A 57,671-nucleotide genomic window follows, 5' to 3' on the forward strand; every position below is an offset into this window, starting at 1 on the left:
GGATTCGACCTTGAGCTGCTTGGCCAGCCAGGTCATCACTTCATGGATGGGCGCAGGCTCGCAGTCACTGGCGAGATACAGATCGTGCAGCGTCTCTCCGGCCAGGGCACGTTCGATCAGGTGGGCCAGTACGCCGGCACAGTCATCGCGATGGATGCGATTGGAATACATGGTCGGAGTGGCGGCGGCGATACGGCCTTCTCCGACCTGGCGGATCAGGCGGTCGCGGCCTGGCCCGTAGATTCCCGAGAAGCGCACCACACTGCCGGGCAGCCGATGCTCGACCAGGGCCTGTTCGGCCTCGCGCATCAGCGTCCCGGAAAAGCCCCTGGGCTCGGTCGGGCTCTCTTCATCGACGACCTCGCCGTCCTGCTGGGCATAGACACTGGTGGAAGAGACGAAGAAGACATGACGAGGTGCCCGCTTGCGTTCGGCGAACTCGGCGAGCACCGCCTTCAGGCCATCCGGGTAGGCGGCGCGGTAGGCGTCTTCCTCGAAGCGATCGGCGCTGACCACATAGACCAGGATATCGGCATCCGGCAGCGCGGCCAGGGCCTCGGCATCACCGAGATCCGCCGAGACACCCTCGATGGCCGTACCGGCCAGCTCACGGGCGTCCCGACGCACGCCGACGACCCGATGACCGACCCCGTGAAGCTCCTTTCCCAGGACCGTACCGATGTCGCCGCAACCAAGAATAAGCGTTGTCTTCTTCACCTTTGCTTCGCCCCCTGATAAAAAGTCCCTATCATATGAGCATACCCTAACGGCGGGACCCACTACGTATATGAGAGGATGCCCGGCACCACAATGACTCTAACAGAACTCCGTTATATCGTAACCTTGGCCCAGGAGCGCCACTTCGGGCGCGCCGCCGAGCATTGCTTCGTTTCCCAGCCGACCCTGTCTGTCGCGGTGAAGAAGCTCGAGGAAGAGCTCGGTGTGGCGCTCTTCGAGCGCTCCAAATCGACCGTTCAGGTCACGCCGCTGGGCGAACGCATCGTCGAACAGGCCCAGCGCGTGCTCGAGCAGAGCAGCGTGATCAAGGAACTGGCCACCGCCGGTCGCGATCAACTGGCCAGTCCCTTGCGCATCGGTGCCATCTATACCATCGGCCCCTATCTGTTTCCGTACCTGGTGCCGGAGCTGAGCCGACAGGCGCCGCAGATGCCTCTCTACATCGAGGAAGGCTTCACCGGTGAGCTGCGTCGCAAGCTGCGCAGCGGTGAGCTCGACGCCATCATCGTGGCGTTGCCCTTCACCGAGACCGATGTGGTGACCAAGCCGCTCTACGAAGAGGCCTTCGAGGTGCTGATGCCCGCCGACCATCCCTGGGCGGAGCGCGACAGCATTGCCAAGGAGGACCTGCTCCAGGAACGCCTGCTGCTGCTCGGCGAGGGCCACTGCTTCCGCGACCAGATTCTCGAGGCCTGTCCGGCCATCAGCCACAAGCTCAACAGCCCCAACAATACCCTGACCGCCGAAGGTGGCTCACTGGAGACCATTCGCCACATGGTCGCCTCGCGGCTGGGTATCACGGTGCTGCCCAGCTCGGCCATCGGCAGTCACTATGAGCAAGGGTTGTTGACCAGCCTGCCCTTCACGCCGCCGTCGCCGGGACGCACCGTGGCCATTGCCTGGCGTGCCAGTTTCCCGCGGCCCCAGGCCATCGACGCGGTGACCAACGCCATCGCGAGCCATCGAGCGCAAGAATCGGCATGAGCGAACTCGACGCCCCCGTCACGAACCTCAAGGGCGTCGGCGAAGCGCTGGCACTGAAACTGGCCCGCTTGCGGATCGAGAGCGTGGCCGATCTGCTGTTTCACCTGCCGCTGCGCTACCAGGACCGCACCCGGGTGACCCCCATCGCCACCCTGCGCGCCGGTGGCGAGGCGGTCGTGGAAGGCGAGGTGGCCGCCGCCGAGGTGGTTCGGGGGCGCCGCCGCAGCCTGCTGGTGCGCCTGCGCGATGGCTCCGGCATCCTCAGCCTGCGCTTCTTCCACTTCTCCCCGGCCCAGCAGCAGCAGTTCCGCGCCGGCATCCGGGTGCGCGCCTTTGGCGAGGCCCGCGCCGGAGCTACGGGGCTGGAGATCTATCATCCGGAATATCGCTTGCTCAACGATGCCACCGCTCCGGTGGAAGATCACCTGACGCCCATCTACCCCACCACCGAGGGGCTGCATCAGACCCGGCTGCGCGCCCTGATCGGCCAGGCGCTGGCCCGCCTCGACGCCGCGCCCGACGAGTTGCCGGAATGGCTGCCGGACACCCTGCGCCAGCGTTTCGCGCTTCCTGCGTTGCACGAATGCCTGCAGACTCTGCATCGTCCGCCGCCGGATGCCGATCCCCAGGCATTAGCCGAAGGTCAGCACCCCGCCACTCGTCGCCTGGCCCTGGAGGAACTGCTCGCCCATCAGTTGAGTCTGCGCGAGGTGCGCCTGCGCATCCAGCGTGACGGCGCCCCTTCGCTGCCCGACGGACGCGGTCTCCAGGCACGCTTTCTCACCCAGCTTCCCTTCTCGTTGACCGGCGCCCAGCGCCGCGTCCTCGACGAGATCCGGGCCGACCTGGCCGGCGAAATGCCCATGCTGCGGCTGGTGCAGGGCGACGTGGGCTCGGGCAAGACGGTGGTGGCCGCCATGGCGGCGCTGTCGGCCATCGCCGGCGGCTGCCAGGCGGCCATCATGGCACCCACCGAGATTCTCGCCGAGCAGCACTACCGCGCCTTTCGGGCCTGGTTCGAGCCCCTCGGCATCGACGTTGCCTGGCTGGCCGGCAAACTCAAGGGCAAGGCACGACTCGACACCAAGGCAGCGATTCACGATGGCCGGGCACAGATGGTGGTCGGCACCCACGCGCTCTTCCAGGGAGATGTGCACTTCCAGCGCCTGGGACTGGCCATCGTCGACGAACAGCATCGCTTCGGGGTCCACCAGCGCCTGGCACTGCGCGAGAAGGGCGAAGCCGGCGGGTTCACGCCGCACCAGCTGGTCATGACCGCGACCCCCATCCCGCGCACTCTGGCGATGAGCGCCTACGCCGACCTGGATGTCTCGGTGATCGACGAACTGCCCCCCGGACGCACCCCGGTGAAGACCGCGGTGGTGCCGGACGAACGCCGTCCGGAGGTGGTCGAGCGGATTCGCCACGCCTGCGCCGAGGGGCGCCAAGCCTACTGGGTCTGCACCCTGATCGAGGAATCCGAGGCATTGCAGTGCCAGGCCGCTGAAGCGACCCGCGACGAACTGGTCGAAGCGCTGCCGGGTCTGAACATCGGCCTGGTGCATGGTCGCATGAAGGCCAGCGAAAAGGCCGAGGTCATGGAAGCCTTCAAGGAAGGCGAGCTGGACCTGCTGGTGGCTACAACCGTGATCGAGGTCGGTGTCGATGTGCCCAATGCCAGCCTGATGATCATCGAGAATCCCGAACGGCTGGGCCTGTCACAGCTTCACCAGCTGCGCGGCCGGGTCGGCCGGGGCTCCACCGAGAGCTACTGCCTGCTGCTCTATCATCCGCCGCTCTCCGACACCTCGCGACAGCGTCTGACGGTAATGCGCGAGACCACCGACGGCTTCCGCATCGCCGAGCGCGACCTGGAGATTCGCGGACCCGGCGAGGTACTCGGTACCCGCCAGACCGGCCTGGCACAGATGAAGATCGCCGATCTGGAGCGCGACGCCGACTTGCTGCCGCACGTCTCGCCCCTGGCCGAGGCTCTGCTGGCCACTCACCCGGAAGCCAGCCAACCACTGATCCGCCGCTGGCTCGGCGAGACTGCCGACCGTTATGGGCAGGTCTAGGCGAGATGCAACTCGCCTACCCTGCATTCGCCTTGCAGGAAGCTCTGAAATCAACCTGCTAAAAGACCTGACCTTCGCTCGCCGACTTTTCAGAAAACGCCTAATGGTGATCAAACCAATTGATGGTTTCGCTATACGGAGTTAGGAGACATGCAGAAGTCTCTCGGACCGGTAACTGAAAAACCGGTGACTGAAAAATCGACGTCCTATTTCGAAAACCAGCCTATGGCATAGACCACTTTCCTGGCTCTTGAACCTTATAGATCAGCACCGGTTCATCATAAGGGCTCACTCCCTTTCCTCCTGTGGCGCGAAACATGAAATCCACGCATTCCCGATCCTTCCCATACTGGCCATACTCCTCTTGCGTCAGGGTCGCAATATGCACATAGTTAGCACGAAACAAGGGAGCAACCGAATACTCAAACCCATGCCTTTTCAAAAAATCTGTAGCATATCCAGGATTGTTACCTTTATCACAAACTCCCATTATATAGGCTTCAGCAAGCGACACCCCAGTGTTACTTATCGGTGTTTCATGATTCAGGCTTGCTCCTTGCCGAATCAAATATAGTACGATCTTCAATCGTTTCTCAATTTCCTCCTTGCTGTGTGGCCTCAAAGTTCCAGGCATTGCTTTATACAGCGCGCTGCCATGTGCTATATCGGGATCTGCACCATTTTTCACAAGCTCTTTCACGAGCTCGTAATCACCTTCCCCCGCAGCAATTCCCAGTAGAGTGAAATCGCCATCAACTACTTTATTAACGAAACCTTGATGAGACTCGATAATATCTCTCAATAGTTTTTTATCACCATCTCTCACAGCATTTCCAGCCTCCTTCCATTCAAAGGACGCTTGATGACCCTCCACATCCGGCTCCGATTCCACCACATCGGCCAATGCCATAGAAGAAAGCATTATTCCTACACAACCCAAAACCATTCTTAGATAAACGACTGACCTCATAAATTACCTTGTTAATCAAGACTCTCAATCATCGGAAAAATCAACCCACCTAATACTCAAGAACCCCCACCAAAAAATTCATTAAAACAAATACCGAAACTTAATTTACTAGAGACTTTTCAGAACATAAGCCATTATCACAATGGAAAAAAGCGCAGGCACGCCCCCTAGAAAAAACATTGCTGCAACATTTTCCCGGATATTCCCAAAGGGTCTCCAGAAAAATGTGGAACATCCCAGAACCATAACAACGACACCCACGAGATATAGCCACCATGAAGCATTCTCCGGGTGTACTGAGACTTCCTTGTCTAAGCTTCCATAAACGCTTTCAGGTGGAAGCTGGGTGATCGTGATGTCATTGATCATCGCCACGACTAAAGCAAACTGGAAGATGGTAAGCAATGTCACTCCCGGCCATCCGGTAGTAGAACGCTTCCATATCCTTTTTACCGGCATTTTCAATCCCTTAGGACAGGCATCCGTAGTACGCAGCCGTGTCCGACGCATCATTCATGGCCTTCCCCAAGTGAGTATGATGCACTCCTTAATGATAGAAATAGTACATCAGGCACACATGATGTAAGAGATTCACCCTCCTGACTCAGGCACCTTCTGACTCATCGGAATGATCGAGTCTCGCCGCCGCCTGGCGCAATGGCACCAACTGCTGACCGATCAGCCCCAGTTGGGTGCGCAACAGCGGGGGCTCGTCCGAGGCAGGTTCGGTGTCCAGGGAAGCGAGCCCTGTCGACAGGGCCTCGTCGTCCTCGGATACCGGCGCGCGCGTGCTCAGGCCGTTCGCCAGTTCCCCCAGCGATGCCTCGATGGCTTCGGCCGCCGCCTCGAGCGAGTCGTCGAATGACGTTGCCCGCTCGTCGCGGTGAGCACCGAGGGCCGAAAGATAGTTGAGCAGGGTATGCGAGTGCAGCAGGAAGCGCAGGCCGATGTCGGCATCCCGGCGGAAGAACTCCGGTTCCTGCAGCACATTGCCGAGCAGTGTGGAGAGTTCGGCATCGGCATTGTGGGCATTGCGTCGTGCCAACCGATACCCGAGGTCGTCACGCTTGCCATGACGATACTGGTCGATGATCGCAATGAGATAGGCACGGCTGGCATCCAGGGTGGCCGCCGCCTGATGGTGAAGACGACGCCCTTGCCAGTCGGGCAGGATTAGCAACACTGCCAGTCCCGCGATGCCGGCGCCCAGCAGGGTATCGAACAGCCGCGGCCAGATTAGTCCGAAGCCATCGCCCACCTGGTTGAAGCAGCACAGCACCATCAGGGTGATCGAGGCCGTGGCGAGCAGGTAGCGTCGTCCACGCAGGGCGAAGAAGGCCACTCCGGCCAGTACCGCGATGGCCGTCTGGATCGACGCGGCAGGAAACAGGGTGATCACCGCCCAGCCGGCCACCAGGCCGACCACGGTGCCCAGAATGCGCTGTTTCAGGAAGCGTCGTGTCGCCCCGAAGCTCGGTCGGCAGACGAAGAGGCTGGTCAGCAGGATCCAGTACCCTTGGGTGGGGTGGATCAGATGCAGCACGCCATACCCCACCAGCAGGGTCACGGTCAGACGTACGGCGTGGCGAAATACCGCCGAACGCGGCGTCAGTTGATCGAGGATGCGCTCCCCGACGTCTCGCGCGCCATGGGGCGTGCGGTCGTAGAGGGCCATGTCCGCCCGTGAGGACATGGTTTCGGGATTGCTGGCGCGAGCCAGGCACTGCTCCAGGGTCGCCAGGTTATCGGCCAGCGCACTCAGAAAAGGAAGCAGAGAGCGCCACTCCGGGCGATCCTGTTCCTCGAGATGGGCGAGCGAGGCATTCAGATCCTCCAGCGCCCGTTCGCTGCGTGCGTGCTCGAAGGTACGATTGAGCAAGAGAGAGCTGGCCAACGCCCGACAGGCCTGCCCCTGCTGATCGAGCAGGCGCTGGGCACGAAACAGCACATCGTGGTGGAAGAACGCTTCGGTCAGTTCCCCATAGGGATAATGCGTCGAACTGGCGCGCTCATGAATGTCCTGGGCGATGAAATAAAGCTGCAGGTAACGATCCAGCTTGCCGCTCCCCCGGGCACCTTGCAGACGGCGGAAGATCATTTCCTTGGCCTGGTTGAGTGCCTCGACCACGCGGCCATTCTGCCGGGCCAGGGCCAGGCGACGTTCCTCGACATCCAGGTCGCGCAACGGCTCGAAAAGCGCCGACTTGAGCGCCAGGTAACGCCCCAGTTCGCGGAAGACCCGTGCCAGGGAAAGCTTCAGGGGCTGACGCGAGAAGAGTGCGCACCAGGCGACCGAGATAGCGCCATACCAGGCAGCGCCGGCGACCAGCAGGGCCGGTTCGCGCCAGACATCGCCCAGAGCCGGGGTGCTGCGATGTTCGAGGCTGATCATGGTGTAGATCGCCAGGATCAGGGTGGCGCTGGCAATGGTCGCATAGCGCTGATTCACCGCACCGAGCATGGTCATGGCGAAGGTCGCCAATGCCAGTCCGAGGGCGAACCAACCGGGCTTGTCGAATAACAGCTCCACCGCCAGCGATGCCACCGTGAAGCAGCACAGGGTTACCAGCAAGGCCCGCAGCCGATCCCGCCAGTGATCGTCGGTCTCGGCCAGTGCGCTGGCAATGATGCCCAAAAACAGCGGAATCAGGCTGCTCATGTCATTGCGCCACCAGCACAGGATGACGGTGCCGGTCAGGGCGATGAAGACGCGCAGGCTGTAGGCGAAGGACTCCAGGGTCCAGAGGCGACGCAGGGTATGGGAGAGAGAAGGCGGCAGCATAGGCTCCGTGGGGTCATGGAAAGCGCGGCGCCAGTCTGGACGGCGACCAAATACTAGACTTTAGTATAACGCCTTCTGTGCAGTTCGCCGACTCCCCGGCAGCGCCTGCTCAAATATCGCGCAGCAGCTTCTGCAATCGAGTCAGATCGCCGGAATCGCCGACCAGCCGAACCCGGCCCGCCATCATGCCGTCGAGGAAGGCCTGCTGGGTCGGTTTGCGGAGAATGCGTACGGCGGAGGCGGCATCCTCGAAACGCAGCTCGAGGTCGAGATCCACCGGGAGGCCGGTACCGCTCTCGATGCCCTTCGGCGACATCCGATAGTGCCGGGCGATGGAGAGGTCCTCGGTGGCAATGCCCCAGTCCAGTCCGCGCATCTCGGTCAGACGTTCACGGAATCGGGGCTTGCGGCGCAGGGCCCGCTTGAGCATCACCCCCAGCAGCCACAACATCACTCGAAGCTTCATGTAGGGATATCCGAGGTGGTTCGGGAGGGAAATTCACGGCCCGCCAGAGCGGCGGACCGTGCCGGGACACGACGGGACGGGTCATCGTTACTTGGTGACAGCGTCCTTGAGCCCCTTGCCCGGCTTGAAGGCCACCGTCTTGCTGGCCGGGATGGTGAGCGGCTCACCGGTCTGGGGGTTCTTGCCGGTGCGGGCAGCTCGCTCGCGCACGGTGAAGGTTCCAAAGCCGATCAATGACACATCCTTCCCATCGGACACACTGCCGGTAATCTCATCGAGAATGACATTGAGTACCTGACTGGCCTTGTCCTTGGATAGATCGGCACGCTCGGCAATCGCCGCGGCGAGTTCTGGTTTGCGCATACAGCCCTCCTTGTTTGACATCCTACCGGTGTCGGCCCACCGGCACTATTGTTCTTCGGTCATGCATTGTGATCATGAATCGTCCCGCTCCGCCCGCTGACGGGCCATCGGCCCCTTATCGACAAGGGTCCGCCTCCCATGGGCGAAGCCGCATTCGTGACACGCCAATGGTGCCCGCTGGCAACGGCCGACAACCGGAGACACCGGGTGGCGCCGTCGACGACGACTCTAGCCTAGCAACGGCGGAGCGATCCGCGCCAGTTCGACTTTCCGACGCACCTGGCTTCCTGTCAACGCAAATCCGATCAAACGTCCGTCTGCGTCTTCGGCCAGGGCACTCAAATTCCGGCCTTCGCCCTCGATGCGCCAACGCCTCGGTTCTTCCTTCGGAGGCAGCGAGACCACGGGCAGCAACGGCGTCTTCACCAGTACCGGCCAGGGTCCATAATGCACGGCGGTGGGCGTGCCGGCCAGCGTCGCCGCCAGTGCCTTGGCGCTGGCCTGCAGCGGCTGGACATACATGGCATTGACGCCGTCGACGCAGGCCACGTCCCCCAGGGCGTGGATACCGGGCGCAGAGGTGGTGAGATAACGATCGGTGCGTATGCCCTCGGGGGCGACCGACAGCCCTGCCGCCTCGGCAAGCTCGCTGCGCGGTCGTAGCCCGGTGGCCACCAGCACCAGATCGGCCTCGAGAGCGGCACCATCGTCGAGGCTCACGCCTACCCGGGCACCCTCATCGCGCAGTTCCACCACGCTGCGGCCAGTGCGCAGCGCGATGCCGGCCTCGAGGAAGGCTTCGCCGAGAGCATGCCCCAAGGGCTCCGGCAGCAGACGCGGCAGGGGCGCGGCTTCCGGCGCGATCATCTCGACGGCATGCCCGCCCGCGGTCAGGTCATTGGCGTACTCGCAGCCCACCAGGCCGATGCCGACGACGGCCACCCTGGCCGGCCTGCCCAGCGCCTCCAGGGCGGCATGGAAGGCGCGATAATCGTCCAGGTCATTGATGGTGAAGACCCGACCGGTCAGGGCCTCGAGAATGGCGAAGGGCGGCGTGGGTACCGCGCCGGTGGCCAGCACCAGTTCGTCATAGGGCAAGCGTTCGGCGCCGAGGCTCAACAGGCGCTTCGCCGGGTCGATGGCATCGACCCGGGTCTGGGTGCGCACCACCACATTGAGTTCCTCGGCGACCTCGAAGGCGGAGCGGCTCGCCAGACGCTCGGGAGGCAAGCGCTTGGAGAAGCCGGTGGACAACATCGGCTTGGAGTAGTCGTCGCCGCTGTCGGCAGTAATCAGCGTAATCGGCCGCTCCGGCTGCAGGGCACGCAGTTGGCGCACCAGGCCGAGACCGGCCATGCCGGAGCCGATAAGGGTCAGGGGAGCGGTCATGGAAATCCTCGTTGCACGGGCCGCCAGGGCCCACCACGGAGCGGAATCTCGGCCCGCCATGGTACACTAGCGGGCCCCAGGATTGGACGCGGAGAGCCTCAATTGCGCAACGGCCCATCACTCGAACCTCGATGGCGCCCCCTGATGGCGGCTCGTCCGGACATGAGCCCCAACTGGTGGGAGTGGCTGGCCTCCCGCGACTCGCTGACCGAACGATTGGTCGAGGCCGGCCGACCGCGCCATTTTCGGGTTCGATTGCTCGATCAGTGTCATGGATACCCGAGTCGCGATGAAGCCCTGGCACTGGGCCTGGCGAAGCACCGGCTCGCCTGGGTGCGCGAGGTGGCGTTGTGCCTCGACGACCGTCCCTGGGTCATGGCTCGTTCGGTGGCACCGCTGAGCCCTTCCCATGCTCAACACCGGCTTGAGCGACTCGGCGAGCGTTCCATGGGCAGCTGGCTGTTCCGCCAACCCGACCTCGAACGCGGGCCGATCGAGATCTGTGCGTCCCCGGGTCCCTTCCGCGAGGCCGAAGGCCCCTGGGGGCGCCGTTCGGTGCTGCGACACGCTCGTTTCACGGTACTCGTCCAGGAGTTCTTTCAGCAGGCGATGGTGGATGATCTTGGGCTGCCTTCACGTTAGGCTATGTCACTCGGAAAAGTGACTGCCAACCGTGTCCACGCCCGCCGCGCTCTCCACCCCGGATGAAGCCTCCGGCAGGGCCGCCTCCATGCGAGAGAACCTGATGGATTCATCCCTGATGCGCCCTTCCGGGCTGGCCCGACTCCCCGATTTCCTGCACCTCACCCGCCTCGACCGCCCGATCGGTACCTGGCTGCTGATGTGGCCGACACTCTGGGCGCTCTGGATGGCGGCTCAGGGGGTGCCCGAACGCAAGATCGTGCTGGTCTTCGTGGTCGGCGTCTATCTGATGCGCGCCGCGGGCTGCGTGGTCAACGATTACGCCGACCGCCATTTCGACGGTCACGTCAAGCGCACCCGCAACCGCCCCCTGGCCACGGGGCGGATCAGCGAGCGGGAGGCGAAAGGGCTGTTCGTCATCCTGGTATTGCTCGCCTTCGCCCTGGTGTGGCTCACCAATCCCTTCACGGTGATGCTGTCGTTCGGCGGTGTCTTTCTGGCCTTCATCTACCCCTTCATGAAGCGCTATACCCACCTGCCCCAGGTATTCTTGGGGGCGGCCTTTTCCTGGGGCATTCCCATGGCATTCGGCGCAGTGCTCGGCTACATTCCCGCCGAAGCCTGGCTGTTGCTGGCGGCCAATGTGGCCTGGACCGTGGCCTACGACACCGAATATGCCATGGTCGACCGGGACGATGACCTGAAGATCGGCATCAAGTCCACCGCCGTGCTGTTCGGCCGCGCCGACAAGCTGATGATCGGCCTGCTGCAGCTCGTCACCCTGGCGCTGCTGGCCTGGGTCGGCCGCTCCCTGGGCCTGGGCGGTTTTTTCTGGCTGGGGCTCGCCGCCATGGCAGCGACCTTCGTGCACCAGCAGCGCCTGATTCATGGCCGGGATCGCGACCGCTGCTTCCAGGCATTTCTCAACAATCACTGGTCGGGCCTGCTGGTGTTCGCGGGTATCGGACTGTCCTGGTGGCCCAACCTCGGCGGCTGAGATCATGACCAACGGCGGCGGAGCTATCGCCGTTGGCGATATCGCTCGTCAGCCTCGATGACGGTAGCCCACGGTACGAACGGGGAGGCGACAAGCCGTGCTTGTCACGTTATTGTCATAAAGAAGTGCTGTCATCGTCACCGACTTGTCATTGACCATGAGGCCCCGGGATGACCGCCAAGACCGTACTGATCGTCGATGATGAAGCGCCGATCCGCGAAATGATCGCCGTCGCGCTGGAAATGGCCGACTATCATGTCCTGGAAGCGGACAATGCCCAGGCCGCCCACGCCATGATCGTCGACCACCAGCCCGACCTGGTCCTGCTCGACTGGATGATGCCCGGTACCAGCGGCATCGAACTCGCGCGCCGTCTGAAGCGCGAGGAAACCACCGCTGAAATGCCGATCATCATGCTGACCGCCAAGAGCGAGGAAGACAACAAGATCCAGGGACTCGACGCTGGCGCCGACGACTATATCACCAAGCCCTTCTCGCCCCGGGAACTGGTGGCCCGCCTCAAGGCGGTGCTGCGCCGTTCGACACCTCATGGCGTCGAGGATCCGGTGGAAGTCGATGGCCTGCTGCTCGATCCGGTCAGCCACCGGGTCAGCGTCGATGGCAACTCCCTGGAAGTCGGCCCCACCGAATATCGGCTGTTGCAGTTCTTCATGACTCACCAGGAACGCGCCTACACCCGTGGGCAGTTGCTCGACCAGGTCTGGGGAGGCAATGTCTATGTCGAGGAGCGAACCGTGGACGTGCACATCCGCCGCCTGCGCAAGGCACTGGGCGACCCGTACCAACAGTTGATCCAGACCGTGCGTGGTACGGGCTACCGTTTCTCCACCAAGGGCTAACGTGCGGCACCTCTGGAAACGCGAACTGTGGCGCCTGGCGGGACTGACCGCCATCGGCGCATTGATCGGCTGGCCCTTCTCCGCCATCGGCACCGGCATCGCGGTCGCCCTGGCGCTCCAGCTGGCCTATCAGCTGCGTCAGTTGCACGCCCTGCACGAATGGCTGGCCCAGCATCCTCATGACGAGCCCCCCTCCGCCTCGGGTCTGTGGGGCGAGCTGTTCGATCGCCTGTATCGCTACCAGAAGGGCCAGCGCATCACTCAGCGGCGCCTGCGCGACACCCTGAGACGGATCCAGGAGTCCTCCGAGGCGATGCGCGACAGCGTGGTCATGCTCGACCGTCACGGCGACATGGAATGGTGGAACAGTGCCGCCGAGCGCATGCTGGGGCTCAAGCCCGCCCATGATCGAGGCCAGCACATCACCAACCTGCTGCGCGATCCACGCTTCATCGACTACTTCCAGGCTCGCGACTATCGCGAGCCTTTGACGCTGAGCTCCCCCATCGACGAGCAGATGATCCTGCAGTTCCAGATCACCCTCTACGGTGACGACGAACGCCTGGTGATGGCCCGCGACATCACCCGCCTGCATCGTCTCGAGCAGATGCGCCGCGACTTCGTGGCCAACGTCTCCCACGAGCTGCGAACGCCGCTGACGGTACTGAGCGGCTATCTGGAAACCTATGGCGACATGGCTGACCAGTTGCCCGGCCGGATGGGACGTGGTTTCGAGCAGATGAGAAGCCAGACGACACGCATGCAGAACCTGGTCAACGACCTGCTGTTGCTGTCACGTCTCGAGATCGACCAGGGCGGCCAGGACGATACCCCCATCGAGCTGAGCGGCCTGCTGGACAATGTCCGCCGCGATGCCGAGGCGCTTTCCAGCGGCCAGCACCAGATCGACGTGGAGATCGATGAGCCCCGCCGCCTGGTCGGCAGCGAGAAGGAAATCCACAGCGCGCTCTCCAATCTCGCCTTCAACGCCGTGCGCTACGCCGGCGAACAGAGCCATATCGTGCTGCGCTGGACGCGCCACGCGGACGGTGCCTGCCTGGAAGTGGAAGACGACGGCGAGGGCATCGACCCGCACCACATTCCGCGTCTCACCGAGCGCTTCTACCGGGTCGACAAGGGCCGCAGCACCGCCACCGGCGGCACCGGCCTGGGCCTGGCCATCGTCAAGCACGTACTGCTGCGCCATGACGCGCGACTCGAGATCGACTCCCATCCCGGCGAAGGCGCTGTCTTTCGCTGCGTATTCCCCGCTACACGGCTCGCCGACGCCGAACACGACAGCGGGCGCCAGCGGCAGGCCTGAAGCGGGGACACAGCGGCTCAGCGTGGCCGAGGCGGCGCGGCGCCATTGCCGAGCGGGCCGAGCTCCCGATAATGGCGATCCCACATCAGCACCGCGGCGGCCACGGCACCGGGCAGCAGGAAGAGATTGGCCAGCGGTACCCAGGTGATCAGCGTCACCCAGCCGCCATAGGTGAGGGTCGGCCAGCGACGCGCCGCCAGCCGTCGACGCATGTCGGCGAAGCTCACCTTGTTGTTGTCCATGGGATAGTCGAGATAGGTGATCGCCATGGTCCAGGCCGTGAAGGCGGCCCACAGCAGCGGCGCGATCAGGTTGATCACGGGAATCCAGCTGATCACGAATAGAATCGCCATGCGCGGCAGGATGTAGGACAGCTTGACCAGCTCGCGGCCAAGGGCATCGATGGCGGTACGCACCAGACCGCGATCATCCAGCGGCATGCGCCCTGTCACTTCGATCTCGACCTTTTCCGCCAGGAAACCGTAGAAGGGCGCGGCGATCAGGTGCGTCACCAGGGTGAAGGTAAAGAACACGATCAATACCAGGCTGATCACGAACAGCGGCCAGATCAGCCAGGAGAGCCACTCGAGCCATCCCGGCACCATCGCCATCCAGCCGTCCAGCCAGCCACCGAAATTGCCCAGCACATAGGCCAGCATGCTCCCGTAGACCAGCAGGTTGGCGAGTATCGGCAGGAACACATAGCGGCGCAGCCCGCGCGTGTAGACCAGGCGAGTCCCCCGGGACAGCGCCGTGAAAGCATCCAGCATCGGTTCAATATCCTCGATCACAACGACATGGGCCGCCGCTCGTGGCGACGGCCCCTTGCCTGTCAGACGACTCGGCGAAGCGTGATACTTAACCCGACGTGCCTTTGTAGCGGGTCAAGATTTCTCGCCGAGCTCCTGATCGAGATCATCCGGATCCGTGTGGCGGATGTCGAGCCCCTTGACCAGATAGACCACGTACTCGGCCAGGTTGTTGGCGTGATCGCCGACTCGCTCCAGAGCGCGCAGGATCCACATGATACCGAGCACCGGCGAGATCGAGCGGGCATCCTCCATCATGAAGGTCATCAGCGAACGCATGGCGGTCTGGTATTCGCTGTCGACCTGCTCGTCTTCCTGCACGACCTGCAGCGCCAGTTCGGTGTCGAAGCGGGCGAAGGACGTCAGGGCGTCACGCATCATGCGTCGTACGTGCTCGCCGATGATGCGTACTTCGACGAAACCGCGATTGCCGACGTTGTTCTCGATCAGATCGATGGCGTTGCGGGCGATCTTGCTGGCCTCGTCACCGATGCGCTCCAGGTCGGAGGCGGCGCGGATCACCGCCAGCACCAGCCGCAGGTCGGAAGCGGCAGGCTGACGGCGCGCCAGCACCCGGGTGCACTCGTCGTCGATCTTGATCTGCATGTCGTTGACGGCACGATCGTTGTCCACCACCCGCTCGGCCAGGGAGGAGTCGGCGTCGAGCAGAGCGCTCACCGCGTCCTGTACCTGCTTCTCGACCAGGCCACCCATGGCCATCAGGTGGGTCTTGAGCTCCTCGAGTTCATGATTGAACTGGCGAGAAATGTGCTGGCTGTGAATGTCGCTGGTGATGTCCATCAGACTCTCCTGGGGGCAGGGCCATCAGGCCATGCGTCCGGTGATGTAATTCTCGGTGCGCGTGAGACGCGGGTTGGTGAACAGGGTATCGGTGGGGGCATATTCCACCAGCTCGCCGTTCTGCAGGAAGGCGGTGTAATCCGAGACCCGCGCCGCCTGCTGCATGTTGTGCGTGACCAGCACCAGGGTCAGGCTCGATTTCAGGTTGCGAATCAACTCTTCGACCTTCAGCGTGGAAATCGGATCCAGTGCCGAAGCCGGCTCGTCGAGCAGCAGCACCTCGGGGCCCACGGCCAGGGTACGGGCGATCACCAGGCGCTGCTGCTGACCGCCGGACAATGACCAGGCGGATGCCCGCAAACGATCCTTCACCTCGTCCCACAGGGCCGACGAGCGCAGCGCCCATTCGACGATGTCGTCGATGCGCCGCTTGGGCATTCTCCCCTGCAGCCTCAGCCCGAAAGCCACGTTGTCGTAGATCGACATGGGAAAGGGGTTGGGCGCCTGGAAGACCATGCCCACCCGACGACGCAGTTCGGCCACCGCTACCTCCGGGGCATGGATGTCCTGGCCCTCGAGACGGATATCGCCTTCCCACGTCACCTCCTCGTTGAGGTCATGCAGGCGATTGAGCGCCCGCAGCAGCGTCGACTTGCCGCATCCGGAAGGGCCGATGAAGGCCGTGACCCGGTGGCGCGGCACCCGCAACGTCAGGTTGGTCAGTGCCGGCTTGTCGCCATAACGCAAGCCGAAACCGCGAACCTCCAGGCTCGTGGCATCGGGGCTGAAATCGATGAACGCTCCCGGCGAGGTTCGCGTCTCCTGCATGACAGTCATCAAGGTTTCCTTGGCGCGACGGTGCTGCCTCAATATTTCGAGAGAGTGCCGTGGCGCGATCTCAAATAATGACGCAGAAATATTGCAGTCAGGTTAAGCACCAGGATCACCAGAACCAGCAGCAGTGCCGTGGCATAGATCAACGGCATCGCCGCCTGGACATCGCCGCCGTGGAAAGCCGCGTCGAAGATGTGATAGCCCAGATGCATGAACTTTCTCTCAAGATGGAGGAAGGGGAACTCGCCGTCCACCGGGACCTGGGGTGCCAGCTTGGCGACACCGACCAGCATCAGCGGCGCCACCTCCCCGGCCGCCCGCGCCACGGCCAGGATCACCCCGGTCAGCATGGCCGGCATGGCCATGGGCAACACCACACGGGTCAGCATCTCGATCCGGGTGGCACCCAGCGCCAGGGCCCCTTCGCGCTGGCTCTCGGGGATGCGCGCCAGCCCTTCCTCGGTGGCGACGATCACCACCGGCAGGGTCAACAGCGCCAGCGTCAATGACGCCCACAGCAGGCCGCCGGTGCCGAAAGTCGGCGACGGCAGCGACGACGCGAAGAACCAGTCGTCCAGATGACCACCGATGCCATAGACGAAGACACCCAGCCCGAAGACGCCATAGACGATGGATGGTACGCCGGCCAGGTTGCGCACACCGATGCGAACCCAGCGGGTCAGGCGGCCCTGGTGTGCCACCTCGTTGAGATAGACCGCCGCCAGTACGCCGAAGGGCGTCACGAAGATCGACATCAGCACCACCATCAGGATGGTGCCGAAGATCGCCGGCCAGACGCCACCGGCCGTGTTGGCGTCACGCGGCCCCTCGGAGAGGAAGCTCCAGACGCCCTGGACCCAGACGCGTCCCTTGTCGATCACGTTCATGTCATTGGGCCGCAGCGCCCCTACCACCCCGGCCAGCGGTTGACGTAGCTGCCGGCCATCGACGGTTTCCAGCACCAGGGTGTCATCGGGCATGCCGGCCTGCAGTTCGCGCACTCGCGCCTGGGCCCCGGTCAGGGTTTCGTGCTCCTCCGGTGTCGCCGTTCCCGTCTCGAGGCGACGCACCAGGGGTTGGATGGTCTGATGGCGCAGGCTCTCGATCTCTGCCCGACGAGCGTCCAGCGAGTGCAGGCGCTGCCGGAGGGATGTCCAGGCCGACTCGCCGGCGATCCGCCCTGCATCTTCGCTCTCGATGGCCTCGAGGCGTCCGATGAATTCGCTCCAGCGCCGCCGTTCCAGGACTACCAGTTCGGGGGGCTGGCTCAGCTCGCGGATATTGTCCAGATCCACCCAGCGCCAGATGGCGCCATCCAGGTCGCGATTGCCGGTACGATACAGCCGCTCTCGACCCTCGCCATCGGGCAAGGGCGCCTCCTTGACCGCACGACCGGCCAGTTGCTGGCCGTCATCGAGCGTCACCAGCGATACCTCGGCCGGCCAGAAGTGCCCGAGCCCACGCATCGCCAGCAACCCCAGCAGTACCGCCAGCAGTGCCAGCGACACCGCCACACTGCCGGCGGCCAGCCAGGCCCAGGGCCCTTCGCCGCGCGCCGATGAACGTCGCCAGGGAGCCCTCATGACACTCCCTCCATGCGACGATAGCGACGGCGCAGCCGTGCCCTGACCACTTCGGCCAAGGTATTGACGCAGAAGGTGAAGACGAACAGCAACAGTGCCGCCAGCAGCAGCAGGCGATAATGGGTCCCGCCCGGAGCGGCTTCGGGAAGTTCGATGGCGATGCTGGCCGCCATCGAGCGCAGGCCATCCAGCGGACTGGCGGTCATCAGCGCGGTATTGCCGCTGGCCATCAGCACGATCATGGTTTCCCCCACGGCCCGGCCGGCACCGATCATCACCGCCGACAGAACCCCCGGACCGGCGGCAGGCAGCACGACCTTCCAGAGCGTCTGCCAGCGTGTCGCACCGAGCGCCTCGGCGCCCTCGACGAGGCTCTTCGGCACTCCTGACAGGGCATCCTCGGCCAGCGCATAGATACTGGGCACGACGGCAAAGCCCATCGCCATGCCGACGATGATCGCGTTGCGATTCGTGTAGTCCAGTCCCAGGGAGACCTCCAGCCAGGTGCGCAGATCGCCGCCGAACCACCACGCCTCCAGCAAGGGCGCCAACCAGGACGACAGAAACCAGAACAGCAACAACCAGGGCAACAGCCACAACGCCGCCCATCCCATCGGCAGGCGGCGACGCAGTCCGGCGCCGAGTTGCGCCCACAGCCCTCCGGCGAGCAGCAGTCCCAGAGGCAACATGAACAGCAGGGTCATCCCTTGTGCCAGATGGACGTCGAGCCAGGGCGCCAGCACCAGCCCGGCAACGAAGCCGATGACCACGCCCGGCATGGCCTCCATCAGCTCCAGGGTCGGCCTTATGCGTGCCCGCAGGCGACGCGACATGAACAGCGCCGAGTGCGCCGCCGCTCCCAGCGCCAGCGGCACGGCGATCACCAGCGCCCAGATCGCCGCTTCCAGGGTTCCCCATACCAGCGGCAGCATGCCAAAACGCGGCTCGCCGCCTCCCTCGGCCATGGCGGGCTGCCAACGATGCACCGGCGTCTGATGGCCTTCATAGGTCTGGGGCAGCCACAGCGTTTCCATGTTGATCCGGGGCGCGTCGCCGGATGACGACCAGAACAGCGGCACGACTTCCACCGCCAGAAACACGCCGATGGCCATCACTGCCGCGATCACGCCGATACCACCGGCAGTGATCAGCGCCGTGGCCAGGCGGTCACGGGTCTGCCGGAAATGCCGACGCAAAGGGGGTGGTGAAGGCATGTGCTGCATGACGGATCCAGAACGGAATGAATGCGGTAGCGAAAAAATACGACAGAGTCATGACAATGCAGTGACAACCATCAGGAATCCGGCGTTTCCAGACCGAGTTCCCGGCGCTGGCGCTCCAGAACTTCCTGCGGCAATGCGACGAAACCCAGCTCCTCGGCGATTGCCTGGCCTTCCGGTGACAGGATCAGGTCGACGAAGGCACGCTCGACATCGGGCAACGACTCGCCTGGCGGAAGGTTCACGTAAAGCCGCAGATCACGGGCCAGAGGATAGTCGCCACGCCGCACCGTTGCCGGGTCGGGCCGATGCAGGACGCCGTCGGCGCCGCGCAGCGCTACTGGATGCACGCCGGGCGTCAGGTGGTTGAGACCCGCATAGCCGATCGCCCGTGGATCCGCGGCCACCGCCGCAACCACGGCGGCAGAGCCGGGGTGCTCGCTGACCTCGGGACGAAAGGCGCCATTGCACAGGACTTCGCGGCGAAACAGCTCGTGCGTACCGGAAACGGCGTTGCGTCCATGCAGGGCAATGCGCCCCTGAATCGCCCCATCGATCAATGACGACCAGCGGCGCAGAGCATGCTCGGCGCCGCAACGGCGTCCATCCGAGAAGATCGCATCCAGTTGCGGGCGACTCAGGCTCTGCAGCGGATTATGCCGATGCACCACCACGACCAGCGCATCCCTCGCCACCACCAGGGCCCGAGGGGGATAACCATAACGATGCTCGAATGCCGCCTTCTCGTCTTCGGTCATCGGCCGCGACATGGGGCCTATCAGGGTGGTCCCGGCGGTCAACGCCGGCGGTGCGCTGGCCGAGCCGCTGGCCTGGAGCTGCAGACGCATGCCCGGATGCCGGTGCGCCAACCGCTCTCCCCAGCGCAACATCAGCCCTGCCATGGTATCGGAGCCCACGGTTCCCAGGGTGCCAACGGGTTCCTCGGCCGACACCGGCGCAGTCCAGATGACGCTCATGGCCAGCAAGATGGCCCCTAGGCGTTGGCGAATGGCGGATGACATGCGTCCTCCCGACGGAACAAGCGGTTGATGGGCTCTCGCATGACATGATGCCGCAAAAGGTGGAGCGACCACGAACTTGCCGTTTATCATGGCTCGCCAGGACGGGATGATCAGGAAACGCTGAATCACTCCTTGAGCTTCCCCCTCACCCCGAGCAACTCACCCAAAACAATAAGCCAGGCCCCGACCCATGAGCGAACTCGATGATATCCCGGCCCCGCGCGGCCAGTTGACCTTGAAGCTGGTTGCCAATCGCCAGGACACCAATCTCCACGGCGACATCCCCGGCGGCTGGCTGGTCGGCCACATGGATCAGGCCGCCGAGCTGGCCGCAGGCCGCGAGGCCCACGGTCGTACTGCCACCGTCGCCATCGAGGCCATGGATTTTCTCTGCCCGGTCCGAGTGGGGTCGATGGTCAATATCTTCACCGAGATCCGCGAGATCGGCCATAGCTCGATCAAGATCGATGTCGAGGTCTGGAGCCGCTCGCCCCAGGAGCGCGACCCCAACGAGCTGCACAAGGTCACCGAAGCGCGCTTCGTGATGGTCGCCCTGGACGACAAGGGCCGCATCCGGGCCGTGCGCCAGAACGACGCTTAGGCCCGACCCAAGAAGCGCCGTTTACGAAGGGTAAATGCGGCCGAATGCTTTCGTGCAGACCTAACCCAGTTGCTTGTCCCGCGCCTTCAGATAGGCAAACTCGCCGACATCGGTGAAGGGACGCACCTTCTGCTGGAAAGCACGATAGGAATCGTATACCCGACGCGACGCCTCGTCGCTGTCGATCTGCTTCTGGAGCACTTCCTTCGAGGATTCGTGCAGAGCCGACATGACATCGTCGGGGAAGGTGCGCAGCTTGACGCCATGCTCGTCGACCAGGGTCTTCAGCGCCTCGGCGTTACGCAGCGCGAACTCGCTGATCATGGCCAGGTTGGAGGCCCGCGCCGCTTCCGTCACCACGGCCTTGAGATCGTCCGGCAGCGCCTTCCAGGCGTCCAGATTGACGGTTCCCTCCAGAATGGCACTGGGCTCGTTCCAGGCCGAGGTGTAGTAGTAATCCGCCACCTGGTGCAGGCCGAAGGCCAAGTCGTTGTAGGGGCCGACCCAATCGGCCGCATCCAGCACGCCGGTCTGCATGGAGGTGAAGATCTCGCTTCCGGGTGTGGTCATGGTGGTCACGCCGATGCCGCTCATCGCCTCCCCGGCCAGCCCGGGCAGGCGCAGCTTGAGCCCCTGCATGTCCTCCAGCGACTTGATTTCCTTCTTGAACCAGCCGGCCATCTGAGTGCCGGTATTGCCTACCGGGAAGGGCTTGAGATTGTGCTCGGCATAGACCTCGTCCCACAGCGACTGGCCATCGCCGTCATACAGCCAGGCATTGGTCTCGGTGGTGGTCATGCCGAAGGGCACGGCAGTGAAGAACTGGGCCGCGGCGACCTTGCCGCGCCAATAGTAGGACGCAGAGTGGCCCATCTCGGCGGTGCCGGCCGATACCGCATCGAAGACTTCCATGGCCGGCACCATTTCCCCGGCACCGTGGACCTTCACGCGCATGCGCCCGCCCGACATGCGCTCGATGCGCTCGGCGAAGGCATTCGCGCCGGTTCCCAGGGCGGGAAAGTTCTTCGGCCAGGAAGTCACCATGTTCCAGGTGATGGTCTCCTGCGCACTGGCGGTGTTGACGAAGGGGGCGGCGACGACGCCGGCGGTACCGGCACCCAGGGTCTTGAGACTGGTCTTGAGAAAGTTGCGACGCTCCATGGCGAGGCGGCTCCTTGGTGGTCTTTTTTTATGCATCGTGCCAGGCGGCACCGTGTCCGACAGGCAGTATGCGCGAAGGCCGATTTCATCGGCAAGCGAACCACTGGAGCCACCCTTTGTCGCGAACGCGACGATGCATCAGAGCCTTTGCCTTTCTATCCTTTGCCTCGCTAGAAGGGCATCGACTACAACGGCGTCAACTTGGCGAATCCCAGCACCAGCCATTTGTCGCCCTCGCCCTCGAAGCTGACCTGGACGCGTGCACGCTCGCCCTCGCCTTCGGCGTTGAGGATCACTCCCTCGCCGAAGATGGGATGACTGACCCGCTGGCCAAGCGACAGGGACGGCAAATCCGCCCCGCCCTCGACACCGTTCTGCTGCAGCCCCGGTGAAGGCCGCGAGGTGGTGACGGGGCGCGAGACCTGACCACGCAGCCTGACTTCCTCCATGAAGTTCTCGGGTACCTCGCGCAGGAAGCGCGAAGGCCGCTGGAAGGTCTCCTTGCCATGCAATCGACGAAGCTCGGCATGGGTGAGATAGAGCTTCTTCATGGCACGTGTCATGCCCACATAGCAGAGCCGACGCTCCTCCTCGAGACGCCCGGGCTCTTCCATCGACATCTTGTGCGGGAAGAGGCCTTCCTCCACGCCGGCCATGAACACCACCGGAAATTCCAGGCCCTTGGCCGAGTGCAACGTCATCAGTTGCACGCAGTCCTCGAATTCGTCGGCCTCGTGGTCGCCGGCATTGAGCGCCGCTTCGGCCAGGAAGGCTTCCAGGGCGGCCATGCCCTCACCGGCTTCCACGCCTTCGAAGGCCTCGCCCTGGGTGAAGGCCTTGGCCGCGGTGACCAGTTCTTCCAGGTTCTCGACCCTGGCCTGGCCTTTCTCGCCCTTTTCGTTGCGGTGATGCTCGACCAGGCCGGTACGCTCGTTGACGCGATCGATGATCTCGTGGAGCGACAGCCCCGCGGCCTCGTTGTCGAGCTGCTCGATCAGATCGGCGAAGGCCTTCAGCGACGAGACGGCACGCCCGCGCAGGCTGCCATCCGAGGTGGCATTGTGGAGCGACTGCCAGAGTGAATCCCCGGTCTGTCGGGCACGATTGCGCAGGGTTTCGACGGTGCGGGTGCCGATGCCGCGCGCCGGCACGTTGATCACCCGCTCCAGGGAGGCATCGTCGTCGCGGTTGAGCAGCAGACGCAGATAGGCCAGGGCGTTCTTGATCTCCAGCCGCTCGTAGAAACGCTGCCCGCCGTAGATCCGGTAGGGCACGCCCTGGCGAATAAGAGTCTCCTCGATGACTCGGGACTGGGCGTTGGAGCGATAGAGAATGGCGATCTCGCGGCGATTGATGCCTTCGGCGACCCGCTCGCGAATGGTGTCGACGATATAGCGCGCCTCGTCGAGATCATTGAAGCCGCCATACACCGAGATAGGCTCGCCATGGTCCCCGGCGGTCCACAACTCCTTGCCCATGCGATCGGCGTTGTAACGAATCAGGGCGTTGGCGGCATCGAGGATCACGCTGGTGGAACGATAGTTCTGCTCCAGGCGCACCAGCTTGGTGTCGGGAAATTCGTTCTCGAAGCGGCGGATGTTCTCGATGCGCGCCCCACGCCAGCCATAGATCGACTGGTCGTCGTCGCCGACCACGGTCATCGGCGTGCGCATGCCGGTGAGCAGCTTCAGCCAGGCATACTGCAGGGTATTGGTGTCCTGGAACTCGTCGACCAGCACATGACCGAAGCGCTCCTGGTAATGGGCCAGCAGAGCGGGATTGTCGCGCAGCAGCTCCAGACTGCGCAGCAGCAGCTCACCGAAGTCCACCAGGCCGCCACGCTCGCAGGTCAACTGATAACGCTCATAGAGCTCGACCATCTGCGACAGGTAGGCATCACCATGCGCATCCACCTGATGGGGGCGCAGGCCCTCTTCCTTGCATCCCGAAATGAAGGACTGCACCTGACGCGGCGGATAACGCTCGTCGTCGATGTTGTAGTCCTTGAGAAGACGCTTGATGAGGCGCAGCTGATCGTCACTGTCGATGATCTGGAAATGCTGCGGCAGGCGGGCATCCTGCCAATGGGTACGCAACAGGCGATGAGCGATGGAGTGGAAGGTTCCCACCCAGACATGGCGCAACGAAATGCCCAGCAAGGCCTCGAGCCGCGTGCGCATCTCCCGGGCCGCCTTGTTGGTGAAAGTCACCGCCAGCACGGCATAGGGAGAAAGCCCTTCGGCCTGCATCAGCCAGGCGATGCGATGTACCAGGACCCTCGTCTTGCCCGACCCCGCACCGGCCAGTACCAGCATGTTGCCCTGGGGAGCACTGACGGCCTCGCGCTGGGCCGGATTCATCTGATCGAGGATCGCCGTGACGTCGTCCATGGGGAAGGCATCGCTGCTCGGAAAATGGAGCCACAGCTTATCATAAGGACCGAGCTTCGGGCTTCGGACTCCCAGCCTCCGCACAGTCAAGCATCCCGTTCACCGCTCGAATCTCGTGACTCGAAGCTCGTTGTTCTCGTCTCGTGAACGCTGCTATGCCGGGAACTTACAGCTTATGGCTTACAGCTCCTGAGCCGGCTCGGCCGGCTCAGGTTCCGTCTTCTTCCGGAAAACGCAGCGGGTTGAGGCTGCGTTTCACTGCCTTGAGCTGTTCGGCGAGCTTGGGTCCACGGGTCTTGGCCACGCCCACCGCCAGCACATCGATCAGCACCAGGTGGGCGATGCGTGAGCTCATCGGAGTATAGATCTCGGTGTCTTCGTGCACATCGATGTAAAGCGGCAATGTCACTTCACCGGCCAGGGGCGAGTCACTCGGGCACAGGCCGATCACCGTGGCACCGGCGTCGCGCGCCAGGCGCACGCTGGCTACCAGCGCCCGAGTGCGGCCAGTCTGGGAAATCGCCACGACCACATCACCCTCCTTGAGGGTCGCCGCCGACATGTTCTGCATGTGCGGATCGTTATAGGCGGCCGTGGAAATCTGCAGGCGGAAGAACTTGTGCTGGGCATCGAAGGCAACCGCCCCTGAGGCACCGAACCCATAGAATTCCACGCGATTGGCCATGGCCAGCGCATTGATCGCCTGGCTCAGCGATTCGTTGTCCAGCCGGTCGCGTACCGAGAGCAGGGTGCCGACGGTGGAATCGAAGATGCTCTGGGAGAATTCCGCCACCGAGTCGCTGTCGTTCATCGAGAACTGGGCGAACTGGCTGCCCGTCGCCAGCATCTGCGCCAGCTTGAGCTTGAAGTCCTGAAAACCGTTGCAGCCCAGCGCCCGACAGAACCGCACCACGGTAGGTTCGCTGACCTTGGCCTCGGTGGCCAGGTCGACGATGCGCATGTGGATAACTTCTTCGGGATTGCGCAGCACGAAACGCGCCACCTTCTGCTCGGAGCGGCGAAAGTGCTCCATGCGGCGTCTCATCTCATCGAACAGGCCAAGGCTCACGCGGCACTCCTTGTTGCAGCGCGCGGGTATTGTCTCGGCGTCCCGCGCATGTATTGAGGATCTCGATGCATACAGTATGCCCCAAGCCGTGTGGCAATGCGCACCTGGGTGTTCAGCGAGACGATACAGACATTGGTTGACGTGGCGTCATCATTCTGTCAAGTGGGGTATAGTAAGAAGTGCAGTGTCGAGCAGCGTCCAGGATGCCGGCACATTCACTGCAGACAGGAGAGTCGATCATGCGTAAAGCCGAACGGTTAACCTCCGTCAAGAGCGAACTTCTCGACATATTCATGAGCATGGAAGTCAGCGAGCATGAGCAGCGCTCCCGTACCGCTGCCCAACGCAACCTGCGTGCCCGCCGCGGCATCGAACTCCACGAGGAGTTCAAGCGCCTGAGCCAGGATATCGCCGAGCTTCCCGAGGACGAACCGAACGACGACATGCACTGATCGCCCACCTTCCGACACGGCGCACAACGCTCACATTGAGCCCCGCCGAAGCGGGGCTCAAGGGAGTGTCACACTCACTACTGCGGTATTACCGGCCTTCAGAGGCTGGAGACGAACACCACAATCACGCCCAGCGGCGCGATGAAACGTGAAACCAGGGTCCAGATCTTGGCACCGGTATCACCGAGCTGCAGTTCCTGGCGCACACCTTCACGATCCAGCAACCAGCCGACGAAGATGATCGCGAACAGACCGGTCAACGGCAGCAGGTACTTGCTGGTCAGGGTGTCGAGGAAGTCGAAGACGTTGAAGCCGAGAATCAGCACATCGCTCCACACATTGAAGGCAAGCAGCGCGGCGATGCCCAGAGCCCAGGTCGCCGCACCGGCCACCAGGGTTGAGCCGATACGCGACAACGGCGTGCGTTCCTCGACGAATTCCACCACAGGCTCGAGCAACGAAATGGCCGAGGTCAGGGCGGCAAAGGTCAACAGCAGGAAGAACAGCAGCCCCAGGATGACGCCACCTCCCATGTTGCCGAAGGCCAGGGGCAGGGTGACGAAGATCAGTCCCGGTCCGGAATCGAGATCGAGACCATTGGCGAAGACGATGGGGAAGATCGCCAGGCCCGCGACCAGGGCCACCACGGTATCGAGGATGATCACCGTGCGGGCGGTCTTCAGCAGGTTGACCTCCTTACCCAGGTAGGAGCCATAAGCCATCATGATGCCCATGCCCAGCGAGAGGGTGAAGAAGGCCTGCCCCATGGCAGCCAGCACGACACCGCCGTCCAGCGCACCGAAATCGGGATTGAACATGAACCCGAGCGCTTCGCCGAAGTGGCCGGTGGTCATGCCGTAACCCACCAGTACCAGCAACAGCACGCCGAGCGCGGGCATCAAGGTACGCACGGCGCCTTCCAGCCCCTTGGTCACCCCGCGGGCGACGATACCGATCACCAGCAACATGAAGACCGAATGTCCCAGCAACAGCAGACCGGGATTGCCCAGCATGCCGTTGAACAATTCGCCGATGCCATCGGCATCCTGACCGCTGAAGGCGCCGGTCACCGAACTCAGGGTGTAATAGAGCGACCAGCCGCCGATCACGCTATAGAAGGACAGAATGAGGAAGGCACCGAGAATGCCGCTGATCCCCACGATCATCCAGATACGCGGCTGTCCCGCCGACTTGGCCAGATCGGCCATGGCATTGGCCGGGTTGTTCTGGCCACGACGACCGATCAACCACTCCGCCACCAGGATCGGCAAGCCGACCAAAGCGATACACAACAGGTAGATCAACACGAAGGCTGCGCCGCCGCTGTCGCCCACCATATAGGGGAATTTCCAGATATTGCCCAGACCGACCGCGGAACCGGTCGCCGCGAGAATAAAGGTCAGTCGAGATGACCACTGTGCATGGGAAAGTTTCGACATGTTTCACCTTGAGGGTACGTGTCGTCATCGATCGATCGGATGCGATGACGGCGTTGTGCTTGTAGTCGCCACGTTCACAGCGCACTGGATCGCAAAGCGCTGCTTTCAAGGGCATGATAAGTGCCGATGCAGGATCACTGCCAAGACGGCCACCCGCATCTGTCGTAAGACGCAGCGGGAATGCTTGAAGGGTATTACGGAAAAATCACGCTGGATAAGCGCAAAACCCTGCAATACCTCATGGCAAGTGACGATCAAGCCGTAAAAATATCCGATCATACGCTTGATGGCCAGTCATCGACATGCGCTTAGCCATAAGAATCAGAACAGCTCGGCCTGTCGTTCCCCGGCGAACTCGGGCAGAGGAGATGACCCGATCTGCTCGGCGAGCGCATCGTGGAGGCGTCGCGCCATCTGGGGAGAATGGCGGTTATCGGCAGTATGCACAAAGAGAAAAGGGCTTATCCCCTGTTTTATCCACAAGGCGAGCCTGGCGATCCAGGGTTGGAAGTAATGCATATTGATATCGGCATCGATATGCCCGATGAAACGCACCACAGGAAAATTTCCTGTGGAAATCACATGTAACGGGCGCCTGGGCTTTTCCCCCTGGGCTTTGATCATGCCGGGATGGCCTTGGGAGTCAGTGGAGAACAGCGGGCGGACATCGAGCATGACCCGATTGGCACCATGACTTATCAACAATCTGTTGAGTTCTGTCTCGGCCCTTCCCTTGTGGAAAAATTCACTATGGCGGACTTCGACAGCACAGGGAATGTCGCCTGGCCAGCGCGCCAGCAATGCCTGCAGCTTGGGCAGTTCCTCGGCACCGAAATCCCGAGGTAGCTGGACCAGCAAGGGGCCCAACCGACCGCGCAAGGGTTCGAAGGCTTCGAGAAAGCCATCGAAGGACGCCTCGATGTCTTCCAGCCGACGCTCATGCGTCAGACTCGATGGCAACTTGAAGCAGAACCGGAAATCGGCTGGCACCTGGCGTGCCCAGGCCGCCACGGTCTCCGCTTTCGGCGCTCCGCTATAAAAGGTGGTATTGCCCTCGACCGCCGAAAAGATCCTGGCATAATCGCCCAAGTGACCTTCCGTACCTCCATGGGGTGGATACAGGCTACCTCGCCAGGCGTCGTTGGCCCACATCGGCAGCCCCAGGTGCAATCGTCCGTTCATCGCCGTATATCCAGCCCCCGTTGGTACCGATCATCCCCAGGCACTGTCCGAAAAGTGTCTGGAGCTTGCAGCAAATGTCATACTATACCTAGCCACCGCACTCTCGATCACCCTCCCTTTCCGAGCGCCACCATCCCTGCCGCATGTCGGATTCAGCGGTACAGCACTCGATGATACAAATCGTCGCATGACACCACATATCCACCATGTGTGCTATCATGGCACCAGATGTTGTGTAATCGAGGTGTCGCTGCCACAGTGGCGTCATCCACGATTTCGACCCAATGGGCTGTATTGAGACTGTGTTAACCGAGAATCTATATCATGTTCATTAAGATTTATAGCTCGCCCGACTGCATGCAATGCCACGCCACCTACCGCGCTCTCGACAAGCAGGGGCTCGACTACACCGTGGTGGATATCAGCGAGGAGCCCGAGGCGGCCGACACCGTTCGCCAGCTCGGTTACCGCCAGCTTCCCGTGGTGGTCGCCGCGGACGAACACTGGTCCGGCTTCCGCCCGGAGCGCATTCGTCAGCTGGCCAGCTGACAACGGAGACGAGCGTGAGCGAACTGGTCTATTTCTCGACGCGATCGGGCAACACGCGACGCTTCGTGGAGAAGCTCGGCTTGCCCGCCCAGCGAATACCGCTGAACCGCAATGAGAAGGCCCTGCGTGTACACCGCCCCTTCGTGCTGGTGGTCCCCACCTATGGTGATGGCGATCCCCGCACGGCGGTGCCGGGTCCGGTGATCCGCTTTCTCAACGATCCGCACAACCGCGCGCTGATCCGAGGCGTGGTGGCGGGCGGCAATACCAACTTCGGCAGCGCTTATGGCCTGGCGGGCCGCGTCATAGCCCACAAGTGCCAGGTGCCGTTGCTGCATCGCTTCGAACTGATGGGAACCCCCGAGGATGTCGCCAAGGTACGCCAGTGCCTGGCCACGGAGATCGACAATGCTGGATGACACCCTGACCCACCCCGACGAGACAGAGGAAACGGCGATGGCCAACGCCGATCATGCGGCGCCGAAAGTACTGGACTTTCATGCGCTTAACGCCATGCTCAACCTCTATGACGCTGACGGCCGCCTGCAACTGGATGCCGACAAGGAAGCGGCACGTCAGTATTTCCTCCAGCACGTCAATCAGAACACGGTGTTCTTCCACACTCTGGAAGAAAAGCTGGATTACCTGGTCGAGGAAGGCTACTACGAGGGCGAGATCCTCGAGCAGTACGACGCGAGCTTCGTCAAGGCGCTGTTCGATCAGGCCTATGCGCTGAAATTCCGCTTCCAGAGCTTCCTCGGCGCCTTCAAGTACTACACCAGCTACACCCTCAAGACCTTCGATGGGCGCCGCTATCTGGAGCGCTTCGAGGACCGCGTCTGCATGGTCGCCCTGACCCTGGCCCGTGGCGACGAAGCACTGGCCCGGACCCTGGTCGACGAGATTCTGCATGGCCGTTTCCAGCCCGCCACGCCGACCTTCCTCAACTGCGGCAAGCAACAGCGCGGCGAGCTGGTCTCGTGCTTCCTGCTGCGGATCGAGGACAACATGGAATCGATCGGCCGCGCCATCAACTCGGCACTGCAGCTCTCCAAGCGCGGCGGCGGAGTGGCCTTTTCGCTCAGCAACATCCGTGAATCCGGCGCACCGATCAAGCGCATCGCCAACCAGTCGTCGGGCGTCATCCCGATCATGAAACTGCTGGAAGACGCCTTCTCGTACGCCAACCAGTTGGGCGCACGCCAGGGGGCCGGGGCGGTCTACCTCAACGTGCACCATCCCGATATCCTGCGCTTTCTCGACACCAAGCGCGAGAATGCCGACGAGAAGATCCGCATCAAGACTCTGTCGCTGGGTGTGGTGATTCCCGACATCACCTTCGAACTGGCCAAGCGCAACGAGCCGATGTACCTGTTCTCGCCCTATGACGTCGAGCGTGTCTATGGCGTTCCCTTCGGCGACATCAGCGTGACCGAGAAGTATCAGGAAATGGTCGACGATGCGCGCATCCGCAAGACCAAGACCGACGCCCGGGAACTCTTCCAGACGCTCGCCGAACTGCAGTTCGAATCCGGCTATCCCTACGTGCTGTTCGAGGATACCGCCAACCGCGACAACCCCATCGCCGGGCGTATCAACATGAGCAACCTCTGCTCGGAAATCCTCCAGGTCAATTCGCCCAGCGAGTACGACGACGACCTGGATTATCGCCATACCGGCGAGGATATTTCCTGCAACCTGGGTTCGCTCAACATCGCCCGGGTCATGGACTCCCCGGATTTCGGAACCAGCGTCGAGACGGCCGTGCGCGCCTTGAGCGCGGTATCCGAGATGAGCGACATTCGCTCGGTTCCCTCGATCGCCGAGGCCAATGCCCGCTCCCACGCCATCGGCCTGGGACAGATGAACCTGCATGGCTTCCTGGCTCGCGAGCACATTCATTACGGTTCCGAAGAAGGGTTGGACTTCACCAACATCTACTTCTACACCATCACCTATCATGCCGTGCGTGCCTCGAACCGGCTGGCCATCGAGCGTGGCGAGCGCTTCGCCGGCTTCGAGAACTCCGCCTACGCCAGCGGCAGCTATTTCGACAAGTACACCGAAAACGAATGGCAGCCCCGGACACAGCGGGTCCGCGAGCTGTTCGACAATGCCGGTATCCAGATCCCCACGCGCGAGGACTGGCGCGAGCTCAAGGCCTCGGTGATGCAATATGGCCTGTTCAACCGCAACCTGCAGGCGGTACCGCCGACCGGCTCGATTTCCTACATCAATCACGCCACCTCGAGCATTCACCCGGTGGTGTCGAAGATCGAGATCCGCAAGGAAGGCAAGCTGGGCCGCGTCTACTATCCGGCGCCCTACTTGAACGATGACAACCAGGACTACTATCGCGACGCTTACGAGATCGGTCCCGAGAAGATCATCGACACCTATGCCGAAGCCACCCAGCACGTCGACCAGGGCCTGTCGTTGACCCTGTTCTTCCGCGATACCGCCACCACGCGGGACATCAATCGCGCCCAGATCTATGCCTGGCGCAAGGGCATCAAGACGATCTATTACGTGCGGCTGCGCCAGGCGGCACTGGAGGGAACCGAAGTCGAAGGGTGTGTGTCCTGCACCCTCTAAGAGAGTATTTCCAGGCTCTCGATAACGGTTGGCGCCGGCGACAAGATGGAGCGAGGGTCATCCGCCAGGAATGGCGGATGTAGCGCCCAGGGATGGGGTTACAGCTCCCTCGCGAAGACTTGTCGCCGGTAAGCCGCCTCCTGCAGCAACGGTTTTTTACTTATTTCGGAGCGCCACCACGCCCCGCATGACAACCGGATGAGATGAACGCCATGACCGCTCGACTGAAACGCGTCGATGCCATCAACTGGAACCGCCTCCAGGACGACAAGGATCTCGAGGTGTGGAACCGGCTCACCAGCAACTTCTGGCTGCCGGAAAAGATTCCACTGTCCAATGATGTCCCATCGTGGAACACCCTCAACGACCGCGAGCAGCAACTGACCATTCGGGTCTTCACCGGCCTGACGCTGCTCGACACCATCCAGGGCACGATCGGTGCGCCGGCACTGATCGAGGATGCGGTCACGCCCCACGAAGAAGCCGTGTTCACCAACATCAGCTTCATGGAATCGGTGCACGCACGCTCCTACAGCTCGATCTTCTCGACGCTGTGCGCCACCCGCGATGTCGATGACGCCTACCGCTGGAGCGAGGAGAACACCCACCTGCAGAACAAGGCAGAGCTGATCCTCGAGCGTTACCGCACAGACGACCCGCTGATGCGCAAGGTCGCCAGCGTGTTCCTCGAGTCCTTCCTGTTCTATTCGGGGTTCTACCTGCCGATGTACTGGTCGAGCCGCGGCAAGCTGACCAATACCGCCGACCTGATTCGCCTGATCATCCGAGACGAGGCAGTGCACGGCTACTACATCGGCTACAAGTTCCAGCGTGCCCTGGAGAAGGAATCCGCCGAGCGCCAGCGCCAGATCAAGGACACTACCTACGACCTGCTGCTCGACCTCTACGACAACGAGGTCCAGTACACCGAGTCGCTGTACGACGAAGTCGGCCTGACCGAGGACGTCAAGGCATTCCTGCACTACAACGCCAACAAGGCGTTGATGAACCTGGGTTACGAGGCGCTGTTCCCGAACGCGACCGAAGCCGTCGACCCGGCCATCCTGGCCGCCCTCTCGCCGGGCGCCGAGGAGAACCACGACTTCTTCTCGGGGTCGGGCTCTTCCTATGTGATCGGCCGTACCGAGCGGACGGAAGACGAGGACTGGGCCTTCTGAGCCTAGCCCATTGGCTCCATACCAATGCGACAACGCCGGGGCCCAGGCCCCGGCGTTATCTTGTGGATATCCCCAAAGGGCTGCGGCGGATCGCTACTCCACCGTCACCGACTTGGCCAGGTTGCGGGGCTGATCCACATCGGTGCCCTTGAGTACCGCGACATGGTAGGACAGCAGCTGCAGCGGCAAGGTGTAGAGGATCGGCGCCAGCGCCTCCTCGATGGGCGGCAGATGCAGCACCCGGATACCATCGTCGCTGGACAGGCCGACGCCTTCGTCGGCGAAGACGAAAAGCTCGCCACCGCGCGCCCTGACCTCCTGGAGGTTCGATTTCAGCTTGTCGAGCAACTCATCGTTGGGCGCCACCGAGACCACCGGCATGTCGCTGTCGACCAGCGCCAGGGGACCATGCTTGAGCTCTCCCGCCGGATAGGCCTCGGCGTGGATGTAGGAGATTTCCTTGAGCTTGAGCGCCCCCTCCAGCGCCACCGGAAAATGGGCACCACGACCGAGAAAGAGGGCATGATGCTTCTCGGCGAAGGCCGTGGACAGCTCTTCGATCTGCGCATCCAGCGCCAGGACCCGTTCGACCTGGGCGGGAAGCTTTCTCAGGGCATCGACCAGGCTGGCCTGCTCCGCCTCGTCCTGGCCATGAACGCGGCCCATCGCCAGGGTCAGCAACATCAGGGCGGTCAGCTGGGTGGTGAAGGCCTTGGTCGAGGCCACACCGATCTCCGGACCGGCCCGGGTCATCAGCGTCAGGTCGGACTCGCGCGCCAGGGAACTGCCCGGCACGTTGCAGATGGCCAGGCTGCCCAGGTAGCCACCGTCCTTGGAAAAACGCAGTGCCGCCAGGGTATCGGCGGTCTCGCCGGACTGGGATAACGTCACGAAAAGCGTGTTCTCGGGGACCACCACCCGGCGATATCGATACTCGGAGGCGACCTCCACCTGCACCGGTATACCGGCATAACGCTCCAGCCAGTAGCGCGCCACGAGACCGGCATGATAGCTGGTTCCGCAGGCCACCAGATGAATCTGGGCGACCCTGGAGAACAACGCCTCGGCGTCAGGACCGAAACTCTCCACCAGCACCGAACGATCGCCGAGCCGGCCTTCCAGGGTCTCGGCGATGACAGCCGGTTGCTCATGGATCTCCTTGAGCATGAAGTGACGATAGTCACCCTTGCTGGCACTGCCATCGCCATGCTCGAAGGTCTGGACCTCACGCTCGACGACCTGGCCCGAGGCGTCGAAGACCTCAATGCCGCCGCCGGCGGAGAGCCTCACCACATCGCCCTCCTCGAGATAGATGAAGCGATCGGTGACCTGCAGCAGGGCCAGCGGATCCGAGGCCAGGAAGGCCTCCTCGATACCGACCCCGACCACCAGTGGGCTGCCCTTGCGCGCGCCGATCACCACATCCGGCTCGTCGGCATGGATCACGCCCAGGGCATAGGCGCCATCGAGCTTCGCGATCACCGCCTGTACCGCCGTCAGCAGGTCCGCAGTGCGTGCTTCGCGCTCGATCAGGTGCGCGATGACCTCGGTATCGGTCTGGGAAGAGAAATCGTAGCCGGCACTTTCCAGCTCGGCCCGAAGAGGTTCGTGATTCTCGATGATGCCATTGTGCACCACCGCCAGGCGTTCGCCGGACTGGTGGGGATGAGCATTTTCCTCGCTGGGACGTCCATGGGTCGCCCAACGGGTATGGGCGATGCCGCTGTGGCCGGTGAGCGGTGCCGCGTCCAGCTTCTCCTCGAGGGCCGCCACCTTGCCCAGGGCCCGGCGGCGCTGCAGGCGTCCGTCGGTGTCTCGCACGACCATGCCTGCCGAATCATAACCGCGATACTCCAGGCGCAGGAGCCCTTCGCGCAGAATTCCTTGTACGTTGCGCTGGGCAACGGCACCAACGATGCCACACATGCCGAATCTCCTCAGTGGTCCTTGCGCTTGACGGGACGCTGCCAGTCAGCCTTGCTGATCGTCTTCGACCGCTCGACCGCCAGGGCATTGTCGGCGACATCGCGATCGATGGTGGAACCGGCCCCCACGGTGGCTCCCTTGCCCACGCTGACCGGCGCCACCAGGGCCGTGTTGGAACCAATGAAGGCCTCGTCGCCGATCTCGGTGCGATGCTTGTTGGCACCATCATAGTTGCAGGTGATGGTGCCCGCGCCCACATTGACGTCCCGCCCGAGACGCGCGTCACCGACATAGCTCAGGTGATTGATCTTGGACCCTTCGCCGACCTCGGCGTTCTTGGTCTCGACGAAATTGCCGACCTTGGCGCCGACCGCCAGGCGGGTCCCCGGACGCAGGCGAGCAAAGGGACCGATCTGATTGTGACCGGCCACCACGGCTCCCTCGATGATGCTATGGGGCTCGATGACCGTCTCGGCGCCGATATGGCTGTCGCGGATCACGCAGTGAGGACCGACGCGCACGCCCTCGCCCAGTTCGACATCGCCCTCGAAGACACAACCGACATCGATCTCGACATCGTGGCCGCACGTGAGGCTGCCTCTTACATCCAGGCGCGACGGATCGCGCAAGGCCACGCCTTGCGTCATCAACGACTCGGCGATATCGGCCTGCAGGGTGCGTTCCAGCCGGGCCATCTGGCGACGGTCGTTGACGCCTTCCACCTCGACCGGACGCGACGGCTGGGCGGTGGCGACCTTCACGCCTTCGGCGGCGGCCATGGCGATGACATCGGTGAGATAATATTCACCCTGGGCATTCTCGGCCGATAGCTGAGGCAGCCAGCGACGCAACTGAGCGGTGGTCATGGCCATGATGCCGGTATTGCACTCGCGTACCGCCCGCTGCTGCTCATCGGCGTCCTTCTGCTCGACGATGGCCACCGCCTCGCCGGCCTCGTCACGCAGGATCCGGCCATAGCCGGTGGGATCTTCCAGGGTCACCGTCAACAGCCCCATGTGATCTTCGTCGACGGGGGCCAGCAGGGCTCTCAGGGTATCCCGCTGGATCAGTGGAACATCGCCGTAGAGTACCAGCACCTTGCCCTCGCCGAGCCCATCCAGGGACTGGGCCACGGCATGGCCGGTGCCCTTCTGCTCGGCCTGCAGGACGAAATTCACCGGATACTCGGCCAGCGCTTCGCGCAACCGTTCGGCACCATGCCCGACCACCACATGGGTCCGCTCGGCCTCGAGGCCCGAGGTGGTATCGAGTATATGGCTCACCATCGGCTTGCCGGCCAGCGGATGCAATACCTTGGGCAACGAAGAGCGCATGCGCGTCCCCTTGCCTGCCGCGAGAATCACCACATCGAGGGTCATCATGACTCCTTGCGCGCTTACTGCTATCAGGTCCGGTTCATCCTAGGCTTTCGCCACATTACTGGCCATTTCAGTTCTCTTGCTCGCTACCTTCATCGGCGGCGACAGGCCCGTTGTCGACGTCCTCTGCCACCTCGATCCCCAGCTTGTCGACCATAGCGCGGCCGAAATATTCCGCGAAGGCGGGACTCGCCAGACTCTGCCAGCCATCCCCCTGGCGTACCAGCATCAACACCGCCAGGTCGTGGCGACGGGCCAGGGCCATACCCTCCTGCTCACCGAGCACCGTCATGGCCGTGGCCCAGGCATCGGCCCGGGCGTTGGATGGGTCGACGATCGTCACCGAGGCGAGACGATGCTGGATCGGGCGGCCGGTGCGGGGATCGATGGTATGTGAATAGCGGTGTCCGTCGACCTCGAAATAATTGCGGTAGTCGCCCGAGGTGGCCACCGAGATGTCTTCCAGAGGCAGTACATGTTCGGCTTGCGGGCGGCCATCACGAGGCACTTCGACGCCGATGCGCCAGGGTGCGCTCTCGGCATCGCGATGGCCATCCACCTTGACCTCGCCCCCCAGGTTGACCAGATAGTTCTCCACGCCCTGATCGGCCAGATAGGCAGCGACCTGATCGGTCGCATAGCCCTTGGCTACACCGGAGAGATCGACGAAGACATCCTTCAGTCGACGCGCGCGATTCGTCTCGACATCGAGCTCCAGGGTATCCATGCCGACCTCGGCGAGGCGCTGCTCGATGAGGGAATCCTCGGGCACTTCCTCGGGACGCGCCTCGGGCCCGAAGCTCCACAGATTGACCAGTCCCCCCACGGTCACATCGAAGGCCCCGTCACTGGCCTCGCCGACGGATCGAGCGATATCCAGGACATGGATCAACGGCGCGGAAAGTGTCTGCCATTCCCCCACCGGTGCCTTGTTGAAGGCCACCAGCTCGGCATCATCGCGATAGGTCGACATCGAGGCATCCACCGCCTCCAGCTCGTCGAGGATACCCTGCTCCAGCGCATCCCGGCGCTCGGCGGTAATCGGGTCGGCGATGGTCACCTGATAGAAGGTACCGAAGATATCGCCCTGCAAGGTGACGGGCGTTTCCAGCTTCTGCTCCGAGCAACCGGCCAGCAAGGTGACCAATAGCAGTAGTAGGAACATGAGGCGATGACTAGGGAGTGACATGACAAAACTCCAATTGAAGGGAGACAGCTAGAGAAGACTCTTGCAACCAGGCAAGGGATGAGCTTTCCCGGCGCTCATCTTTTGCTTTATCCAAACAGCCAGATCAGCGCAATGCCCAGAATGAGGCGATAGACCACGAAGGGCTGCATGCCGATCCGCTTGATGAAGGCCAGGAAAAAATGGATGCACAGGTAGGCACTGATGCCCGACAGTACGGCGCCAGCGGCCATGGCCATCCAGTCCACGGGTAACGGCGAGCGAATCAGTTCCAGCGATTCCAGCCCACCAGCCAGCACGATCACCGGAATCGACAGCAGAAAGGAGAAGCGTGCCGCCGCTTCCCGACTCAGCCCCAGCATCAACGCTGCAGTCATGGTAATACCGGAACGCGATGTGCCGGGAATCAATGCCAGTACCTGGGCCAGGCCGATCCACAGGGCATCGCGCCAGTTCATCCGATACTCGCTTCGCTTGCCGCGATGACGCCAGTCGACATACCCGAGCAACAGGCCAAAGACGATCAGACCGCCGGCCAGCACCAGCGGGGCTCTCATGGCGCCTTCGATGACATCCTTGAATGTCAGGCCGAACACGCAGACCGGGATCGTCGCCAGCACCACCCACCAGGCCAGGCGGGCATCCTCATCGGTACCGCGTCCTGCCAGGCTGTGGCGCCAACTGGTCGCCATGGTGGCAAGCTCATGACGGAAATAAAGCACCACGGCCGTCAGGCTGCCGAGATGCAGCGCCACATCGAACGCCAGCCCCTGATCCGGCCAGTCGGTCAACACCGGCACCAGGATCAGATGGGCGGAACTGGAAACCGGCAGGAACTCGGTCAATCCCTGGACAATGGAAAGCAGGACGATCTGTAGCCAATCCATGGGGTACTCTATATCGCAGTGGAAAGCGGTGCCCGCAGGCAACCGGATCCCGAGGATACACATCCCGCGTCCATCTGTCCGCTCACTCAACCACTAGACAAGATCAGGGTCGCGAAACTGAAGTAGATCAACACCCCGGACGCATCGATCAGGGTGGTCACCAGTGGTGCCGACGCTGTCGCCGGATCCCAGCCGAACCGATCGAGCAAAAAGGGCAGGCACATGCCGAGCAGGCTACCGAACAGCACGATCGAGATCATGCTCACCGCCACCACCAGGGCTACCGCTTCACCACCACGCATCACCCCGATCGGTGCCACCGCCAGGGCCATGGTCAGCCCCAGCGACCCGGCCACCAGCAGCTCGCGACCCAGCAGCTTGCCCCAGTCACGAACCCCGACATCACCGGTGGCCATGCCCCGCACCATCAGGGTAGCGGCTTGGGCACCAGCATTACCGCCACTGCCGATCAACAGCGGCAGGAAGAACACCAGGGCCACCTGGGCGGCGATGGTTTCCTCGAAGTGCGCGATGCCGGCCCCCGAAAGCAGGTTGCCGAACACCAGCAGCACCAACCAGGTCACCCGCTTGCGATAGAGGCTGAGCAGGGGAACTCGACTGACGCCATCCTCGAGCTGTCCGATGGACATCCCCTTGTGGATATCCTCGGTGGCCTCGGACTCGACCACATCCAGGGCGTCATCGTGGGTGACGATGCCGACCAACCGACGCTCCTCGTCGACCACCGGCACCGCCAGCAGGTCATAGCGTGCCACGAGCCGAGCGACCTCTTCCTGGGGTGTATCCACGGTGGCATGGATGACATCGCGAATCATCAGTTCATCGACCCGGGCCCCGGGACGGGCCACCATCAACTGGCGCAACGACATGGTGCCGGCCGGACGCCCATCGGCGTCGAGTACATAGAGCTGATAGACCGTCTCGGCATCCGGCGCGGTCTGGCGAACCCGCATCATCGCCCGCGAGACGGTCATGCCCATGGGAATCGCCACATAATCGGAGGTCATCAGGGCACCGGCGGTGCCCTCCTCGTAACTGGCCAGGCGCATGAGTTCCTCACGCTCCTGATGCGCCATGCGCCGCAGCAGTACTTCGCGACGATCCTCGTCGAGCACCTTGAACAGGTCGGTTCGTTCGTCGGCGCCCATGTCCTCGAGTACTGCCTGCAACTTGTCGTTGCGCATGGCGGAGGTGAAGACGAGCTGCTCTTCACCATGCAGATAGCCTAGGACACTGGCCTGGCGTTCCAGGGGAAGGCTATCCAGCAAGGCACGCGCACGCAGCTCATCGTCATCCTCGAGCAGGTCCTGAAGGATCTCGGCGATATCGGCCGAACGCAGTTCGGGCAACTGCGCATTCAGCCGTTCCCGATCATCCACTTCCAGGGACTGGAGCAGTTCCGCCTTGTATTGCTCGAGAGATTCGTTGAGTGGCATGGTCTGATCCTCCCTGTGCCAGAACGCCCCCTGGCTCAACCAGGGGGTGCCATCATCGCACAGGGCGCGGAAGGCGTCAGCTGTGGTACCACCGGGGGATGAGGCCGGAAAGAGGATCACTGGTATCCTTGACCGACACAGGCGCCCGAAGGGGCCTGGCATCGACGCAAAGAGGACGACAGGGACATGGAACGCAGGATTCTCGACACGCTGGCCGAGCTCGGCTTCACCAGCCGATCCCGCCTGAGCGAACTGGTGCGCCGCGAAGGCATCGACCTGCCGCCGTTCCTGTTACGGGTACTGTCCATCGTGGGCCGGTTTCCGGACCACAATCAGCAGCAGCTGCTGCAGCGGCGCGGCCACGACAAGGGTCAGGTGGCGCGCGCCTTCAAGCAGCTGGAGCAGCAGGGACTGATCTACCGCAGCGGCAGCTCCACCCCCCGGCGCATCACCCAGGTAACGTTGACAGAGGAAGGCCAGCGCCTCTTCTGCCGGCTCGAGGCGGCCCGCAGTGAACTGGCGAGCCAGGCACTATCGGGCTTTGCGCCCCAGGAAGTCCGGAAGCTCAACACCCTGCTGGAGCGCATGCTGGAGAACGTGGATAACGCCACCGACTGAGCGCACCCGCTCCGGCGACCGATGCACCGCCAGGAACGACTCACCGGCACAAGTTGACATAGTCAACTCGTGCCGGTAGCGTGTGCGCTCCTTCGCCGCTCCACTCCTCCACCCGCCAGAGTGTTTGATGTCCCTGCGACTTGTCCTCGGGCTGGTAGGCATGCTGTTGGCCTGTATCGGCGCGGACATCAACCAGGAAGCGACCACGCTGGCCCTGGCGGATATCCGTGGTGCCTTCGGATACAGCGTCGATCAAGGCAGCTGGTTTACCACCCTCTACAGTATCGGTGCCGCCATGGGCATGCTGGTCGCGCCATGGCTGGCCATGACCTTCTCGGTGCGCCGCTTCGCCGCCGTGGCCGCCGTCTTGCTGGGCCTGCTCGGCCTGGCCTGCGCCACCACCGAGTCGCGCTCGCTGCTGTTGATGCTGCGCTGGTGCCAGGGGCTCACCACGGGCTTTCTCATCCCACTGTTGATGATGGTGGCCCTGCGCTTCCTGACCCCGGCGCTCAAGCTGTTCGGCCTGGCCGCCTACGGCCTGACGGCCACCTTTGCGCCCAACATCGCCATGCCCGTGGTGGCCTGGGCCCACCACGGCCTGGGCATTGGCTTCGTATTCTGGGCAGTGCTGCCGCTTTGCCTGACGGCGGCGGGGCTGATCCTCCATGGCCTGCCACAGGATCCACTGCGGTTGGAGCGCTGGCAGCAGTTCGACTGGCTCGGCTGGGGGCTGGGATGGGCGCTGTGCGCCAGCATCGTGACGCTATTCACCCAGGGCGAGCGCCTGGACTGGCTCCACTCGCCGCTCATCCGCGGGCTGGCCCTGGCCACTCTGGTGGTGCTGCCCCTCTTCCTGTGGCGCTGTGCGTTCGGGCCCAACCCCTTGATCCGCCCACAACTGCTCGGGCGCATCAACTTTGGCTTCGGCGTCTGCATGCTGGTCGGCGTGATCACCCTGAGCGCCTCCAGTGCCTCCCTACCCGCTGAATTCCTTGCCGAGGTCCAGGGCTATCGCCCGCTGCAGAGCCTGCCGGTGACGCTGGCCGTCGCGCTGCCACCGCTGTTGGTCCTGCCGTTCGCAGCCTTCGTGTTGAATTTCGAACGCATCGACTCGCGCTGGATCATGGCATCGGGGCTGCTGCTGATGGCGGCGGCCAGCTGGTCGAACAGCCACGTCACCCTGGCGTGGATGCGGGAGCAGTTCTACATCGCCCAGGTGGTCTTCGCGATTGGGCAGTCAATGGTCGTGGTCGGCCTGCTGATGACCGCCACGGCCGTCGTCGACCCCATGGAGGGCCCCTTCGCCTCGGCGACCATCAACACCTCCCGGGCACTGGCTGGACCGCTGGCCAGTGGCCTCATCGGGCACTACCTCGCGGTCGCCATCGACCGCCACGCCCATGGCCTGATGGAACGGCTCGGCACGATGCGCTTCTCGCTGATGCAGTCGGCGCCGCTAAGCGGTCACGGCCGCGAGGCACTGAGCTGGCCCACGGGAGGCCCCGGCGGCGGGGCCTTGCTGCAACTCCATGAACGAATCGACGCACAGGCGACGGTCCTGGCCTACGCCGATGCCTGGCGCCTGCTGGCGCTGCTGGCCCTGCTGCTAGTGCCGCTTTGCCTGCTCCCCAAACGGACTCACGCACCGCGGTTCAACCGCCCCAGACCCATATGACCGATACCCAGACGCCCCAAGCCCCCTCCGGCCCTCGCTCCCTCCTCCCACGGCTCATCGGCACCACCGCGCTGCTGTGCGTGATCCTGGTCGGCGTGTTCCTGATCGCGCCTGCCCTGCTGCATTACGATGAAGTCTGGACCAACAATGCCAAGCTGGACGCCGACTACACGGTCATATCGCCGCGCGTTGCCGGCGATATCGTCGCCGTTCACGTCGAGGATCACGAGGCCGTCTCGCGAGGCGACGCGCTGATCGACATCGACCCGCGCGACTACCGTGCCACCGTCGATGCCAGCGAGGCCCGGGTGACATCGGCGCAGGCCAAGCTGGCGGAGATCGAGGCCGAACTCGCCCGGCAGCCGTCGCAGATTCGCCACGCCCAGGCCGTGGTGGACGAAGACATCGCCAACGTCGATTACGCCCGGCTCGACGCCGACCGTTACCGGCGCCTGCGTCATAACGGTAATGCCTCGCAGCAGAACGCCCAGCAGGCCGCCGCGAACGCCTCAGCACTGGACGCTCGCCGCGAGGCGGACCAGGCCAGCCTGGAGAGCGTGCGCCACCAGACCCAGGTTCTAGAGGCCCGGCGTGCGGGCGCCGAGGCGGCGCTGGCTCAGGCCCGAGCCGAGCTCGAGCAGGCCCGCCTTTCGCTTTCCCATACCCGGATAACGGCGCCTCGAGACGGCATCGTGGCCCAACAGGCCGGGCGCGTCGGTGCCTGGGCCGAGGCCGGCGGCGCGCTGATGGCGATCGTGCCCACCGAGGAGATCTATGTCACCGCCAACTATCGGGAGGTCGACATCACCGAGGTGCGCGTCGGCCAGCCGGTGACGATCTCGGTGGATGCTTATCCCGGACTGACGCTCGAGGGCCATGTCGACAGCCTCGCCCCGGCCACCGGCACCACCTTCTCGCCGATCTCCCACGACGACGCCTCGGGCAACTTCACCAAGATCGTCCAGCGCCTGCCGGTGCGCATCGCCATCGAAGCGGGCCAATCCGGGATCGACAGGCTCAAAGTCGGCCTGTCGGTCGAGACGACCATCCATACCGACGCCTGAGCCTCGCCTAGCCTTTCCCCGACAACCGGTCCTCGACAGGCGATCAAAAAAAGCGCCCCCCGACGATGTCGGGGGGCGCTTTTATCGCACGGGGCAAAACACCGCCTTAACCGCGACCCGCCTTGCGACGCAACTGCTGGATGGTACGCAGTTGGGCCATGGCTTCGGCCAACTCGGCCGCGGCGCGAGTATAGTCCAGCTCCGCAGTCTTGTCGTGCATGGCCTGCAGCGCCTCCTGGCGAGCCTGCTCGGCGGCCGCTTCGTCCAGATCGTCGGCACGCACGGCAGTATCGGCCAGCACGGTGACCACATCGGGCTGGACCTCGAGGAAGCCCCCCGAGACGTAGAAGTGATCCTCTTCACCTCCGCCCCGGACGATGCGCACCGGTCCGGGTGCCAGCTCGGTCAGCAGCGGAGTGTGGCCACCGAGGATCCCCAGATCCCCCATGCGGCCGGCCGCCACGACCTGCTCGGCTTCGCCGGAGTAGATCGACGCCTCGGCGCTGACGACCTCGCATCTAATGCTTTTCGTCATGATGACGTCTCCCAGGTGGAGGGATTACTTCATCTGGTTGGCTTTCTCGACGGCCTCGTCGATGGTGCCGACCATGTAGAAGGCCTGCTCCGGCAACTCATCGTACTCGCCTTCGAGAATGCCCTGGAACCCACGGATGGTCTCCTTGAGAGAGACGTACTTGCCGGGAGAACCGGTGAACACCTCGGCGACGAAGAACGGCTGCGACAGGAAGCGCTGGATCTTACGCGCCCGGGCCACGGTCTGCTTGTCCTCATCGGACAGCTCGTCCATGCCCAGAATGGCGATGATATCCTTGAGCTCCTTGTAGCGCTGCAGCACGCCCTGCACACCGCGAGCGACCTTGTAGTGCTCCTCACCGATGACCAGCGGATCCAGCTGACGCGAGGTGGAATCCAGCGGGTCGATGGCCGGGTAGATACCCAGCTCGGCGATGGAACGCGCCAGTACCACGGTGGCGTCCAGGTGCGAGAAGGTGGTCGCCGGCGACGGGTCGGTCAGGTCGTCCGCGGGAACGTAGACCGCCTGCACGGACGTGATGGAACCCGTCTTGGTGGAGGTGATGCGCTCCTGCAGGACACCCATCTCCTCGGCCAGAGTCGGCTGATAGCCCACTGCTGAGGGCATGCGGCCCAGCAGTGCGGATACCTCGGTACCGGCCAGGGTGTAACGATAGATGTTATCGACGAACAACAGCACGTCGCGGCCTTCATCGCGGAACTTCTCGGCGATGGTCAGGCCGGTCAGGGCCACGCGCAGGCGGTTGCCCGGCGGCTCGTTCATCTGGCCGTAGACCAGCGATACCTTGTCGAGGACGTTGGACTCCTGCATCTCGTGGTAGAAGTCGTTGCCCTCGCGGGTCCGCTCACCGACACCGGCGAACACGGAATAACCGCTGTGCTCGGTGGCGATGTTGCGGATCAGCTCCATCATGTTGACGGTCTTGCCGACACCGGCACCGCCGAACAGGCCGACCTTGCCACCCTTGGCGAAGGGGCAGACCAGGTCGATGACCTTGATGCCGGTTTCCAGCAGCTCTTCGGTAGCCGCCTGATCCGCGTAGCCGGGCGCCTTGCGGTGGATCGGCATGCGCTCCTGCTCACCGATTTCGCCGGCCTCGTCGATCGGCTCGCCCAGCACGTTCATGATCCGACCGAGGGTTGCTTCACCCACCGGCACGGAAATGGCAGCATCGGTGTTGGTGATCTCGATACCGCGTTTCAGCCCCTCGGTGGAGCCCATGGCGATGGTGCGCACCACGCCGTCGCCCAACTGCTGCTGGACTTCAAGGATGGTCTCGCTGTTCGAGACCGTCAGCGCGTCGTAGACCTTGGGCACTTCGTCCCGCGGAAACTCTACGTCAATCACCGCGCCGATGATTTGTACGATACGTCCGCTCATCTTGGTTCCTCTCAAAGTACCTGCAAATGAAACCTGTATGCCTGGCGCTATACGGCGGCGGCGCCACCGACGATCTCGGAGATTTCCTGGGTGATGGCCGCCTGACGGGCCTTGTTGTACACCAGTTCCAGATCGTCGATCAGATTGCCGGCATTGTCGGTGGCGCTCTTCATCGCGATCATGCGCGCAGCCTGCTCGCAGGCCACGTTCTCGACCACCGCCTGATAGACCTGCGCTTCGACGAAGCGAACCAGCAGGCTATCCAGCAGCGCCTTGGCATCCGGTTCATACAGGTAGTCCCAGCTACTGGGACGCTCGAATTCATCGTCGTCGTTCTGCGCCTCGGCCCCCATGTCGGAAGACAGCGGCAACAGCTGACGGACCACCGGCTTCTGAGTCATGGTGTTGACGAACTCGTTGAACACCACGTAGAGGCGGTCCAGCTTGCCCTCGTCATAGGCATCCAGCATCACCTTGACGCTGCCGACCAGATCCTCGGCCCGGGGCGCCTCGCCCAGTCCGCTCTTGGCCGCCACCAGGTTGCCGCCATACTTGCGGAAGAAGGCGCTCGCCTTGCTGCCCAGGGTGCAGAAATCGAGTTCCGCCCCCTGTTCATGCCAGGCCTTGGCTTCCTTGACGACGGCTTTGAACAGGTTGTGGTTCAAGCCACCACACAGTCCGCGGTCACTGGACACCACGATGAAACCGACACGCTTGACCTCGCGCTCTTCCATCCACGGATGCTTGTATTCCGGGTTGGCCTTGGCGAGGTGACCCACGACCTTGCGGATCTGCTTGGCATAGGGCTGGCTGGCCCGCATCCGGTCCTGCGCCTTGCGCATCTTCGACGCAGCGACCATTTCCATGGCGCTGGTGATCTTCTGCGTGTTCTTGATGCTCCCGATCTGGGAGCGAATCTCTTTTGCGGCTGCCATAGCGATCTACTCCGTTCGTGGCCCTCAGAAAGCTCCATGGCCCGCTCCGGAGAGCGGGCCGGCGGAATTACCAGCTCTGAGTCGCCTTGAACTTGTCGAGACCTTCCTGCAAGCCGCTCTTGATCTCGTCGCCGTAGTCACCACTCTGGTTGATCTTGTCGAGGAGCTCGGCGTACTCGGACTTCATGAAGTCCTGCAGGGCACGCTCGAAGTCCAGCACCTTCTTGACCTCGACATCTTCCAGGTAGCCCTCGTTGGCGGCATACAGGGAAACGGCCATTTCGGCCACGGACATCGGCGCGTACTGATGCTGCTTCATCAGTTCGGTGACGCGCTGGCCGTGCTCCAGCTGCTTGCGGGTCGCCTCGTCCAGGTCGGAAGCAAACTGGGCGAAGGCCGCCAGCTCGCGATACTGGGCCAAGGCCAGGCGCACGGTACCGCCGAGCTTCTTGATGATCTTGGTCTGCGCCGAGCCACCCACACGGGATACCGACAGGCCGGCGTTGATCGCCGGACGGACGCCCGAGTTGAACAGGTCGGTCTCGAGGAAGATCTGACCGTCGGTGATCGAGATCACGTTGGTCGGAACGAAGGCAGATACGTCGCCACCCTGGGTCTCGATGATCGGCAGTGCGGTCAAAGAACCGGTCTTGCCCTTCACCTCGCCGTCGGTGAACTTCTCGACATAGTCGGCGTTCACGCGAGCGGCGCGCTCGAGCAGGCGCGAGTGGAGGTAGAAGACATCGCCCGGGAAGGCTTCGCGGCCCGGCGGACGACGCAGCAGCAGGGAAACCTGGCGATAGGCCACGGCCTGCTTGGACAGGTCATCATAGACGATCAGGGCGTCTTCACCGCGATCGCGGAAGTACTCGCCCATGGTGCAACCGGAATAGGCGGCGAGGAACTGCATCGGGGCCGGATCGGCAGCGCCGGCGGCGACCACGATGGTGTGCTCCATGGCGTCATGCTCTTCGAGCTTGCGCACCACGTTGGCAATCGTCGACTGCTTCTGGCCGATGGCCACATAGACGCAGGTGACGTCCTTGCCCTTCTGGTTGATGATCGCATCGATGGCGATGGCGGACTTGCCGATCTGGCGGTCGCCGATGATCAGCTCACGCTGACCGCGACCGATCGGCACCATGGAGTCGATCGACTTGAAGCCGGTCTGGATCGGCTCGTCGACGGACTGGCGGGTGATGACGCCCGGTGCCACCTTCTCGACCGCATCGGTCTTGTCGGTGCCCAGCTCGCCCTTGCCATCGATCGGGTTGCCCAGGGCATCGACCACGCGGCCGCGCAGTTCCGGGCCAACCGGCACTTCGAGGATGCGCCCGGTGCACTGGGCGGTCATGCCCTCTTCGAGCTGCAGATAGTCACCCAGCACCACGGCGCCGACGTTGTCGCGCTCGAGGTTCAGCGTCATGCCATAGATGCCGCCGGGGAACTCGATCATCTCGCCGAACATTGCGTCGGCGAGACCGTGGATCTGCACGATACCGTCAGACACGCTGACGATGGTGCCCTGGTTGCGGGCTTCGGATGCGACATCCAGCTTCTCGATACGCTGCTTGATGATGTCGCTGATCTCGGAAGGATTCAGTTGCTGCATGCCATGTCCCTCAGACTCAGGCGGAAAGGGCCTCGTGGAGGCGATTCAGTCGACCACGCACCGAGCCGTCGATGACGGTATCGCCGGCACGCAGGACTACGCCGCCCAGAAGGCTGCTATCCACCTGAGTGGTAATGGAGATTTCGCGGTTCAGACGCTTGGCCAGTGCACTCGCGAGCGTTTGTTGCTGCGCGTCGTCCAGCGGGAAGGCGGAGACGATGTCCACGTCCATGCGCCTCTCCTGCTGGGCCTTGAGCAGTGCGAATTGCTCGGCGATGGCCGGCAGAGCCGCCAGGCGGCCCTTCTGGCCGACCTGGAAAAGAAAGTTGCGCAGCTCGTCGTTGACGGCATCGCCGCAAATCTCGACGAGCAGCTCCACCTTCTGTGCACTGGTCAGCCGCGGATTGCCGAGCACCTGCCGACGCAGGTCGTCGTTGCCGACGGCCTGCGCCACGCTGTCGAGCATGCCGGCCCAGTCATCGAGCGCTTTATGCTCGGAGGCGTACTCGAAAGCCGCCTTGGCGTAGGGGCGAGCGACGGTTGACAGTTCCGCCATGGGTCACCTCCTCAAAGCTCGTCGGCGAGTTTGTCGACGAGCTTCGCATGCTGCTTCTCGTCGATGGAGGATTCCAGGATGCGCTCCGCCCCCACGATGGCGAGCCGCGATACTTGCTCACGCAGCTCCTCCTTCGCGCGGTTGACTTCCTGCTCAATCTCGGACTTGGCGTTGGTGATCATGCGCTCGCCTTCCTGGCGGGCCTGCTCACGTGCCTCGTCGATCATCTGGTTGGACCGCTTGTGGGCCTGCTCCAGGATTTCGGCTGCCTGCTCCTTGCTTTCACGCAGCGTCTCTTCGGCCTGTTGTTCGGCCAATTCGAGATCGCGTGAAGCACGGCTGGCAGCATCCAGGCCATCGGCAATCTTCTTCTGGCGTTCCTGCAGGGCCTGCATGACCGGGGGCCATACAAACCGCATGCAGAACCAGACGAAGAACGCAAAGGCGATAGCCTGGCCGATCAGGGTTAGGTTCAGGTTCACGCCAGCACCTCTCGCGTCACAGGTTTGGGGTTAACGTCACGACGGGTCTTGCGACCGTCGCGAATCAACCGACAAACGGGTTGGCGAAAGTGAAGAACAGCGCGATACCCACACCGATCATGGTCACGGCGTCCAGCAGGCCGGCAACGATGAACATCTTGACCTGCAGCATCGGGATCATTTCCGGCTGACGCGCTGCGCCTTCCAGGAACTTGCCGCCCAGGATGCCGAAGCCGATGGCAGTGCCCAGTGCGCCCAGGCCGATCAGCAGGGACACGGCGATTGCGGTCATACCCAGAACTTGTGCTTCCATGATGGTCTCCAGTTTCAGTCGAGTGGTTTAAGGGTTAGTGGGTTAAGGGTGAAACGGTTAGTGCTTTTCCACCGCCATGGCGAGATAGACGATGGTCAGCATCATGAAGATGAAGGCCTGCAGGGTGATGACCAGGATATGGAACACCGCCCAGGGGAAGTGCAGCGGCAGCTGCCACAGCCCGATCAGCGCGATCAGGATGAAGATCAACTCGCCGGCATAGAGGTTACCGAACAGACGCAGCGCCAGTGAGATCGGCTTGGCCAGCAGGGTGACGGTCTCGAGCAGGAAGTTGACCGGCACGAACAGCGCTTGAATCAGCTTGTTCGGGGAATTGAACGGATGCAGGGTCAACTCGCCGATGAAGCCGGAAAAGCCCTTGGCGCGAATGGTATAGAAGATGATCAGGGCGAAGACCGACAGCGACATCCCCAGGGTGGCGTTGACGTCGGTGGTCGGCACGACCTTGAAATAGACGTGGGCCGGGTCGGCGCCGAACATGGCTCCCACCTTCTGCGCGAGCATCGGCAGGAAGTCGACGGGCACCAGGTCCATGAGGTTCATCAAAAAGACCCAGCAGAAGATGGTCAGCGACAGGGGCGCGATCAGCTTGCTCTTGCCGTGAAAGGTGTCCTTGACCGAGTTGTCGACGAACTCGACCATCATTTCGACGAAGTTCTGCAGGCCGGTGGGCACACCGGTGGTTGCCGCTCGTCCCACCTTGCGGAACAGCAGCAGGAACAGCAGGCCAAGACCGATCGACCAGCCCAGGGTATCGAGGTGCAATGCCCAGAATCCCATCTCGGTGGCCTCATCGGCGGAATGCGCGAAGCCCCAACCGTGCTCGGGATGATGCCCGAAGGTCAGATTCTGCAGATGGTGCTGGATATAATACGACGTGGTCGGGTTGTTGCCTGCCATGGTCTGCCCTCGATGTCAGGTGTGTGACGGTCGCCGCAGGAGCCAGGGCCCCAGCCAATGAGCGAACAGCGTCACCACGTAAGCGCCAAAGAAGAAAGCGGGGTTTGAGGGAGGCACTGCAATGAACACCAGCGTGAACAGTACCGCCGTCAAACCGAACTTTCCGGCTTCCGCTCGATAGAAGCCATTAACGATGTTCTTGGCGTGCCGAGCCCCCTGATAACGGAAGACTCGCCAGGCAAAAAAGGCATTGGGCAGAAAGGCCACGGCACCGCCCGTAAGCGCGGAAAAGGCGCCGGCACCGCCATCCGACCAGGCGGCCAACCCCACCATCAGGCCCATCACCGCCAATTGTGCTAGCAACAGTCGCCGAATGCTGGGGCGCTTGATCCTGGCTGCCATGAGGTCTCCGTTTCCAAACCTTGTCGTGGCACCCAGGCCGCCTCGATGACCACCACGTCTGCCAACGTCGGCGGTCCGGCGCGATTATAGGGAAGCGACCCGCCGGCTTCAACCGGATGCGGGGCGAATATGCACGATATCGCGCCAGCTTACGACTAAAAGTCGAGGAAAAAGCGCGAACTTCTTTAGCATGCTAAATGGATAAATGCCTCAGCGAATGTGCTCGAGAATGCCGTCCAGTTCCTCGAGACTCGCGTAACGGATGGTCACCCTTCCCTTGCCGCTCTGGCCGTGCTGGATCTTCACCGGTGCACCGAGCAATTCCCCGAGACGGGATTCCAGCCTGGCCACATCCGGGCTCGGCTCGGATTTCGCGGCTTTCTTGCCGCCGCCGGCGGTCAGTTGCTTCACGAGCGCCTCGGTGGCGCGCACGGTCAGATCCTTGTTGACCACTTCATGCGCCGCCTTGCGTTGCTTGGCACCGGACAACGCCAGGAGTGCGCGGGCATGCCCCATGTCGAGATCACCCCGCTCGAGCAGCGTCTGCACCTCGGGATCCAGCGCCAGCAGGCGCAGCAGGTTGGCCACCTGGGCACGAGAACGGCCCACGGCATCCGCTGCCTGTTGCTGGGTCAGCTCGAACTCGTCGAGCAGGCGCTTCATGGCCATGGCTTCTTCGACCGGATTGAGGCTCTCGCGCTGAATGTTCTCGATCAACGCCAGAGCCAGCGCCACCTCGTCGGAAACCTCGCGCACCACCGCGGGGATGACATCCAGCTCGGCCAGCTGCGCCGCCCGCCAGCGTCGCTCGCCGGCGACGATCTCGTAACGTTCCTCGCCGATCGGACGCACCACGATCGGCTGCATGACGCCCTGGGCGCGAATCGAGTCGGCCAGTTCCTCCAGGGCCTCGGGCTGGATATCACGACGGGGCTGGTAGCGGCCTCGCGTCAGTTGACCGAGCGGCAGGCGCTCGAGCCGTTCTTCCGATCCCGGTAGCACCCGAGAGGCCTCATCCTGCTCGGCCCCTTCCAGTGACGTATCGACCTCGGGCAAATCCAGGCTGTCACGGCGTCGAGCGTTGGCGCCGATCAAGGCATCCAGGCCGCGTCCCAGGGCGCGTTGTTTGCGCGTCATCGAGTTTCCCTCATTTCCAGGACCATACGGTTACAACGACAGGCGACGGATCAGTTCCTTGGCCAGCACCCGGTGGGCCTGGCTGCCTCGCGAGAAGCGAGCGTACTTGGTCACCGGCAGGCCATGGCTCGGAGCCTCGGCGACCCGCACGTTACGCGGAATGGTGGCCTTGAGCAGAGCATCGCCGAAATAATCGCGCAACTGCTTGCTGACGTCACGGGTCAGACTGTTGCGGCTGTCGAACATGGTCCGCAGGATGCCGAAGATTTCGAGCTGGGGATTCACGCTGTCCTTGATCTGCTCGACGGTATCGAGCAGCGCCGAGAGCCCTTCGAGAGCGTAGAACTCGCACTGCAGCGGAATGAGCACGCCATCGGCGGCGGTCAGGGCATTGACGGTGAGCATGTTCAACGACGGCGGACAGTCGATCAGCACCACATCGTACTCGGCGGCGACATCCTCCAGCGCCTTGACCAGGCAACGCTCGCGCCCCTCGTTACGCTCCAGCAGCTCCACCTCGGCGGCGGTCAGGTCACCATTGCCGGGCAGCAGGGCGAAGCCGGCCTCGGGGCAATCGAGGATCACCTCACTGGGCTTGCGTTCGCCGAGCACCACATCGAGCACGCTGCCATCGAGTTCGTGCTTGTCGACGCCGCTGCCCATGGTGGCATGGCCCTGAGGATCCAGGTCGATCAGCAGCACGCGTCGATCCAGGGCTGCCAGGCTGGCGGCCAGGTTGACGGCGGTGGTGGTCTTGCCCACGCCGCCCTTCTGGTTGGTCAAGGCGATGATCTTGGTCACGACGACGTTCCTTGCGAGTGACGGACGCCTCAGGGGCGACCCTGGGTGGAATCGGTACGCTCGAGTATCACGAGTCGACGCTGGCCTGACTCGAAGGGCACCGTCAACTCATGGCTGGCAACCGGTGCCACGTTCTCGGGTAACCCGCTCAGCTCATCATCCACGCTGGGGCCCTTCATGGCCAGCCATCGCCCTCCATCGGCCACCAGGTCGGCACTCAGCGAGACGAAATCCCCGAGACTGGCGAAGGCACGCGAGATCACCTCGCAATAGCCTTCCTTCGGCCCCTCGAAGGCCTCGACCCGGGCCTGGACGGGCGTGACGTTGGTCAGGCCCAGCTCCATCACCGCCTGGCGCTGGAAACGTACCTTCTTGCCATTGCTGTCGAGCAGGGTCACCCGACGCTCGGGCTCCAGAATCGCCAGCACCAGGCCCGGCAAGCCGGGGCCGGCGCCCACGTCGAGCAGTGTCGATCCCGTCACGAAGGGCGCCACGGCCGCGCTGTCGAGCAGGTGCCGGGAGACCATTTCTTCCGGGGCGCGTACCGCGGTGAGGTTATAGGCACGGTTCCACTTGTGCAACAGCGCCAGCAGCGTCAACAAGCCTTCCCGGCGTGCCGGGAAGGCGTCGATACCGAGCTCGTTCAGGCCCTGTTCGAGGCGCTCGCGAAGACGGTGGTCATCGAGGCTCATCCGTTGGCCACCCGGCTATCGTCGAGCAGGCGTCGCTTCTTCAGGTGAATCAGCAGGATCGAGACGGCCGCCGGTGTCACGCCGGAGATGCGCGATGCCTGTGCCAGGGTCTCGGGCCTGGCCTCGACGAGCTTCTGGCGAATCTCGTTGGAGAGCCCGTCGACCTGGTCGTAGTCGAGGTCGTCGGGCAGCGGCGTGGCTTCATGCCGCTTGAGCTTGTCGATCTCGTCCTGCTGGCGGTCGATGTAGCCCTGGTACTTGGCCTGGATCTGGACCTGTTCGGCCACCTGATCGTTATCGACCGGCTCACCGACCAGACCCGCCACGTCGCGATAGCCGATCTCGGGACGCTTGAGCAGGTCGAGCAGGTTGTATTCACGTTTCAGGGACTGCCCGGTGGTCTCGGAGATACGCCGAGCGGCCTCGCTGCCGGGCTGGACCCAACTGGAGCGGAGACGCGAGGTTTCGCGCTCCACGGCCTCGCGCTTGGCACTGAAAGCCGTCCAACGGCGTTCATCGACCAGCCCCAGTTCGCGGCCGGTCTCGGTGAGGCGCATGTCGGCGTTGTCCTCGCGCAGCAGGAGACGGTACTCCGCGCGGGACGTGAACATCCGGTAAGGCTCCCGGGTGCCGAGGGTGATCAGATCATCGACCAGAACCCCGAGATAGGCCTCATCGCGACGCGGCCACCAGGCATCGAGCCCGCGAGCCCGTCGTGCGGCATTGAGCCCGGCCAGAAGCCCCTGGGCCCCTGCTTCTTCGTAACCGGTGGTGCCGTTGATCTGCCCGGCGAAATACAGGTTGTGGATAAACTTCGTCTCGAGGGAATGCTTCAAATCACGAGGATCGAAGAAATCGTATTCGATGGCATAGCCGGGACGCGTGATGTGAGCGTTTTCCAGTCCCTGGATCGAACGGACGACCTGCAACTGCACATCGAACGGCAGTGACGTGGAAATGCCGTTGGGATACAGCTCGTGGGTGTCCAGCCCCTCCGGCTCGACGAAGATCTGGTGGCTCGACTTGTCGGCGAAGCGATGCACCTTGTCCTCGATGGAGGGGCAATAGCGGGGACCCACACCCTCGATGACCCCGGAGAACATCGGCGAACGCTCCAGGTTGGCGTGGATGATCTCGTGGGTCCGCTCATTGGTGTGCGCAATATGGCAGCTCACCTGGCGCGGATGCTGGCTCCGTTCGCCCAGATAGGACATGACCGGCGTGGGCTCATCGCCGGGCTGCTCGTCGAGCTTCGAGAAATCCACGCTCTTGGCATCGAGACGCGGCGGGGTGCCGGTCTTCAGGCGATCGACGCGAAACGGCAAGGCCCGGAGGCGTTCGGCGAGGGCATTGGAGGGCGGATCGCCGGCACGGCCCCCACGGCTGTTGTCCAGGCCGATGTGGATAACACCGCCGAGGAAAGTGCCTGTGCACAACACCACGGTCTCGCTCATGAAGCGAATTCCCGTTTCGGTGCATACACCGCGAACCTGGTCACCCTCGACGATGAGATCGCCGGCTGCCTGCTGGAAGATCGTCAGGTTGGCCTGGTTTTCCAGCATGCCGCGAATGGCGGCCTTGTAGCGAACGCGATCCGCCTGGGCACGGGTGGCACGCACGGCCGGTCCTTTCCGGGCGTTGAGCACACGGAACTGGATACCGCCCATGTCGGTGGCCAGCCCCATGGCACCACCGAGGGCATCGATTTCCTTGACCAGATGGCTCTTGCCGATCCCGCCGATGGCGGGATTGCACGACATCTGGCCGAGCGTCTCGATGTTGTGGGTCAAAAGCAACGTCCGGCAGCCCGTGCGGGCCGAGGCCAGAGCGGCTTCGGTGCCCGCATGACCACCACCGATGACGATGACGTCGAAGCGGTCGGGGTACTCCAAGGTTCACCTCGTTCGGCGCTGCGGCGCCGATATTGCGGATCGGGGATGAAATCAGCCAGCCAGTATAAACCTCCTGTGGGTAATCGTCAGGGTTTTCCACACCCGGATTTTCATCTTCGTCCCCTTTTCACACCACTAGCTATTAAATAAACAATAAAAGAATAGGAAGTTCTGTTGTTGTAGTGACTACTGGTGTGGACGTTTTCCGTGGATAAACCGTTTTATTGCCATAATATCAATATCTTGCAATGTTGATCGAAAGTAGGAAAAGCAGCGGGCGAGCTGCGGACGATGTGTTCGGGGCCTGTGGATGGAAAGCCGGTTTGCCCACAAGCTGACACGAACACGGCTTTTCCACCGATCACTACCGGGCTTGTCACCGCAGCTGTGAACAACCGGGGCGATTTGCCCACATCCCCGGGATGGCGGTGGGTGTGGCGTGATTTTGGTTCATTTGGCAATCGGGTTTTCCACAGCCGAAAAAAAGGCCCTGTCGATAACGACAGGGCCTTCGGGCATGCCTGAAAAGGTGGTATCAGTGCTTGAGAACTCGAGACAGGAAGCTTTTTGTCGGTGCCTCCGCAGGGGTATCGAAGATCGTCTCGGGGGGACCTTCTTCGACGATCCGGCCCTTGTCGATGAAGATGACCCGATCGGCGACTTCTCGGGCGAAGCCCATCTCGTGGGTCACGATCATCATGGTCATGCCGTCGTTGGCCAGCTCGCGCATGGCATCGAGTACTTCGCCGATCATCTCCGGGTCCAGTGCCGAGGTGGGCTCGTCGAAGAGCATCAGGCGAGGTTCCATGGCCAGGGCTCGTGCCAGTGCCACGCGCTGTTGCTGGCCGCCGGACAGCTGGGTGGGATACTTGTGTGCCTGATCGCTGATGCCGACCCGGGCCAGCAGGCGCTCGCCGGTCTCGGTGGCGGTGGATCGGTTCAAGCCCCGCACCTTCATGGGGGCCAGAATCACGTTGTCGAGCACGCTCAGGTGCGGAAAGAGGTTGAACTGCTGGAAGACCATGCCGACCTCGGTACGGATCTTCTGCAGCGCCTGAGTGGCCTTGCCGTCGGGAAGCAGCGGATTGCCATCGACTTCCAGCTCGCCTTGCTGGAACTCTTCCAGGCCGTTGACGCAGCGGATCAGCGTCGACTTGCCGGAACCGCTGGCGCCGATGATCACCACCACCTCTCCGGGCGTCACCGTCAGGTCGATGTCCTGGAGGACGTGAAGACTGCCGAAATGCTTGTTGAGCTTGTTCAGGCGCACGATGGGCTCGGCGCCGGTCGTGGACTTCTCGTGGTTCATGTCGTGCGTTCCTTTATTGTCCGACCAGGCCCTTGCGCTCGAGCAGGCGCAGCGCAAGCGAGAGCGTCAGGGTGATCGCCAGGTAGAGCATGGCGACCATCAGGTAAACCTCCAGGGCGGTGAAGGTGGTGGCGATGTAGATCTGCCCCTGGCGGACCAGCTCGCCGACGCCGATGACCGAGAACAACGAGGTGTCCTTGATGCTGATGATGCCCTGGTTGCCGAGCGGCGGAATCATGCGCCGGAAGGCCTGGGGCCAGATGATGTAGCGGAAGGTCTGGACCCTCGACAGGCCCAGGGACAAGCCGGCCTCCTTCTGGCCGCGTTCGATGGACTGGACGCCGCCGCGCACGATCTCCGAGATATAGGCGCCGGAATTGACGGCGATGGCCGCGATACCGGCGACCAGGGCATTGATCGGGCCGCCGAGGAGCTGCGGCAAGCCATAGAAGATGAACAGAACCTGCACCAGCACCGGGGTTCCGCGGAAGACTTCGATATAGGCCGCGGCGGGAATCCGCAGCCAGATGGTCGGGCTGATGCGCAGCAGACCGAAGATGATGCCGATGATGAAACCGATGGCCAGGCCACCGAAGGAAATGAGCAGGGTGTAGGGGATACCCGCTGCGAGATGCGGAATGGAGGCAAAGGCTGCCTGCCAGTCGAATTGGAAAGTGACGTCCACTTAGGGTCTCCCGTCAGCGCGTCTTCATGGATTGTGGGGCATGGCCACAACGCAACGGGGCCGGGTCCTGGGACCCGACCCCGTATAGGCGAGGTGGAAGAATCATTCGTCGTTGGAAGAGGAACCGAACCACTTGGCGTGGATTTCATCGTAGGTGCCGTCTTCCTTCATCGCGGCCAGTGCCTCGTTGACGGGCTCGAGCCATTCGCTGCCCTTGACCAGTGCGAGACCGTACTGCTGGCCCTCGTAGAGCGGCCCGACCGTCTTGACGCGGCCCTCTCCCTTGGTCTGGGAGAAGTAGCCGACATTGGGTGCGTCGTAGAAGACCGCATCGACACTACCGCCGAGCAGCGCCATGTACATGTCGCTGGAGCCCGGATAGGGCGTGATGTCGGCGCTGTCGCCGAGGTTTTCCTCGAGATAGTCGTAGCTGGTGGAGCCGATCTTGGTGCCGACCTTCTTGCCTTCCAGGTCCTCGACGGTCTGGATGCTGTCGTCGTCGGCGTTGACCAGCAGCTTCAGGCCGCTGTCGTAGTAGGGATCGGAGAAGTCGACGATCTTGGAGCGCTCGTCGGTGATGGTGATGCCGGCGATGGCAATATCGATGTTGCCGGTCTGAACGGCGGGGATGATGCCGTTGAAGTCCATGGTCCGGAGGTTGTAGTCGAACCCGGCCCGTTCGGAGATTTCCTTGATGATGTCCATGTCGAAACCGGTCATCTCGCCGGTTTCCTGATCCATCATCTCGAAGGGCACGAAACTCGGGTCGGTGGCCACGTCGAGTGTCTGGTCCTGGGCAGCGGCCAGGCCAGAGGCACCCAGACCGAGGCCGATGCAGGATGCCAGCGAGACCGACTTCAGTTGACGTTTCATACGTTTCCCCATGGAAGCAATTGTTGTGGAATACGACTCCACCATGGCGAGTTGTCGTGAAAGCGTCAAGTCCGGGCCTGCGGCGTCGTTTAGCGCCTGATCAACGGTGTCGTTCAGACCATGAAGGAGGCGCCACAGCCGCAGGTGGTGGTGGCGTTGGGGTTCTGGATCATGAAGCGCGCCCCGGCCAGGCCTTCCTCGAAGTCTACCGTGGAACCGACCAGGTACTGGTAGGAAAGCGGATCGACCACCAGGGCTACGTCGTCGAATTCCACCAGGGTATCGTCTTCGGCAACCGATTCGGCGAAATCGAAGCCGTACTGGAAACCCGAGCAACCACCGCCGGTCACGTAGACCCGCAGCTTGAGCTCGCGGTTGCCTTCTTCCTCGACCAGGCTCCTGAGGCGTGCCTTGGCGCTGTCGGACAGCAACAGCGGAGTGGGAACGAAGGATGC

General features: G+C 63.0%; 55 protein-coding genes (2 of these 55 only partly in view). 15 read left to right on the forward strand and 40 right to left on the reverse strand.

Annotated features, from left to right (window positions below):
• Positions 1-717: the 5' portion of an SDR family oxidoreductase gene (locus tag HELO_RS18735; RefSeq protein ID WP_013334162.1), read on the reverse strand. It extends 162 nt beyond the left edge of the window; the window shows 717 of its 879 coding nt (coding positions 1-717); its start codon is at positions 715-717; its stop codon lies off the left edge, out of view.
• Positions 718-810: 93 nt separating this feature from the next.
• On the opposite strand from HELO_RS18735, the gene HELO_RS18740 reads away from it, so the two are divergent.
• Together HELO_RS18740 and recG are read left to right on the forward strand one after the other, a co-directional pair.
• Entirely contained in the window at positions 811-1,722 is a 912-nt protein-coding gene (locus HELO_RS18740; RefSeq protein ID WP_041602284.1) for a LysR substrate-binding domain-containing protein, read from the forward strand.
• On the forward strand, positions 1,719-3,800 hold the full coding sequence (gene recG, locus HELO_RS18745) for an ATP-dependent DNA helicase RecG (RefSeq protein ID WP_013334164.1): 2,082 nt from the start codon (positions 1,719-1,721) through the stop codon (positions 3,798-3,800). The genes HELO_RS18740 and recG overlap by 4 nt, the downstream gene beginning before the upstream one ends.
• Positions 3,801-4,023: 223 nt before the next feature.
• On the opposite strand, the gene HELO_RS19260 is transcribed toward recG, so the two are convergent.
• The 6 genes from HELO_RS19260 to HELO_RS18765 all read right to left on the reverse strand — a co-directional run bounded on the left by HELO_RS19260 (position 4,024) and on the right by HELO_RS18765 (position 9,770).
• The gene (locus HELO_RS19260) at positions 4,024-4,710 is read right to left on the reverse strand and encodes an ankyrin repeat domain-containing protein (RefSeq protein ID WP_157953437.1); all 687 of its coding nucleotides are present in this window, start codon (positions 4,708-4,710) and stop codon (positions 4,024-4,026) included.
• Positions 4,711-4,878: 168 nt separating this feature from the next.
• Positions 4,879-5,283, reverse strand: a complete 405-nt coding sequence (locus tag HELO_RS19265; RefSeq protein WP_157953438.1) for a hypothetical protein — start codon at positions 5,281-5,283, stop codon at positions 4,879-4,881.
• 91 nt (positions 5,284-5,374) lie between these two features.
• Positions 5,375-7,552, reverse strand: a complete 2,178-nt coding sequence (yccS, locus tag HELO_RS18750; protein WP_013334165.1) for a YccS family putative transporter — start codon at positions 7,550-7,552, stop codon at positions 5,375-5,377.
• 109 nt (positions 7,553-7,661) lie between these two features.
• Positions 7,662-8,018, reverse strand: coding sequence for a hypothetical protein (locus HELO_RS18755; RefSeq protein WP_013334166.1), 357 nt, complete (start codon positions 8,016-8,018; stop codon positions 7,662-7,664).
• Positions 8,019-8,105: 87 nt separating this feature from the next.
• On the reverse strand, positions 8,106-8,381 hold the full coding sequence (locus tag HELO_RS18760; protein WP_013334167.1) for an HU family DNA-binding protein: 276 nt from the start codon (positions 8,379-8,381) through the stop codon (positions 8,106-8,108).
• A 228-nt stretch (positions 8,382-8,609) separates the two neighbouring features.
• Entirely contained in the window at positions 8,610-9,770 is a 1,161-nt protein-coding gene (locus HELO_RS18765) for an NAD(P)/FAD-dependent oxidoreductase (protein WP_013334168.1), read from the reverse strand.
• Between the two features lie 144 nt (positions 9,771-9,914).
• Here HELO_RS18765 and HELO_RS18770 point away from each other — a divergent pair, with 144 nt between their 5' ends.
• The 4 genes from HELO_RS18770 (at position 9,915) to phoR (ending at position 13,593) form a co-directional block, all read left to right on the forward strand.
• Positions 9,915-10,412: a chorismate--pyruvate lyase family protein gene (locus HELO_RS18770; RefSeq protein ID WP_049786265.1), complete on the forward strand. Its 498-nt coding sequence runs from the start codon at positions 9,915-9,917 to the stop codon at positions 10,410-10,412.
• Positions 10,413-10,515: 103 nt separating this feature from the next.
• On the forward strand, positions 10,516-11,409 hold the full coding sequence (ubiA, locus tag HELO_RS18775; RefSeq protein ID WP_041602286.1) for a 4-hydroxybenzoate octaprenyltransferase: 894 nt from the start codon (positions 10,516-10,518) through the stop codon (positions 11,407-11,409).
• 170 nt (positions 11,410-11,579) lie between these two features.
• Positions 11,580-12,269: a phosphate regulon transcriptional regulator PhoB gene (gene phoB / locus HELO_RS18780; protein ID WP_013334170.1), complete on the forward strand. Its 690-nt coding sequence runs from the start codon at positions 11,580-11,582 to the stop codon at positions 12,267-12,269.
• A 1-nt stretch (position 12,270) separates the two neighbouring features.
• The gene (gene phoR / locus HELO_RS18785; protein ID WP_013334171.1) at positions 12,271-13,593 is read left to right on the forward strand and encodes a phosphate regulon sensor histidine kinase PhoR; all 1,323 of its coding nucleotides are present in this window, start codon (positions 12,271-12,273) and stop codon (positions 13,591-13,593) included.
• A 17-nt stretch (positions 13,594-13,610) separates the two neighbouring features.
• Here the strand turns inward: phoR and cysZ are convergent, their stop codons facing one another.
• The 6 genes from cysZ to HELO_RS18815 all read right to left on the reverse strand — a co-directional run bounded on the left by cysZ (position 13,611) and on the right by HELO_RS18815 (position 19,862).
• Positions 13,611-14,363, reverse strand: a complete 753-nt coding sequence (gene cysZ, locus HELO_RS18790) for a sulfate transporter CysZ (RefSeq protein ID WP_013334172.1) — start codon at positions 14,361-14,363, stop codon at positions 13,611-13,613.
• A 114-nt stretch (positions 14,364-14,477) separates the two neighbouring features.
• Complete coding sequence (gene phoU / locus HELO_RS18795; RefSeq protein WP_013334173.1) at positions 14,478-15,203, reverse strand: phosphate signaling complex protein PhoU; 726 nt, start codon at positions 15,201-15,203, stop codon at positions 14,478-14,480.
• Positions 15,204-15,227: 24 nt separating this feature from the next.
• A complete protein-coding gene (gene pstB, locus HELO_RS18800) occupies positions 15,228-16,040 on the reverse strand; it encodes a phosphate ABC transporter ATP-binding protein PstB (protein ID WP_013334174.1) in 813 nt (270 codons plus the stop codon).
• Positions 16,041-16,069: 29 nt separating this feature from the next.
• Positions 16,070-17,620, reverse strand: coding sequence for a phosphate ABC transporter permease PstA (gene pstA / locus HELO_RS18805; protein ID WP_013334175.1), 1,551 nt, complete (start codon positions 17,618-17,620; stop codon positions 16,070-16,072).
• Positions 17,617-18,843 carry an ABC transporter permease subunit gene (locus HELO_RS18810; RefSeq protein ID WP_013334176.1) on the reverse strand — a complete coding sequence of 409 codons (1,227 nt, stop codon included), beginning with the start codon at positions 18,841-18,843 and terminating at the stop codon, positions 17,617-17,619. Before HELO_RS18810 ends, pstA begins: the two co-directional genes overlap by 4 nt.
• Positions 18,844-18,914: 71 nt before the next feature.
• Entirely contained in the window at positions 18,915-19,862 is a 948-nt protein-coding gene (locus HELO_RS18815) for a phosphate ABC transporter substrate-binding protein (RefSeq protein WP_013334177.1), read from the reverse strand.
• Positions 19,863-20,052: 190 nt separating this feature from the next.
• Here HELO_RS18815 and HELO_RS18820 point away from each other — a divergent pair, with 190 nt between their 5' ends.
• Entirely contained in the window at positions 20,053-20,463 is a 411-nt protein-coding gene (locus HELO_RS18820) for an acyl-CoA thioesterase (protein WP_013334178.1), read from the forward strand.
• A 60-nt stretch (positions 20,464-20,523) separates the two neighbouring features.
• Here the strand turns inward: HELO_RS18820 and HELO_RS18825 are convergent, their stop codons facing one another.
• The 3 genes from HELO_RS18825 to hexR form a co-directional block, all read right to left on the reverse strand.
• Positions 20,524-21,624, reverse strand: coding sequence for a TRAP transporter substrate-binding protein (locus tag HELO_RS18825; RefSeq protein WP_013334179.1), 1,101 nt, complete (start codon positions 21,622-21,624; stop codon positions 20,524-20,526).
• Positions 21,625-21,809: 185 nt separating this feature from the next.
• Positions 21,810-24,014: a DNA helicase II gene (gene uvrD / locus HELO_RS18830; RefSeq protein WP_041602287.1), complete on the reverse strand. Its 2,205-nt coding sequence runs from the start codon at positions 24,012-24,014 to the stop codon at positions 21,810-21,812.
• A 208-nt stretch (positions 24,015-24,222) separates the two neighbouring features.
• Positions 24,223-25,083 (reverse strand): transcriptional regulator HexR, encoded by an 861-nt coding sequence (hexR, locus tag HELO_RS18835; RefSeq protein ID WP_013334181.1) that lies wholly within the window; start codon positions 25,081-25,083, stop codon positions 24,223-24,225.
• A gap of 239 nt (positions 25,084-25,322) precedes the next feature.
• Between hexR and HELO_RS18840 the strand changes: the two genes are divergently transcribed.
• Positions 25,323-25,535, forward strand: a complete 213-nt coding sequence (locus tag HELO_RS18840) for a PA3496 family putative envelope integrity protein (protein WP_013334182.1) — start codon at positions 25,323-25,325, stop codon at positions 25,533-25,535.
• Between the two features lie 98 nt (positions 25,536-25,633).
• Here the strand turns inward: HELO_RS18840 and HELO_RS18845 are convergent, their stop codons facing one another.
• A complete protein-coding gene (locus HELO_RS18845) occupies positions 25,634-26,974 on the reverse strand; it encodes a sodium-dependent transporter (protein WP_013334183.1) in 1,341 nt (446 codons plus the stop codon).
• Positions 26,975-27,295: 321 nt separating this feature from the next.
• On the reverse strand, positions 27,296-28,156 hold the full coding sequence (locus HELO_RS18850; RefSeq protein WP_013334184.1) for a DUF72 domain-containing protein: 861 nt from the start codon (positions 28,154-28,156) through the stop codon (positions 27,296-27,298).
• Between the two features lie 324 nt (positions 28,157-28,480).
• Between HELO_RS18850 and nrdH the strand changes: the two genes are divergently transcribed.
• The 4 genes from nrdH (at position 28,481) to nrdF (ending at position 32,478) form a co-directional block, all read left to right on the forward strand.
• On the forward strand, positions 28,481-28,705 hold the full coding sequence (gene nrdH / locus HELO_RS18855) for a glutaredoxin-like protein NrdH (protein WP_013334185.1): 225 nt from the start codon (positions 28,481-28,483) through the stop codon (positions 28,703-28,705).
• Between the two features lie 14 nt (positions 28,706-28,719).
• Positions 28,720-29,124 (forward strand): class Ib ribonucleoside-diphosphate reductase assembly flavoprotein NrdI, encoded by a 405-nt coding sequence (gene nrdI / locus HELO_RS18860; RefSeq protein ID WP_013334186.1) that lies wholly within the window; start codon positions 28,720-28,722, stop codon positions 29,122-29,124.
• Entirely contained in the window at positions 29,114-31,300 is a 2,187-nt protein-coding gene (gene nrdE / locus HELO_RS18865) for a class 1b ribonucleoside-diphosphate reductase subunit alpha (protein ID WP_013334187.1), read from the forward strand. Before nrdI ends, nrdE begins: the two co-directional genes overlap by 11 nt.
• Positions 31,301-31,503: 203 nt before the next feature.
• Positions 31,504-32,478, forward strand: a complete 975-nt coding sequence (nrdF, locus tag HELO_RS18870) for a class 1b ribonucleoside-diphosphate reductase subunit beta (RefSeq protein WP_013334188.1) — start codon at positions 31,504-31,506, stop codon at positions 32,476-32,478.
• 93 nt (positions 32,479-32,571) lie between these two features.
• On the opposite strand, the gene glmS is transcribed toward nrdF, so the two are convergent.
• From glmS to mgtE, 5 genes are all read right to left on the reverse strand, one after another.
• Complete coding sequence (glmS, locus tag HELO_RS18875; RefSeq protein WP_013334189.1) at positions 32,572-34,404, reverse strand: glutamine--fructose-6-phosphate transaminase (isomerizing); 1,833 nt, start codon at positions 34,402-34,404, stop codon at positions 32,572-32,574.
• A gap of 11 nt (positions 34,405-34,415) precedes the next feature.
• Positions 34,416-35,786: a bifunctional UDP-N-acetylglucosamine diphosphorylase/glucosamine-1-phosphate N-acetyltransferase GlmU gene (glmU, locus tag HELO_RS18880; RefSeq protein ID WP_041602288.1), complete on the reverse strand. Its 1,371-nt coding sequence runs from the start codon at positions 35,784-35,786 to the stop codon at positions 34,416-34,418.
• A 67-nt stretch (positions 35,787-35,853) separates the two neighbouring features.
• The gene (locus HELO_RS18885; protein WP_013334191.1) at positions 35,854-36,972 is read right to left on the reverse strand and encodes an FAD:protein FMN transferase; all 1,119 of its coding nucleotides are present in this window, start codon (positions 36,970-36,972) and stop codon (positions 35,854-35,856) included.
• An 86-nt stretch (positions 36,973-37,058) separates the two neighbouring features.
• The gene (locus tag HELO_RS18890; RefSeq protein ID WP_041602289.1) at positions 37,059-37,856 is read right to left on the reverse strand and encodes an undecaprenyl-diphosphate phosphatase; all 798 of its coding nucleotides are present in this window, start codon (positions 37,854-37,856) and stop codon (positions 37,059-37,061) included.
• Between the two features lie 86 nt (positions 37,857-37,942).
• Positions 37,943-39,313 (reverse strand): magnesium transporter, encoded by a 1,371-nt coding sequence (gene mgtE / locus HELO_RS18895; protein WP_041602290.1) that lies wholly within the window; start codon positions 39,311-39,313, stop codon positions 37,943-37,945.
• Positions 39,314-39,499: 186 nt separating this feature from the next.
• Between mgtE and HELO_RS18900 the strand changes: the two genes are divergently transcribed.
• From HELO_RS18900 to HELO_RS18910, 3 genes are all read left to right on the forward strand, one after another.
• Positions 39,500-39,931 (forward strand): MarR family winged helix-turn-helix transcriptional regulator, encoded by a 432-nt coding sequence (locus HELO_RS18900; RefSeq protein ID WP_013334194.1) that lies wholly within the window; start codon positions 39,500-39,502, stop codon positions 39,929-39,931.
• Positions 39,932-40,058: 127 nt separating this feature from the next.
• The gene (locus HELO_RS18905) at positions 40,059-41,606 is read left to right on the forward strand and encodes an MFS transporter (protein WP_013334195.1); all 1,548 of its coding nucleotides are present in this window, start codon (positions 40,059-40,061) and stop codon (positions 41,604-41,606) included.
• On the forward strand, positions 41,603-42,670 hold the full coding sequence (locus tag HELO_RS18910; RefSeq protein ID WP_013334196.1) for an HlyD family secretion protein: 1,068 nt from the start codon (positions 41,603-41,605) through the stop codon (positions 42,668-42,670). The genes HELO_RS18905 and HELO_RS18910 overlap by 4 nt, the downstream gene beginning before the upstream one ends.
• 106 nt (positions 42,671-42,776) lie before the next feature.
• On the opposite strand, the gene HELO_RS18915 is transcribed toward HELO_RS18910, so the two are convergent.
• From HELO_RS18915 to erpA, 17 genes are all read right to left on the reverse strand, one after another.
• A complete protein-coding gene (locus HELO_RS18915; RefSeq protein WP_013334197.1) occupies positions 42,777-43,205 on the reverse strand; it encodes a F0F1 ATP synthase subunit epsilon in 429 nt (142 codons plus the stop codon).
• A 24-nt stretch (positions 43,206-43,229) separates the two neighbouring features.
• On the reverse strand, positions 43,230-44,606 hold the full coding sequence (gene atpD / locus HELO_RS18920; protein ID WP_013334198.1) for a F0F1 ATP synthase subunit beta: 1,377 nt from the start codon (positions 44,604-44,606) through the stop codon (positions 43,230-43,232).
• Positions 44,607-44,653: 47 nt separating this feature from the next.
• A complete protein-coding gene (atpG, locus tag HELO_RS18925; RefSeq protein ID WP_013334199.1) occupies positions 44,654-45,541 on the reverse strand; it encodes a F0F1 ATP synthase subunit gamma in 888 nt (295 codons plus the stop codon).
• A gap of 67 nt (positions 45,542-45,608) precedes the next feature.
• Complete coding sequence (gene atpA, locus HELO_RS18930; protein WP_013334200.1) at positions 45,609-47,153, reverse strand: F0F1 ATP synthase subunit alpha; 1,545 nt, start codon at positions 47,151-47,153, stop codon at positions 45,609-45,611.
• A 16-nt stretch (positions 47,154-47,169) separates the two neighbouring features.
• Positions 47,170-47,709 carry a F0F1 ATP synthase subunit delta gene (locus HELO_RS18935; protein WP_013334201.1) on the reverse strand — a complete coding sequence of 180 codons (540 nt, stop codon included), beginning with the start codon at positions 47,707-47,709 and terminating at the stop codon, positions 47,170-47,172.
• Positions 47,710-47,720: 11 nt separating this feature from the next.
• On the reverse strand, positions 47,721-48,191 hold the full coding sequence (locus tag HELO_RS18940) for a F0F1 ATP synthase subunit B (protein ID WP_013334202.1): 471 nt from the start codon (positions 48,189-48,191) through the stop codon (positions 47,721-47,723).
• 64 nt (positions 48,192-48,255) lie between these two features.
• Positions 48,256-48,504: a F0F1 ATP synthase subunit C gene (gene atpE / locus HELO_RS18945; protein WP_013334203.1), complete on the reverse strand. Its 249-nt coding sequence runs from the start codon at positions 48,502-48,504 to the stop codon at positions 48,256-48,258.
• Between the two features lie 57 nt (positions 48,505-48,561).
• On the reverse strand, positions 48,562-49,425 hold the full coding sequence (gene atpB / locus HELO_RS18950; protein WP_013334204.1) for a F0F1 ATP synthase subunit A: 864 nt from the start codon (positions 49,423-49,425) through the stop codon (positions 48,562-48,564).
• A gap of 15 nt (positions 49,426-49,440) precedes the next feature.
• Positions 49,441-49,827, reverse strand: coding sequence for an ATP synthase subunit I (locus HELO_RS18955; RefSeq protein ID WP_013334205.1), 387 nt, complete (start codon positions 49,825-49,827; stop codon positions 49,441-49,443).
• A gap of 210 nt (positions 49,828-50,037) precedes the next feature.
• The gene (locus HELO_RS18960) at positions 50,038-50,964 is read right to left on the reverse strand and encodes a ParB/RepB/Spo0J family partition protein (protein WP_013334206.1); all 927 of its coding nucleotides are present in this window, start codon (positions 50,962-50,964) and stop codon (positions 50,038-50,040) included.
• A gap of 30 nt (positions 50,965-50,994) precedes the next feature.
• Positions 50,995-51,765: a ParA family protein gene (locus HELO_RS18965; protein WP_013334207.1), complete on the reverse strand. Its 771-nt coding sequence runs from the start codon at positions 51,763-51,765 to the stop codon at positions 50,995-50,997.
• A gap of 29 nt (positions 51,766-51,794) precedes the next feature.
• Complete coding sequence (rsmG, locus tag HELO_RS18970; RefSeq protein ID WP_013334208.1) at positions 51,795-52,457, reverse strand: 16S rRNA (guanine(527)-N(7))-methyltransferase RsmG; 663 nt, start codon at positions 52,455-52,457, stop codon at positions 51,795-51,797.
• The gene (gene mnmG / locus HELO_RS18975; RefSeq protein ID WP_013334209.1) at positions 52,454-54,349 is read right to left on the reverse strand and encodes a tRNA uridine-5-carboxymethylaminomethyl(34) synthesis enzyme MnmG; all 1,896 of its coding nucleotides are present in this window, start codon (positions 54,347-54,349) and stop codon (positions 52,454-52,456) included. Before mnmG ends, rsmG begins: the two co-directional genes overlap by 4 nt.
• Before the next feature lie 535 nt (positions 54,350-54,884).
• Positions 54,885-55,658, reverse strand: a complete 774-nt coding sequence (locus HELO_RS18980; protein ID WP_013334210.1) for an amino acid ABC transporter ATP-binding protein — start codon at positions 55,656-55,658, stop codon at positions 54,885-54,887.
• A gap of 13 nt (positions 55,659-55,671) precedes the next feature.
• Positions 55,672-56,343: an amino acid ABC transporter permease gene (locus tag HELO_RS18985; RefSeq protein ID WP_013334211.1), complete on the reverse strand. Its 672-nt coding sequence runs from the start codon at positions 56,341-56,343 to the stop codon at positions 55,672-55,674.
• A 102-nt stretch (positions 56,344-56,445) separates the two neighbouring features.
• Positions 56,446-57,216, reverse strand: a complete 771-nt coding sequence (locus tag HELO_RS18990) for a transporter substrate-binding domain-containing protein (protein ID WP_013334212.1) — start codon at positions 57,214-57,216, stop codon at positions 56,446-56,448.
• A gap of 113 nt (positions 57,217-57,329) precedes the next feature.
• Positions 57,330-57,671: the 3' portion of an iron-sulfur cluster insertion protein ErpA gene (gene erpA, locus HELO_RS18995; protein WP_013334213.1), read on the reverse strand. Its footprint extends 12 nt past the window's final position; the window shows 342 of its 354 coding nt (coding positions 13-354); the start codon falls outside the window, past its right edge; its stop codon occupies positions 57,330-57,332.

It is taken from the genome of Halomonas elongata DSM 2581, from assembly GCF_000196875.2.
Lineage (GTDB): Bacteria > Pseudomonadota > Gammaproteobacteria > Pseudomonadales > Halomonadaceae > Halomonas > Halomonas elongata.

Coding starts and splice junctions, on each gene's coding strand:
- HELO_RS18740 (WP_041602284.1), top strand. CDS start 811: ATGACTCTAACAGAACTCCGTTATATCGTAACCTTGGCCCAGGAGCGC.
- recG (WP_013334164.1), top strand. CDS start 1,719: ATGAGCGAACTCGACGCCCCCGTCACGAACCTCAAGGGCGTCGGCGAA.
- HELO_RS19260 (WP_157953437.1), bottom strand. CDS start 4,710: ATGGCATTGGCCGATGTGGTGGAATCGGAGCCGGATGTGGAGGGTCAT.
- HELO_RS19265 (WP_157953438.1), bottom strand. CDS start 5,283: ATGATGCGTCGGACACGGCTGCGTACTACGGATGCCTGTCCTAAGGGA.
- yccS (WP_013334165.1), bottom strand. CDS start 7,552: ATGCTGCCGCCTTCTCTCTCCCATACCCTGCGTCGCCTCTGGACCCTG.
- HELO_RS18755 (WP_013334166.1), bottom strand. CDS start 8,018: ATGAAGCTTCGAGTGATGTTGTGGCTGCTGGGGGTGATGCTCAAGCGG.
- HELO_RS18760 (WP_013334167.1), bottom strand. CDS start 8,381: ATGCGCAAACCAGAACTCGCCGCGGCGATTGCCGAGCGTGCCGATCTA.
- HELO_RS18765 (WP_013334168.1), bottom strand. CDS start 9,770: ATGACCGCTCCCCTGACCCTTATCGGCTCCGGCATGGCCGGTCTCGGC.
- HELO_RS18770 (WP_049786265.1), top strand. CDS start 9,915: ATGGCGGCTCGTCCGGACATGAGCCCCAACTGGTGGGAGTGGCTGGCC.
- ubiA (WP_041602286.1), top strand. CDS start 10,516: ATGGATTCATCCCTGATGCGCCCTTCCGGGCTGGCCCGACTCCCCGAT.
- phoB (WP_013334170.1), top strand. CDS start 11,580: ATGACCGCCAAGACCGTACTGATCGTCGATGATGAAGCGCCGATCCGC.
- cysZ (WP_013334172.1), bottom strand. CDS start 14,363: ATGCTGGATGCTTTCACGGCGCTGTCCCGGGGGACTCGCCTGGTCTAC.
- phoU (WP_013334173.1), bottom strand. CDS start 15,203: ATGGACATCACCAGCGACATTCACAGCCAGCACATTTCTCGCCAGTTC.
- pstB (WP_013334174.1), bottom strand. CDS start 16,040: ATGACTGTCATGCAGGAGACGCGAACCTCGCCGGGAGCGTTCATCGAT.
- pstA (WP_013334175.1), bottom strand. CDS start 17,620: ATGAGGGCTCCCTGGCGACGTTCATCGGCGCGCGGCGAAGGGCCCTGG.
- HELO_RS18810 (WP_013334176.1), bottom strand. CDS start 18,843: ATGCAGCACATGCCTTCACCACCCCCTTTGCGTCGGCATTTCCGGCAG.
- HELO_RS18815 (WP_013334177.1), bottom strand. CDS start 19,862: ATGTCATCCGCCATTCGCCAACGCCTAGGGGCCATCTTGCTGGCCATG.
- HELO_RS18820 (WP_013334178.1), top strand. CDS start 20,053: ATGAGCGAACTCGATGATATCCCGGCCCCGCGCGGCCAGTTGACCTTG.
- HELO_RS18825 (WP_013334179.1), bottom strand. CDS start 21,624: ATGGAGCGTCGCAACTTTCTCAAGACCAGTCTCAAGACCCTGGGTGCC.
- uvrD (WP_041602287.1), bottom strand. CDS start 24,014: ATGGACGACGTCACGGCGATCCTCGATCAGATGAATCCGGCCCAGCGC.
- HELO_RS18840 (WP_013334182.1), top strand. CDS start 25,323: ATGCGTAAAGCCGAACGGTTAACCTCCGTCAAGAGCGAACTTCTCGAC.
- HELO_RS18845 (WP_013334183.1), bottom strand. CDS start 26,974: ATGTCGAAACTTTCCCATGCACAGTGGTCATCTCGACTGACCTTTATT.
- HELO_RS18850 (WP_013334184.1), bottom strand. CDS start 28,156: ATGAACGGACGATTGCACCTGGGGCTGCCGATGTGGGCCAACGACGCC.
- nrdH (WP_013334185.1), top strand. CDS start 28,481: ATGTTCATTAAGATTTATAGCTCGCCCGACTGCATGCAATGCCACGCC.
- nrdE (WP_013334187.1), top strand. CDS start 29,114: ATGCTGGATGACACCCTGACCCACCCCGACGAGACAGAGGAAACGGCG.
- nrdF (WP_013334188.1), top strand. CDS start 31,504: ATGAACGCCATGACCGCTCGACTGAAACGCGTCGATGCCATCAACTGG.
- glmS (WP_013334189.1), bottom strand. CDS start 34,404: ATGTGTGGCATCGTTGGTGCCGTTGCCCAGCGCAACGTACAAGGAATT.
- glmU (WP_041602288.1), bottom strand. CDS start 35,786: ATGATGACCCTCGATGTGGTGATTCTCGCGGCAGGCAAGGGGACGCGC.
- HELO_RS18885 (WP_013334191.1), bottom strand. CDS start 36,972: ATGTCACTCCCTAGTCATCGCCTCATGTTCCTACTACTGCTATTGGTC.
- HELO_RS18890 (WP_041602289.1), bottom strand. CDS start 37,856: ATGGATTGGCTACAGATCGTCCTGCTTTCCATTGTCCAGGGATTGACC.
- mgtE (WP_041602290.1), bottom strand. CDS start 39,313: ATGCCACTCAACGAATCTCTCGAGCAATACAAGGCGGAACTGCTCCAG.
- HELO_RS18900 (WP_013334194.1), top strand. CDS start 39,500: ATGGAACGCAGGATTCTCGACACGCTGGCCGAGCTCGGCTTCACCAGC.
- HELO_RS18905 (WP_013334195.1), top strand. CDS start 40,059: ATGTCCCTGCGACTTGTCCTCGGGCTGGTAGGCATGCTGTTGGCCTGT.
- HELO_RS18910 (WP_013334196.1), top strand. CDS start 41,603: ATGACCGATACCCAGACGCCCCAAGCCCCCTCCGGCCCTCGCTCCCTC.
- HELO_RS18915 (WP_013334197.1), bottom strand. CDS start 43,205: ATGACGAAAAGCATTAGATGCGAGGTCGTCAGCGCCGAGGCGTCGATC.
- atpD (WP_013334198.1), bottom strand. CDS start 44,606: ATGAGCGGACGTATCGTACAAATCATCGGCGCGGTGATTGACGTAGAG.
- atpG (WP_013334199.1), bottom strand. CDS start 45,541: ATGGCAGCCGCAAAAGAGATTCGCTCCCAGATCGGGAGCATCAAGAAC.
- atpA (WP_013334200.1), bottom strand. CDS start 47,153: ATGCAGCAACTGAATCCTTCCGAGATCAGCGACATCATCAAGCAGCGT.
- HELO_RS18935 (WP_013334201.1), bottom strand. CDS start 47,709: ATGGCGGAACTGTCAACCGTCGCTCGCCCCTACGCCAAGGCGGCTTTC.
- atpE (WP_013334203.1), bottom strand. CDS start 48,504: ATGGAAGCACAAGTTCTGGGTATGACCGCAATCGCCGTGTCCCTGCTG.
- atpB (WP_013334204.1), bottom strand. CDS start 49,425: ATGGCAGGCAACAACCCGACCACGTCGTATTATATCCAGCACCATCTG.
- HELO_RS18955 (WP_013334205.1), bottom strand. CDS start 49,827: ATGGCAGCCAGGATCAAGCGCCCCAGCATTCGGCGACTGTTGCTAGCA.
- HELO_RS18960 (WP_013334206.1), bottom strand. CDS start 50,964: ATGACGCGCAAACAACGCGCCCTGGGACGCGGCCTGGATGCCTTGATC.
- rsmG (WP_013334208.1), bottom strand. CDS start 52,457: ATGAGCCTCGATGACCACCGTCTTCGCGAGCGCCTCGAACAGGGCCTG.
- HELO_RS18980 (WP_013334210.1), bottom strand. CDS start 55,658: ATGAACCACGAGAAGTCCACGACCGGCGCCGAGCCCATCGTGCGCCTG.
- HELO_RS18990 (WP_013334212.1), bottom strand. CDS start 57,216: ATGAAACGTCAACTGAAGTCGGTCTCGCTGGCATCCTGCATCGGCCTC.